We start from the raw sequence: 57671 nt of genomic DNA, 5'->3' as shown, positions 1-57671 counted from the left end.
GAGGGTAGGACAAAATCTGACTGGCTCCGGGCATCAATTGCCATAGGGTGAGGCCGCGATCGATCTCTTGCTCACCCGTGACATCCCAGAGATGCAGGGAAAAACTCGGCAGACGAGTTTTACGGTTGGCCACCACCACCGTCGCCGTCATCGGTTCTCCGGCATACACAAGCTCGGGAAGGTGCCGGTGAAATTCCAATCGACGAAGACAGGACTCCGCCATGATGCCGGACATCAGGATGATGCTCAGCATCATGGCGAGGAGCAGGTAGAAGAGATTATTGCCGGTGTTAATCGCGGCGACCGCGACCGCGAGGGTGAAGAAGAGAAACCGCGTGCCCTCTGTTGTCACTCGCGTCGAACGCCGCCGCATGAGATGCTTGAAGAGACGACGAACGATGGAGAGCATATCGCCAGTATTCCGGGTAAGCGGGACTGTACACCGTCGTTAGACTGGAACGGGGACGGACTCGACCAGATCCTGAATAATCTGCTCCGACTGTTCAAAGCTGCGATGGCGCAGGCCCTGCGAGCGACTCACCATAATGCGATGAGACAGAACCGCAGGGGCCAGCTCTTTGATGTCGTCCGGCAGGCAATAGGCTCGGCCCCGCACAAAGGCCAGCGCCTTGGCCGCCCGACAGAGCGCCAACGCTCCGCGCGTGCTGACTCCCAGCGACAGCAAATCCGACTGTCGAGTCGCCAACACGATCGCCAGAAGATAGTCCATGAGACTATCTTCCATCAGTACATCATCAACCTGTTGCTGTAGCGCGAGGACATCCTGGCCCGTGGCAACTGGCTGTAGCGCCTCGGCCGGGTGAAGCGATTGTGGCCGCTCCAGCACCTTGCGCTCTTCCTCGGCGGACGGATAGCCGATCTGCACCCGCATTAAGAAGCGGTCGAGCTGGGATTCCGGCAAGGGAAATGTGCCGTGATACTCAGCGGGGTTCTGAGTGGCAATGACCATGAATGGTTGGTGAAGGGGACAAGTCTGGTTGTCGACCGAGATCTGCGCTTCACTCATGGCCTCCAACAAACTACTTTGCGTCTTGGGCGTCGTTCGATTGATCTCGTCGGCCAGCACGATATTCGCGAAGATCGGTCCCGGCACAAATTCAAATCCCTGCTTTTGCCGATTGAAGATGGAGACACCCACAATGTCGGACGGAAGCAGATCGCTGGTAAATTGGATGCGCTTGAAGGAACAGTCCAACGAGCGAGCCAGACTATGGGCCAATGTCGTTTTCCCGACGCCTGGCACATCTTCGAGCAGCAGGTGTCCACGAGCCAGAAGCGCCACGACGGTCAGCTCGATGACTCTGGATTTGCCCTTAATCACGCGCGCGATATTCTCCTGAATAGAGGAAACGAGTTGTGTAGATTTCATGAGATTGAATCGCCGTTCCTATTGAGATGGAGGTTCTGGCAAGACACGAAGAAAGTCTAACAAAGGGTCTACAGGTGGTCAATTTTTCGTCAGTATCTTGCGGAAGGGCTGCAGCAAACGCCCACGGGAGAGTGGCTATGGCCGGAGATCGTCTGGAACGAGCGTGAGAAACCAGGGCGGACTTTCTTCGCGCATATGCATGAATTGACGAGCGGTACTGCTAGCGGGGACACCGGGAAACACGGCCCCTCGCCGGATCCACACATCCCGAAATCCGAAAGGGGGCTGCTCGGCGTCAGGCCCATCATTTCCAGGAATACGTGCACGCAGGACGCCGAGTTGGGCAAGCGAGACGGTGTCCCCCACCTTCAGTTTCATCAGACGTCGGTAGATGTCACCAAATACGACGGGGAGGCTCTCCTGACTAAACGGCTGATTCTGGGGACGGTAGCGGGACTCTTCGAGTAATTGCGCCAGCATCTCCCAGAATACCTGGGAGTCCACCGCACCCAATACCCCAACCAGCCCGCGGCGGGCGATGAGGTTCAGAAGGGCCACTGGCCCGCGAATGTCAAATTTCCATGCAGGGAAGATTAGGGCTCGTTCCCCGTGCTGTACTTCGAGGGCCGATTCGCCCTCATAGCGCACATGCCGAAATGCACCCTTGCTCCGACGAAGATCTTCCTGGATGACCGCCTCAGAGAGTCGCGTCGGCTCATAGGCAAACGTGGGTGTCGCGGGAGCCCAGCAGGTGACCAGGGTATACCGTGGCGCCAAATGACCGGCCTCATCCAATTTGTGAAGGTCGAACATGTCCTGATTGCCGTAAAAACGAAAGGTCAGGCCCGGTCTCGCTTGTAGTTGGGCAATCCGGTCTCGTCCCGGATGCAGTGGCCCGCCCAGTTTCGAGCGAGGATCCAGACGATCCACCGCATGCAGGACCAGCTCCTGTTGATGAGTGTGAAGCGTTGGAAGGTAGCGATCGACAAGCTCACCAGCAAATGAAAGATCGCCGGCACCCAGATCAAGCACGGTGGCGACAGGCGTCGTGAGCAGGAGATCGAACGGATTGGTCATCGATTGAAGCCCGCGCGCCACTGCTTCACTGGGAAGATCTGCGGTGGGCCATTTCGAAGCTCGGCCCTGAACGAGACCAAAATAGAGGCACAGTGAGCGGAACGCTTTCGACGGCGGGTATCCGGTTAGACCCTTGAGTGCTGCGCCATCAAGATCCTGAACACGGCGGGCCTGGCCCCGGCCCAACACATGAGCCAGCGCGGCTTTCACCTGATGGGGCATTGAAGCCGTCTGAGACCGCTGCGCCAATTGTCCAATAATCGACGGAAATACTGCAGGCTCCAGAAGACGCCTGGAATCCTCCCACTTCTGCCCAGATTCACAAACAGCACGATTCACGGCTTGACGGAATCCTGCAATGACGTCGCTCTCAGACATATTCAATACCGTGGATGCATCGCATGATAAACCTCTCACGTTCACTCTGGACAAGGGAGGATAGTAGTCCGGTTCTTCTCCCGTCAAGATAACAGGCTTGTCGCAGCAGACTTGCTGTGTTAGGAGATGCCTATGATTCCATTCGTTGCCCACCGGTTTACAACCTCTCACATCCTCCCTCTTTTACTCCTGGTCATCGGCTACTTTCTTTTCACGGCCTGTGCGAGCAGCACATCTACAATTCCTTCAAATTCTCCTGTTACATCCTGGCAAGCGGGCCGCGTGATCGACGTAAAAACGGGGCGATCCATCGATCTCCCAACATTCCTTATGACGCTCACACGTTTTGACATCGTCTACCTTGGGGAAGAGCACTACAACCAACACCACATAGATGCCGCTTTGTCCGTGCTGCAAACGGTGCTGGCGAACGGCAGGCGTCCGATGCTCACGATGGAGATGTTCGGATGGGACGGGCAACCTGGGCTGAATGAATACCTCACCACACCCGGTCTGGACCGGCAGGCATTTCTTGATCGAAGCCGCTGGAAGCAAAACTGGGGTGGCGCCTTTGATAACTACGAGCCATTGATCAATTTTTCCCGCGAGCACCGGATCAGGCTCCGAGCCATGAATCCTCCCAAGCCACTGATCCGACAGGTCGTAAAAATCGGCCTTGATAAAGCTCGAACGGGACAGGACTGGGTTGAATGGGGAATGGATCGTGAAGACATTGTCGATGACCAGGCCTACCGCCTCAGGATTTTGGATCAGCTGAAACGCTGCCACGGAGGGGGGAGCGACGAGGACTATGTAAGAATGTACGAAGCTTCTATGGTGCGCGACGAAGGCATGGCCAAAACGGTGGCGGCGGCACTTCTCACCGCTCGCCAAAGTCCTCAGGACCACACAGTGATTCTCAGTTACACAGGTGGCGGACACATTCAATATAATCTGCCCATCCCGAAACGTGTCGCACGTCGCATGGACGGGCCGATCGCCCAAGTAACGGTGTACATGGCCTCCTTCGATCACACACGCATTGAAGACATCCAGGATCTCGTCCACGACGGCATCGCAGATTATGTATGGCTCACCCCCATCAGCCAGCAGGGCCCGCCACAGCGCTGCCGGTAGCATCCGGATTCCGACTAGAACTCTCGGCCTGCGAGCAAAACCGCGCACCGCTTGACAGTGCCGAACCAGCGAGGCAGACTGCTTTCACATCTAGGATTAGACTCTATGGCAACCATGCGAAACAAAATTCCCTGCAGCGCCGACCGACTCGGTCTTCTGGACCCCCAGATGATCAAGGCAGTGGTCGAAACTTCCGCCTTCCAGATCGGCCATCAATACTTGTCCGAGAATCGGGTTCGCATCGTGGAAGCCGACGACGCGCAGATTTCTTCCGCGGTCATCGGAAACTCAGGGCTTTATGAACAAACCATCCGGTTGAAAGACGGGCACTTAATTTCGAAATGTTCCTGTACCCTTCCCGAAGAACCGATTTGCCGCCACTGCATTGCTGTCTTGCTCGAGTACCACCGATGGTCCCAACCGCGACAATCCCGGAAGACCAAAGACATTCCACGAGACCTCAAAGCAGCCACGCAATCCGAACCTCCGACTAATGGAAACGGAACATCGACAATGGGCCAAAACTCATCAACCGACGTCAAGCTCAGCGAAGTCATGGTGTTTGTAGAGTGGCTGCAGCCTGCGATGAAGGCGATTGAACAGGTCCAATCGATGCCTCTGCCTCCTCAGATTGCTCCTGGGGAAGTTGCGAACTGGATCCAGACTATCCGTAATCTGGAGGATCGCCGCCGGGATAGCGAAGAGGTCCAGTTGAAGCTGGAATCGGACATGCGGGACCGAGAGGCCTATGTTGCTCGATTAAGTCAACAACTCCAGGCTTCTACTGCGGAAGCAAAGGCTGCTCAGGCAACAACACAAGCGCTCCAGCAAGAGGTCGCAACCTACAAAGTCGTCTTAAGCAAAGTTGCTGAACTTTCAGGGGAAGTCAGCCGCTACGATGGCCAGCTGAAGTCGCTGGCTCAGGATTTTGCCAGCAAAGGGAACCAGCTTGATCGAATGGCCGGTTCGTGCAAGCAAGTCGCTGAAGCCCTCAACTCCATCGCGAAACAAACTGCTCCACGGTAAATTTGCTCATACAAGTCGCAGATCATCCCCCTCCCGAGTTTATGTACAGGGATCTTGCGCAACTCCATTCTATTTTTGTAAAATGCGCTCCTCATTTTCGATATACCCTTGAGGGAGGAATGATTATGATGAAGAGATTTCTGGAAACAGGGAGCGTGGCTCTTGCGGTCGTACTAACAGTTGCTCCTCAAGTCCTGGCGAATGAGGCGCATGGTGACGGTCCCCCGGACTACAGTGGCATCACCGGGTTGTACTATGTCATGATCGGGGGAATTCTGGCGTACGGCGTGTACGACACATTCCTGAAGAAGTCGTAGCCTCTCCCTGGTACCGGTTGATAGCAGACTCCTGCCTTGCTGAGAAATCGGCAAGGCAGGAATCTATTTTTTCGCCCCGTTGTGCATCTTCTCCCTACCCTTCAGAACCGGCTGCAACCTTCCAAGCATCATTTCCACAATCGCGCGATAGCCCCGGGCTGTCGGGTGGATGCCATCGGCCTGGTTTAACGTATTGGAGGCCGCCACTCCTTCGAGGAAAAATGGGATGAGCGGCAAGCGATAGCGCGTCGCCAGGTCAAGATAGAGGCGTTCGAATGCTGAAAGGTAATCGTTACCGTAATTGGGCGGGAGCTTCATGCCGGCCAGAATCACTTGCGTGCCGGATTCTTGCAGCTGCTGAATGATGTGCTCAAGATTGGCTTTCGTCTCTTCCACTCGCAGTCCTCTCAGACCGTCATTGGCTCCCAGTTCGAGAATCACGATTTCTGGCTTGCTCCGCAAGATCCACGGCACACGGCGCAGCCCCCCCGCAGTCGTCTCTCCGCTCACACCGGCGTTGACGACCCGATATCGCAGCCCGAGCGCATCCAATCGCCGCTGCAACTCCGCCGGATAGGTCTCATCAGCAGCAACGCCGAGCCCGGCAGTCAGACTGTCCCCAAACGCCACGATCCTGGGTCGATCATCGACCGATGGCGGGCCCGCAGCCCGAGCGAAAGAGGGCACGCCTGAAAGTCCAGTCAGAATGAGCCATCCGACATACGCGCCTATTCCAAGCGTTTGTAATTTCGACCGACGTTCCATATCTGTACAGTATAATATCATTTTGGGGTCTGCTCCGAGATGAGGAAGGAAAGCACTGTCTCATGATTCGCATCACCCAACTTTCAATGAGTCTGGCAGCCGGAGGGCGAGCAGTTCCTATTCTGGACAATGTCTCATTGGAGATTCCGGACAAACAGATGGTCGCGATTGTCGGACCATCAGGGAGCGGGAAATCGACGCTCCTGGGATTAATGGCCGGCCTCGATCGCCCGACATCGGGCTCCATCCTGTTGGATGAACAAGAATTGACGGCCATGTCCGAAAGCGCCCTGGCCAGGTTCAGACGCGCGAAGATCGGCTACATCTTCCAATCGTTCCATCTTATCCCCACACTCACCGCCCTAGAGAATGTCACCGTTCCCCTCGAACTGAGCGGCGAGCGGGGAGGCGATGTGCGTGCGGCAGAATTGTTGGCCTCCGTGGGACTGGCCGACCGCCTCGATCATTATCCCGTGCAGCTATCCGGCGGAGAACAGCAGCGCGTCGCGGTCGCCCGGGCCTTTGCCTGCCGTCCACCATTCTTATTTGCCGATGAACCGACCGGCAATTTGGATAGCACGACAGGAGTACAGGTGATCAACCTCCTCCTGGCCATGCATCGAGATTTTGGCACCACCCTGGTCCTCGTCACGCATGACCAAGACCTGGCCGGTCGAATGCAACGAGTCGTCGCGTTGCGCGATGGCCGCATCGAGTCCGATCAATTGACGGCCCCCCTTCCGTGAACACATTCATCCTAAAAATGGCGTGGCGTGAAACTCGCGCGGCCTGGCGGCACTTTTTCTATTTTCTCACCAGTATTGCGGTGGGAGTGGGCGCCCTTGTGGGAGTCTCACTGTTTTCCGCCCACCTTGAGCAGACTGTCACGAAGGAAGCCCGCGGCTTACTTGGCGGGGATCTTGAGGTTCGCCTCTCACGGCAGGTGAGTCCAGCAGGCCTCACATTTCTCACTTCGCTGACAGGTCGAGACATTGCGATGACTCACGTGAGCGAGTTGATCGGCATGGCCGCTCACGTTCCCGGAACACCGTCCCCCGGCCAATCGTCACAAATCGTCGAACTCAAGGCTGTGGAGTCGCTCTATCCATTTTATGGGGCCCTTCGCCTGGAACCGGATCGCCCGCTGTGGGAACTGCTGCAACTCCAGTCGGCCGGCTGCCCGGGAGAGCCCTGCTGGGGCGCAGTTGTTCAGGAGTCACTACTCATTCGAATGGGATTGACGCTGGGCCAATCACTCACCCTCGGCCAGGCCACCTTCCGTATAACCGGGATTGTGCGCACCGAGCCGGACCGCATGGCGAATGCCTTCAGCTTGGGCCCTCGCGTGTTGATTGCCCAGGGCGGACTCCGCGCCACGGAGCTGGTGAAGCTCGGCAGTCGTGTACGCGAACGCTATCTGTTAAAAACCCCGGCCGCCACTAAGATTGATCCGCTCCTCTACGAATTGCGGAGCCGCCTGGCGGCGGATTCCGCACGCGTATCGACGTATCGGGATGCACAACCGCAACTGAAACAATTTCTGGAACAATTGACACGGTATCTCGGGCTCATCGGACTGACCGCCTTGTTTGTCGGCGGCATCGGCGTCGCCACCTCCGTGCGCGCGTTCCTTCGAGAAAAGCTGGCAACCATCGCCATCCTGAAAACCGTCGGGGCCGATTCTCCGACCATCATTCGAACCTATGCGACCCAGGCCCTCCTCTTGGGACTGACCGGAAGCATCGCAGGGCTGGCGCTCGGGATCAGTTTAGAACAGGCCGTACCGTGGATGCTGTCTTCGTGGTTCGCCTCAGACATGCTGGGGCAAATCGGTTTTACATCGGGACTCTCGCTGCCTTCACTCCTCCCGCTTGGCAAAGGCCTGGCCCTCGGCCTGCTCACCACGTTGCTCTTTACTTTGTGGCCGTTGCTGGCCATTCGAGCCGTCAAACCGGTCGCGCTGTTGCGGCGTGACGCGCTTGCGGCGGAACCATCCTCGGTCTCGACCGATCGGACATGGCGCCAACACATCGCGCGACTTGATCGAACGAAACTGCTCACCGCCGGGGTGATCGCCGCAGGACTCGCCCTGCTGTCCATGTGGCAAGCCGGAACGTGGAAAATTGGGCTGCTCTTCATGGCAGCCTTCTCGCTCGCATTCGCACTGTTAGGAAGCGCCGCCTGGCTGGTGATCAGGACACTGGCGGTGGTGGCCCGTCCTAAGCGTCTGGCCGTTCGCCATGCGATCGGCAACATTGTTCGGCCGGGGAGTCAGGCCGTCAGCATGACCATCGCCATCGGCATTGGGGTGATGGTGATCGTCACCGTCGCACTGGTTGAACGAGCCTTGCTCCGACAGATCGGAGAGAGCCGGCCAGCGGATGCCCCAACGTTTTTCTTCATTGATATTCAACCGGACCAGGTGGACGGCATCTCCCGTCTGCTCCGTGACCGGGTAGAACCCCACCTACCAAGTCTGACTCCCCTGGTTCGCTCACGGCTCGTGGCCGTGAACGGCCAACCGATCAAGACCGAAGCCGTATCCGAGGAAGAGGAACGGACCGTCCAAGCGGCCGACAAGGAGCAGCGCCGGAAGACCTGGTACCTGACCAGAGAATATGTACTGACCTTCTTGGATCAGCTCCCGAAGGACAACGTCATCGTAAAAGGGCGGTGGTGGACACCTGGACAGACCTTTCCCATACCCCGGGTCTCGGTTGAGGAGGAAGCAGCAAAGGCCATGGGGCTGGATGTCGGACAGACGGTCGAGCTGGATATTCAGGGCACATCACTGGTCGCAGAGGTCAGCAGCATTCGCAAAGTAGAGTGGGGCAACTTCTCCACCAACTTCTACATGGTCCTGTCGCCCGGCGCGCTGGATGGGGCGCCTCTCACCTATGTCGCGACGGTCCGGGTGCCGCCTTCCGACGAAGTATCGTTGCAACAGGCAATCGTCGCCGGATTTCCTAACGTGACGGCGATTAATATCGGCGATGTCCTCGATAGTTTCGCCCGTGTCCTCGATCGCCTGTCTCTGGCCATTCGAGCCGTCGCGCTCTTCTGCCTACTCACCGGAGGGCTCGTCATGGGAGCGGCCCTCGCGGCAACCCGGTATCGCCGCCTCTATGAATCGGCAGTGTTGAAAGCCTTGGGCGCCACACGGGGGTTGCTCGTCGGATCGTTCGCTATGGAATATCTGGTGCTGGGAATGGTGGGCGGCGCGATCGGCGTCGGATTAGCCAGCGCCTTGTCCTGGGCGCTCCTTCGATGGGTCTTCGAACTCGGCTGGACGCTGCATCCACACGTGTTGCTCATCGGGCTGGGGCTCACAATGGCCCTTACGCTTCTCGTGGGGTTCCTCAGCACCTATCGCCTGCTGGGGCAACGACCGCTGTCCGTCCTCAGATACGAGTGAGTCGCGCACGTATTAAAGATGTCGGCTGATCTCTCAGCGGGGGAGGGCAGGCTCCGGCAACCAGAGATCCAGAATGCTGCGGATACGACGTTGGTCCTGCCGATGCAATTGGGTAAATCGCAGGCCGAGTTCTCCTTGGGACGAGAACCGGACAATCGCCTCCTCCACCGTGATGGGGAAAGACACGCTGGAGTGCTGAAATTCTAGCACCACCCGTGTCCCCGGAACCACCGGACGCTCACAGCGAATCCGGCAGCCGCGAATCGACAAGTCCTGGATAATTCCTTCCTCCCCCAGCTGATGCGGCAAGGCATGGAGAGGCTTCAGCCACACGGGAAAATCGACCGCCACTCGATCGAAGTTGCGACGGGGATTGGAGGCAACTCGTCCGAGGAAAGAACGAAACCGCCGGGCACACAGCTGACAGCGAAACGGATAGACCGTGACATAACCAAAGAGCCTGTCCGTGAACGACCGGCGGGCGGCGAGTCGAGTTTTTGTGGTACCGCAGAACGGGCACGCCACCAGCCTCATGGAACCACCCTTCTGTCCCGTGACGAGTGGTCACTATCGTACGCTTGCGTGCGCTCCTTCGGCTACCCCCTAAAAGTACAAGGTGACAGGCGTGACCACACCGATGCCGCAAACCTAAAGAACCGGCTCGGCCAACGGCGTGACATCAGGAGTGCAACAATTCGCGCAAGCTCCGACGCTCTCGTTCGCGGAAGGTCACGGCGATCCGCAGCTGCTCCAGATATTGGTCCAGCGTTTTTTCGCCCAGATCGATCTTGCGGGAGAGGAAGAACTCCCGCACATCCTGCTCAAAAGCAGCAGTGGCGGGGGCGACGATACCGCTCCACCTGCGACGCAACCCGCGGTAGCACCTTCGTAGACCCAGAAGGACATTTGCCGCAAGTCCTACCAGGGTTGCGTCACCTGATGCAGGGTAAGGGCGTTGCCCTCGGAGTCCAGAATCACGGCGAGGCGGCAGACAGGTGTGGAGAGCGGTTCGAGTTTCACCCGCACCCCCTTCGCTCGAAGCTGTTCGATCACGTCATCGACGTTCTGCACTTCGAAGGCGATGCTGCCGCCTGCATCGGCACTGGGGGCTCCTCCTTCTTTCAAGTTGGTGAGGGCGAACGTCCCCCCATCAAGATCATATTCGACCCATTCGAACGCGTGCGACTCGCGGCGAGCCAGGCGAAGACCGAGGACCTCCTCATAAAACCGTCGTGCCCGAGGCATGTCCGTGACAGGGTACACCGTGAAGGCGATGTGCTTGATCATGAATCCGCTCCGGGTTGTTGTGATCGGAGATAGGTCTGCAATCCGTCGCACTCTCGTTCGCGGAAGGTCACGGCGATCCGCAGCTGCTCCAGATATTGGTCCAGCGTTTTTCCGCCCAGATCGATCTTGCGGGAATGAAAGAATTCGCGCACGTCCTGCTCAAGTTCAGGAGTGGCCAATGCGACAACACCGCCGCACATACGCCGGAGGCCTTGCTTGGGGAAAAGCCGGTCCATCTGATCCCAGTTTGTTTTCACAAATTCCCAGGCTTGTTCACGACCATACACATTCCCCAACACAGCACTAACCACAAACGGCGCATCCTGAATCCGAATCTCACCGTTGATCGTACGGGCGAGGGTACGCGCAAGCAACGCCGGGACTTGAAAGGCCGCGAGCGCAAAGAGATACCGCCGCTCCTCTTGCGGCGTCGTGGCACTTCGTGAGCGATCGAAAAACTCGGTGTAGCGCACCTCGTCACCGGTGTGGGCCAGGATGGAGACGAGCGCAGGGACGATATTCGGGTCAACTCGCGAAGGATCTGTGCTGTACAACCGGTACTGCTCCGCTGCTTGCGCGTGAGTAGCCGGGTCGTTGCCGAGTTTTCCCAATGCGCCGATGAGCTCCCCTCGCAACTGCTTGACCAATTCGTCCTCGCCAGGCTTCGGCTGCCAGGTGAGTTCTGTCACGGCAGGCAGAAGACGCGCACGAACGAAGGCTTCCAGGACTGGCCGGTCTTCAGCCGCGATGACGCGGTTCAAGAATGACAATGAGTCGAGGATGACGGCCCACACATTCTTATCCCGCTCACCTGTGAAGCGGCTGGTCAGGTACAAATAATCGGACAATGGAGTGAGCCCTGAGACCGTCGTCGCCCAAACATCGCTGACCAAATTGAACCGCTCGCTCGGCGCGAGGCGATCGACTCCGGCTTCCAGGATCCGCTGAAGCAATGGAGATTCGTATCGCACTCGATAGAATCCGTGCCCGGCTTCGTTCGCGAACAGATGCTGGACTCCTTTCGGAAGGCTCACGTGCATCTCGCGATCGGTCAAGAGCAGCCGGCGATGTTCGGTGATGCCGCCGGAGGTGATCCGGAGCGGCACGGGAATCTGCCATCGCTGTTCGGTCGATTCCGGAGATGCGAGGTAGGTAAATCGCTGCTGAGAGAGCACGAGTTCCGTCTCGCTCCGCTGGCGCACCGTCACGAGGGGATAGCCCGGCTGAAAAATCCAGCCGTCCATGAGTTCGGGAACCGCCTGCTTCGCCGCCTGTCCCAATGCCACCCACAGATCATTGGTGTCAGCATTGCCGTATGCATGGGCGCGGAGATACTGACGCACGCCCTCGCGAAAGACAGCCGGCCCGATATGCTGCTCAAGCATGCGAAGGACGGAGGCCCCTTTTTCGTAGGTCAGCACGTCGAACATGGCATCGGCATCTTTGGGAGCGCGAACGGGATACTCGATCGGACGCGTGCTCAGCAGGCCGTCCACGGAGAAGGCCGCGGCTCGCGAGACACCGAACGCGTCCCAGCGTTTCCACTCGGGCTTCCAGGCATCCACCGCCAGCATTTCCATAAACGTGGCGAAGGCTTCGTTCAGCCAGAGCCCGTTCCACCAGGACATGGTGACGAGATCACCGAACCACATATGGGCGTTCTCATGGGCGACGACGTCAGCCACCCGCTCCCGCTCCGCATGCGTGCCGGACCGCTCATCCACAAGTAAAGCGGTTTCCCGAAATGTAATGGCGCCCAGGTTTTCCATCGCCCCGGAAGCGAAGTCTGGAATGGCGAGAAGATCGAGCTTATCTCCCGGATAGGGGATCCCGTAGTAGTCTTCAAAGAACGTCAGCGAAGCCGCAGCGATTTCATGCCCGAACCGCGTGAGAGGCTGTTTCCCAGGAACGGTCCAGAGGCGCAGTGGAGTGTTGCCGATGTACATCGCCTTGGTCGCTTCGAGTTGCCCGACAATGAAGGCGACGAGATAGGTGGACATCTTCATACTGTCGGCAAACCGCATGACTCTTTTGCCGGATTGAACCGAGTCGGACGCGACGGAGGTGTTCGAAACCGCTGTGAGACTCGGATCGATGACCAGAGTTGTGGCGAAAACAGCTTTGAAGTCAGGCTCATCCCAGCAAGGGAAGGCTCGTCGTGCATCGGTCGCTTCAAACTGTGTGGCCGCCATAGTGTGGGTCGCGCCGGACTGATCTTTATACGTACTGCGATAGAAGCCGCGCAGGTGGTCGTTCAACGTTCCTTGAAACACCAGCGTCAGCTGCGACTCTCCCACGGCAAGGGGACGAGGAAACGTCAGCCGGCACCGCTGCATCGCCGAATCGACCTCGACCGTTGCATCAAGCCGACCGCCGGCCGTCCCTTCGAGCGTCGCCGATGATATCGTGAGATCGACCGCGTTCAGAATGACGGTGCTGGTCGATTGTGCGACCGTGACTGTGACGACGGCGACGCCTGAAAAGGTCGCGGAGTGAAGATCCGGCTCCAACCGTAAATCGTAGCGATGCGGCACAACGTGCCTGGGTAAACGATAGGGATCCAGACTGCCGGAAGCATCATCGATGTTCATGTCTTCGCCTTTCGGTCGTGTCGTCGTGGTTGCTGCAACGGCCGGACGGATGGCCGAGAGAAGGAGAGGAGCTAGTGGAAGGACCAGCAGCGCACGGGCTCGTCCAGCCAACGTCGTGAACAGATGACGCCTGCCGACGGATTCACTCATTGCTCCGGCGCATGGTGAATGTCGACTCCGTGAGGGGAACCGACGATCAATATACTCGTTCGACCGATGAACAGACCGGTTTCCACAACTCCAGGAATCTGGTTCAATGCTATTTCTAGATCCTTCGGATGGTGGATCCGCGCAATATGCACATCCACGATCAGATTCCCTGCTTCGGTCCTGAACGGGGCTCCGTTTTTCTCCCTGAGTACCACTCGACTTTTGGTCAAGGACTCGATCTCACGTGCCGTACTCCCCCAACCAAATGGAATGATTTCGATCGGGAGGGGGAATGATCCTCCCAGCACGGGGACTTGCTTCGTGTAATCCACCAACACAATGAACTGCTTGGCCGAAGCCGCCACAATCTTTTCCTTCAGGAGAGCGCCTCCGCCGCCCTTGATCAGGTTGAAACCTGGATCAACTTGATCGGCGCCATCGATCGCCACATCGATCTCCCAACGGTTGTCGGTATCGATCAAGATGATGCCCGCCTCTTTGGCCAGCGCCGCGGTTTCATGCGATGTGGGAACCCCGCGCAGCCTCATTCCAGCTCGAACCTTTTCACCAAGCGCGATAACCATATGCTTAGCTGTTGAACCGGTCCCGAGCCCCACGATCATCCCGTCGCGAACGAACTCGACGGCTTCCAATGCCGCGGCTTTCTTCAGTCGATCGAGATCTAAGTGCGTAGTCATGGCGTCGGCCCCTGAGATAGCGCGGCGGCGACTGATGCGGCGCCAAGCAGGGCAGTCTGTTGGTTCATCACAACTTTTACCGGCATGTTGCTCAGCAAGCGCTTGTACCGGCCTTTGTTGATAAAGGCTTTCATGAATGTGCCATCCTGGAGCTTTTTGATCAGCTTCGGGGCCATCCCACCGGCCACATACACACCGTCGAGCGATAACGCTTTGAGCGCCAGATTGCCAGCTTCCGCGCCGTAGATAGAAGCAAACAAATCTAACGTCTGCTTGGCAATGTCGGCCTGGCCCTTCAGGCCAGCCTCGGCAATTTCGGCAGCCGGATCACCGGCTTTAATTTTTTCTGCAAGCCACGTCGGTTCATTCTTTTTCGTGTCACGAACATATTCGTAGATCGCATTCAGCCCGGGGCCTGAAAGAATTCGCTCATAACTGACGTGGAGGAATTGGCTGCGCAGGTAGCGCAGCAGTTCGATCTCGTAGTCGTTGTTCGGAGCGAAGTCGGCATGGCCGCCTTCCGACGGCATCGGACGATAGGACTTGCCGTCCCAGAAGAGAATCGCCTCGCCGAGCCCGGTCCCGGCCGCAATGAGCGCCAGCGCCTGGCGTTTTTTCGGAGGATTGCCGGGATTGAGCACCTCCAGTTCATCAGGCCGTAAGAGTAGGATCCCGTAGGCGGTCGCCTCAAGATCGTTGAGCAGTTGCACGCGGGGAATATCGAATCGTTTGGCTATCGCCGCCCCATCCACCACCCACGGCAAGTTGGTCGTCCGGGAATGATTTTCGATCACCGGGCCGGCAACCCCAAAGCAGGCCGCAGTGAGCTTGATGGGTTCTTCCGGAAGGGATTCCACCTCCGTCTCTTCCGCACTGGACGCCGCGACTTCGATATCGTCCAACAGCATCGGCGGCTTCGGCGGTGTGAGAAATTCTTCCAGAATCTCCTCGAGTGATTTGTAGTCGGCACTATGAAAGGTCTCGAGCCTCACCGGTTCCACCCGCTCGGCGGGCCAATCATAGAGGGCTAGATTCGTCTTGGTTCCACCAATATCGCCTGCCAGAATCATCGTCAGTCCTTCTCGTCTGTCTTATCGCATGAGAGCGGCCGCCGCGGATTCATCGAGCAACCACAGAAGCCGTCCGCTGTCCGGCTTTACCTGAGCCGCCGGCAGTGCCCGCTCCGCCTGGGTTTGCGACTGGAGCACCGCACGAACCGTCTCCGCCTTCCCGGCGCCGGTCACGAGGAACAGTACCACAGTCGCCCGGTTGATCACACCTAGGGTCAGGGTCAAACGAGAAGGAATCCCTTTCGGCGATAGCCCGACCGTGACCAGATGATTCGCCTCTGACAAGGCGGGCGTCCCTGGAAAGAGCGATGCCGTATGACCATCCTCGCCCAAACCGAGAAGAACCAGGTCCAAACGGGGTATCGCCGGTGAGGGACTATGCGTGAGGGCCCTGACCGTCCGCTCATAATCCGCCGCGGCCAATCTGAGGTCTGCGGATTCGCCTTTCATTCGATGGACCTGTGACGATCCGATCCCCAACGGGCGAAACAATGCCTCCAGGGCGAGTCCATAGTTGCTGTCGGGGTGATCGGGTGGGACGCCGCGCTCATCGCCGAACAGAAAGATCATTCGATCCCACTGACATTGAGTTTTCCATTCAGGCGACGTCAGCGCTCCATAGAGTGCTCGGGGAGTCGATCCTCCGGAAAGAGCAACGACACAAGAACCCTGTGACTGAACGGCCTGATCGGTGATGTCTCGGAAGAGGCCGCACGCCTGGTCGAGCCAACCCTGACCAGGCTGACACACCAGAATATCGGGAGAAGACGACATGTTACCGATGACGACGGCTCGCATGCCGTTCCACCGAGATGGCTTTCCGACGTGGCCGTCGCGGAACAGGGCAGAGCCGGCTGACTATGGCGTTGACTGTGGCTACCGGGTTGGCCCCAAGCATGACCCGAATTGCGGGACGGCCGTGAGCCTGCAACGATTCAAGATCGCCGGTCGCCTGGGCCTTTGCCAAAGTGCCGAATGAAAAAGTTTGCGCCGGAATCGGGAGATCCGGCGTCATACGATCGACGAGCTCCAGAAAGACGCCGCTCGCCGGTCCGCCTTTGTGCAACTGTCCGGTCGAATGCAAGTAGCGGGGGCCGTACCCGAACGTTGTCGTGACATGATGCTGCTGCACCAAGGCCTTCCTCAGACGACGGATCGCGGCTTCGAGAGGCTTTGAGGGCGTCGTATACGCCAAGATGGCGACATAGGAACCGGCGGGGAGGTGGCTAGCCAGCCCGGCAGCCGCTTCACGCGGACTACTCACCGTAGTTTCAGGCAGCCGGCCGGTGGCCTGATAGCCATCGAGCACTCGCCTGGTATTGTCTTTACTCTCCTGTACATTCGGCTGATCGAACGGCTGGATACCGAGAACATGGCCTGCAACAGCGGTCGCATATTCCCAACGGAAAAATTCAGCACCGAGATCATACGGATCACGAAGCGCAAACGTGAGAACGGGATGGCCCGCGCGCGCGAGGGCCCCCACCTGACGATCCAAGGCCTCGTTTGTTGCGCCCTTCAGCCTGAGATAAATGAACAATCGATCGGATCCATACATCCCCGGTGCAAGCACCGGCTCCTGCGCGACCGGGACAATCCCCTTGGTTTCTTTGCCGGTACTCTCAGCTATTAATTGCTCGGCCCACAAGCCAAAGGTATCGATGGGGGAGGACGCGAGAATGGTCACCTTGTCCCTCCCGGCTTTGGCGAGCGCCCCCATCGCCAATCCAAGGTAGGCACCCGGGTTGTCTTCTATCACACGACTCTCGCGACAGCGGTCGGCCATCTTCCCAGCGCGCTCCAATAATCGAGAAATATCCAGGCCCATCAATGCCGCCGGGACTAATCCAAACAATGAGAGGACGGAATAGCGTCCCCCGATATCAGACGGATTGCTGAAAATTTGCCGAAAGCCGTGTTCACGCGCCATGGTCTCGAGACCGGTGCCTGGATCGGTGATAGCAATGAACTGCTGTCCTCCGCGATTGCCCTTCGCTCCCGCTACAAGCTTCCAGAAGTGGGCGAAGAGCGACATGACCTCGATTGTCCCACCCGACTTGCTGGCCACGAGAAAGAGCGTGCGGGCAGGATGAATCGATTTGGTCACCAGACGAACCCATCCCGGCACGGTCGAGTCGAGTACCCAGAGGCGCGGGGCCCCCTTCTTTGAACCGAACGATGCACGAAAGACTTCGGGGCCGAGGCTGCTGCCGCCCATGCCGAGCAGGACGATATCCCTGATGCTCTCTTTCCTCGCCGTGACAGCCACTATTTTCAACGCCTGCACGTGCGCAAGCATGCCGTCGGGCAAGGTCAGCCACCCCAGCCGATTGGCAATTTCAGCGGGATCAGGCTTCCACAGCCGATGATCTTTGGACCACAGTCTCTCCACAACTTGATTGCGAACGACCGATTCCCTCGCATCGCGGATCAATGCGTCGTACGTCTCGGCAAGATGCTCTCTGGAAGGAATGGCCATGTGGGGCTCTCCTTGGTTGAGTCACCGAAGGCTTATGAGTGGCACGTTGCTGCATCTTAGAAAGCCAGGTCGGAAAACGCAATGCGGACCGACAGCGGTGACTTGCTATGGCTCGGAGGGGCGACGGATGACCACAGGCATCCCGTCCACGGTGGACCAGGCTAGGGACTGGGCCTGCTCGCTGGAGAGGGTGATACTGAGCGTCGGGGCTGCACTTGATGACTGAACTCCGCCAAGATGCTGCTTCCAGAGACCGAACTGTTTCCAGGCCTTCCGGCTTGTCGCGTGAATCCATCCTAACGCCCCTTGCTCCCCGGCAGACTCGACGTCGATCGTCATTGCCGGGGCAAATGACAGCCGGTATTCGGTCGGCATATCGGACAAGGAAATCGGCTCCTGCTCGGTCGTTGCAGACGGATCGATCTTGCGGCGAACCACCGGCGGACGGGCCGTCAAGCGAAAGATGCCCGTCAATCGTGGAAGCTCAGTGGCCGTCCATGCGGCAATGGGAAGCCGGTGAAGCTCCACCCCCCGAGCCTTGATTTGGATGACCCCTGACACAAGATCCATGAGCAGATAGGTTTGAGGACGCGCGGCCAGTTTGAGTTCTTCTTCGAGAACCCGCGAGCCCTCCTGTAGCGCCACAGGATCGTTCATGTCCAGATCGGAAAACGCCTCACCTTCGGCAGCCCAACCGGGAGCCGAGAAAAGAAGAACCACGGAAAGAAGGATGGATAAAGGCATGAACAGCATCTGCACGAGGAGCATGAACTAAAAGATCATGATCGGTGTCCCAACTCGGGCGAGCTGATAGACACTTTTTAGGTCATCGTCATTGAGCCGAATACACCCATGGGTGACGTTCTTGCCGAGCAATCGAGTATAGAGCGTGCCATGAATAAAATAGCCTTTGCCAAACCCTAGCGCATAGTCGCCCAGCACGCCTTGTTCGACTCGGTCGGCGGGATTCTTGGGCACCATGAGTCCTTCTTCAATGAATGCCCAATCCGGTTTTACCCAGGCGGGATGCGTCAATTTGGACTGCACCGTAAATTCTCCACGCGGTGTATCGAAGACCCATTGGGCATTGCTTTCGCCCGGCTTATCGAGCACCACTCCGCTGCCGGTAGAGGCAATGGCATCCAGCACGATCTCTTGGCTGCGTTTGACATAGAGGTGATTTCGCGCGGTGTCCACAAGAATGTAATGTTGGTGGGGCGAAAATTGCGCGAGCTGTTTCTTGAGGCCCTTGTATTGATTTTGCAAACCTCGGAGCGCGATTGGATCTACAGCGAGAGGCTGAGGGGCCGAGGCAATGGAGGACTGAAGCTGACTGCTGCTGTACGGAATCAGGGCCACGAGCAGGCCGAAGGAGAGGACCGAACCTATAAGGAGAATGACTCGCTTCATGGAAGTCGTCTCAGGTTTCTTCTCCGTGCTCTCCCAGCTGAGCCAAGGCCGTCGCGACCGCGTTGCGCCCGGTCACGGCGCCGACGATACTGACCACACTCCCAGGCTCCACCCGCTCGAACAGCGCGCTCATTTGAACATTGTCGAGCATGACACAACCAAGCGTTTGCGCCATCAACTCATTTTCGACGCCATGGATTTCGATCTGGCCTCCGATCTGCTTCGAGGCAGCAATACGACCAACCTTCTTGCCTTGCACAAATCGACGGCGATCATCCTGGTTCGGGTAATCTAAAACCAGCGCCCGGTAGAACTGTGTCCGGCCCGCTCCGCGCTTATCTATGACGCGATATCGTCCCTCTGGAGTCGCACCGTCACCCTGGAATTGTTTTTCACGAATACCATTGAACCCTAAACGGACAGGATATGATAGCACCCTGCTCCCGTTTTTATAGAGCGTCAGGGTTCTCTCTGCCTTGCTGACGACAATGGCCGTGGATCGGTGAGTGCGGGACCACTCGATCGTCTGCTGCGCCATGGCCTGCCACCGGCGGATGTGCTGCTCATCCGCATACCGCCCAAGTTCGCGGGCAAGAAGTGCGGACTGCACGTGCAAAGCCTTGCCGGCCAAATCAGCGGCTTCAATTGAGCGCTGATAGTCATGCTGATCCAAAAATGATCTGGCCTGCTTCACCAATAAATCGGTTTGGACGGGCTTGCCTCCTAAGACAATGCGGCCATCAATGGCATCAATTTGCGAGGAGAGCGCGCGCAACCGTTCTTCCACACGCAGCACGTTCTGTTGAGCACGGTGCTGTTGTGCCTGTCGTTCACCATGCAACTTCGCGAGGGTACTCCCGCCCTCTTGGTGGAGCCTACGAAGCTCTGTTTCAAGATCATTGGTTTCCCACGGCCATCGCACCAGATCATCATCCGACTGTACACGGGCACGGAGCGGCACCCATTGCCGTACGAAACGGGCATATTCTTCAGGAGCGATTTCGGGTGCTTTGAGCGCGACCAATTGCTGATCGATCCGATCAATCGCGCTGACCAGTTCAGGCGGAATTGCTTGGGCACAGGCAGAGAGCGCCCCCGCCAGGAAGAATCCCTGGGCGAGAGCGATCAGACCATTTCTCACTAAAGAGGCAGCCATGAATCAATACTACCTTACTTTTTCTTATGCGCAGAAGGTTTTCCCCTCCCCACTTTCGCCAACGCATTCTGCAATTCCGCAGAGACTGCTTGCCCCTTGTCATGGATGGCCTTCGCTTGAGTCTGGGCAGCCGGATAGTCTTCTTTATCGATCGCCAATTGGATCTGATTCAACGACGCCTTTAAGGCTTCCACATCATTCTTGATGGCCTCAAGTGCCGCACGGTCTTTGCCCACCGGAGCGCCGGCCACCAGCTCGACGGCTGACTTTACCGCTTCCTGAGCGACTTGTTGCGCCTGAAGCGCGCCGGCCTTCGCCTCTTCCTTCTTTTTCACGGCGTCGGCCTTCACCCGTTCACCGTCGGCCTTGGCAGAAGCCGCAAGTTGCTCGGCTTTCCCGTAGTCACGAAAGAGGGCAAACTTTCCATCCTGATCCGTTACTTCTTTTTTCATGGCGGTCAAGGACGCTTCGAGCTTGGCATATTCTTGCGCCGTATAGGTCGCCGCTCCGCTCATCTGAGCGTCCTTGAGCGCCTTTTCCGCTGCATCGATTTGCTCGGCGGGTGGCTTGGCGCAGCCAGCGAGCAAAATCGCTCCAAGCATCAGTGGCGCGAGCCGATTGATCGTGACGTTCATCATATTCTCCTTATGGTTTAAGAGGGTGGGGGGACGGCCGTGCACACTTCGGGCTCCCTCGGGTGAGAAGGCCCCTCACCAAACATGAGCGACCTTCTCAGCCTGGAAGACAAGGGAGGAGAAAACCTAGCCGTTCTTCTTTTCCTTACCCTTCTTCTTGCCCTTGCCGGCCTTCTTCCCCTTTTTACCCTTCTTTTCCTTTTCTCCATCCACCTTCTTTTCAGTCTCAGCCGGAGCACTCATCGCTGGGGCTGCAGGAGCTGTGGCGGCTGGTGCCGCGACTGGAGCTGTTTCCTGCGCATGCAGGTAGGTCCCGGTTGAGAACATGGCAGTGATCGTAAGCGCAAGCATGCTAGCTAAAATTCTACCCATGTGAGAGAACCTCCTGTAATGTAAGTGATTGAACGGGAATGCTCACCGAAGCATCGGACCTGCCATCAAGCGGTCAAAGCGATAGCGCGATCATTCCCTTGTTTCTATTGGCAAGCTTGATGCCATACTCTGTACTTTGATTGCCTGTAAATATGCCTGATGAAACAGCGCTTTTAAAATGAATAGCGCGGTCAGGCGAGGGGTTCCTGTGGCACTCTGGCTAGATGAGATACAAAAGCGCCTCAGAAATGAATGGTTTATGAGCTGAGGCGCTAGGTCTCTCCTCTTATAGTCAAATATTTGCACCACGAATTATTCCATTTTGAAGCCATGCGTAAATTGACTCCTGGCTGCACGGCCAATATAATGCCGGGTTCGATTACCTAACCGATACGTGATTTCCTGGGGGGATTGTTATGTCTTTTACATCTCAGCAGCCTTCAAACCTGAAGAAGAAGCGCGAGCATGGCTTTCGTAAACGCATGAGCACAAAAAACGGACGGAAAGTCCTTGCGCGCCGCCGTGCAAAAGGCCGCGCTCGGCTGGCAGTCTAGGGCCTGCATTTCAGCTACCGTTGCCGGGCCGGATTCGAAGGTTTGCCTGTAGCTGGTCCGCATGAGTGCCGGTGTGTGTGCAGCCTGGAGTGGGTATGTATTTCTCCTTGCGCCCTACGTGATTGGCTGTCTGCTCGACTCCTGCCGGTGACCGTTGCCAACGTACATACTTTCATGTCTGGCGAATCTCACGGTATGAGTTCACGTGCCAGAACTGGCGTTATGTTCTTGCGAGTCAGTCGAGATATTGAACAAGTGAAGCGTCATGGGCGTCGCAGCTCGACGCAATGTTTCAATTTACTCGCGAGCCGAACGGAGAATTCTGTCAGTCAGGTGGGAATCGTCGTCGGTAGGCGATTTGGTAATGCGGTCAAGCGCAACCGGTCGAAGCGACGATTCCGCGAGCTGGTCAGAGCCATTTATCCAGACTTGACTCCCGGCTACCACCTGCTGGTATTCCCCAAGCGAGACGCCCTGACTCTTTCATTCGGCGAACTGAAAGAATTGTGGACCGCTACCCTGTCCAAGCATCGCCTTCTGAACATGAGGTCGATCTAGCATGCGCCGTCTCCTCGTAGGGCTGATTCAAGGCTACCGATATGTGATCTCACCATGGTTAAGCCCGGCATGCCGATTCGACCCGACCTGCTCCCAATACGCAATGGATGCCATACACCAGCGAGGTTGCCTGAAGGGCCTCGGACTGGCCTTGATCCGCTTACTTAAATGCCACCCCTTTCATGCCGGCGGATTTGACCCGGTTAAAAAATAGTTCAACGTTGTTGAGGAAAGTACGTATCTAGATGATGGAGAAACGGGTCATCGCTTTCTTGGTGCTATCGCTGGCGATTATTTTTGGATACGACTATGCGCTGAAAGAAATGGGCTGGCTCCCTCAGCCTTTGCCCACACAAGAAGCGTCCGTATCATCTGAGACGGGACCGATGTCCCCGTCGACCGAAACAACCCCCATATCGGCATCGTCTGGCCCGAGCACGGCACAGACGCCTGGACAAAGCCAAATCTCCTCGCCAGGGCTTGAAGGACCAACTGCTCCGCTCACTCCAACGGAAGAGATTGTGAGTATTGAGACCGATCTGTATCGCGCAAAAGTCTCGACTCGCGGTGCGGTCCTGACGAGCTGGGAACTGAAGCGGTACCAACAGACCGCGACCGATTCGGCGCCGGTTCAATTGGTCAAGCAGGGATCGAAGTTTGCCGGGCCATTAGCCATCGTCACGGCTGATACAGAATTGACCAAAATGTTGGGGAACGGTCTCTACACCGTTTCACGAGACTTCTCCACCCTCGATACCTCCCATCCTATCGGCCACATCACATTCCAGCTTCGTGACGAGTCGAAGAATCTGTTACTCGAGAAGATCTTGACCTTCCACGCCGACAGTTATCTGGTTGATATCGCAATTCGATCGACCGGTCTGGACGGGGACCTGAGCATCGGCTTAGGAACGAATTTTGGCATTGTGGAATGGGGCGATGGTTTAATCGGCCAAATCGGCTCCGCTTCCTTCGTCGACGAAAAAGTTGACAAGGACGCGCCGGATTCTGAGCTCGAGCGCAAAGGCGCAGTGCACTGGCTCGCACTGCAAGACAAATATTTTCTTTCCGTGTTGATCCCGAAGCAGGCCTCGTCCACAGTGGTCAAGAAGGAAGGCGACAAACTGCTTTCTGGAAGTGTGCGTTTTCCTGCTCAGTCATCTGGGTCCCCGTTGAACCTCCAGCTCTACGCCGGCCCTAAAGAGTATGACACCCTCGTGGCGATGCAAATTGGAATCGAAGACACCATCGATTTCGGTTGGTTTGTTTTCGGCAGTTGGGGAGTTGTGAAAGCGGTCGCCAAACCTATTTTCTATGTACTCCGCTTCATCAACGACTACACCCATAACTATGGCGTGACCATTATTCTACTCACGATGATGCTCAAGGTTCTTTTTGTGCCGCTCCAGTACAAGAGCTATAAATCGATGAAACAAATGCAGGTCATCCAGCCGAAAGTCTTGGCGATTCAAGAGAAGTTTAAGGAGGACCGGGATCGGCTGAACAAGGAGTTGATCAAGCTCTATCGGGACCATAAGGTGAATCCCGTCGGTGGTTGCCTCCCGATGGTTTTGCAGATGCCGGTGTTTGTAGCGCTCTTTAACATTCTCTATATGACCATCGACCTACGCCAGGCGCCCTTCATGGCTTGGATTACAGACTTGTCCGTACAGGACCCCTACTACGTGCTGCCGATTATTATGGGGATCACAATGGTGGTTCAACAGAAGATTACTCCGACCACAATGGACCCGACCCAAGCGAAGATCATGTTGATGCTTCCAGCCTTTATGACCTTTCTGTTTATCAATTTCCCAGCAGGTCTAGTGCTGTACTGGCTCACTAATAATGTGCTGACCATTTCTCAGCAGCTGATTACGGATCGCGTGATTTTCGCTAACAAGCCGGTTATTTGAATTATTGGCGTTTTCCCAATGGCCATTCGTCCTGCGACAAGCCTGGGATGACATCGACGATAGAGCGCGACCATGCTGAATGCTGGAGGGTCAGGAGATACGATCTGTGCCATCGCTACCCCGGTGGGCGAAGGCGGGATTGGAATCATACGTATCAGCGGCCCTGAGACCATCTCAATCGCCAGCCGGTTTATCCGCATCCGTTCAGGAATTGCCCTACGCGCGATAGAGTCGCATCGCCTCCACCTCGCCGACATCCTGCGACCGGACAGTTCCTTAACAGGATCCTCCTTGCATTGTCAGATTCCCATTGACGAGGCGCTGGTGGTCTACATGAAAGCACCGCGCTCGTATACGGCGGAGGATGTTCTCGAAATTCATGCACATGGGAGCCGGGCTTCGTTGGCCATGATTTCTGAAGCTTGCCTACAGGCAGGCTGTCGCCTCGCAACTCCTGGAGAATTTACGAAACGGGCTTTTTTGAATGGCCGTCTGGATTTATCCCAAGCTGAAGGCGTCCTCGCGACAATCAAGGCCACTTCCGAGCAAAGCTTGGCCATCGCACAGCGCCACCTTCGGGGAGATCTGAAGCACGAAGTCGATCAATTGCGATCCCGGCTCTTGGCCATGCTGGCGCATCTTGAAGCGGGGATTGATTTTGTTGAAGAAGACATCGAATTCGTGGGTCGGGATGAATTGACAAAGGTGTTACGTGAGACGATGAACGTAGTCGAGGCCGCTCTGAATTCTTCGCAGACTGGCCGTGTACTGAGAGAAGGGGCACGGGTCGTCATCGTTGGCCGACCCAATGTCGGTAAGTCAAGTCTGCTGAATCGATTGTTAGGAGATAGCCGAGCCATCGTGACCGATACTCCCGGGACCACACGCGACCTAATCGAAGAGGCCGTTCACTTTGGCGGATGCACGCTATCCCTCGTGGACACAGCCGGGTTACGGGAAACCACAGATGCAATTGAGCGAGAAGGTATTCGCCGAACAGAAGAGGCTATGCGTGACGCTGACCTTCTTATTATTGTGGTTGATGTAACTGACGTCCTCCAGACAGCCCAAATATTGGATATCCCTCCACTAGACGGCAAGGAAAGTGTCGTCGTGCTCAATAAGATAGACCTGCTCACTCCGGGCCAGGTAGCGAACTTGCCTGACCACCTCTCTTTGCCAGATGGTGTAGTACCATTGCCGATATCGACCGTGACAGGAGAAGGGATCGAGGCATTGCGAGAGAGCATCCAGAGAAGAGTTGGAGTTCGCGGTCTCGAGCCATCTCAAAGTGTCATGATTGCAAATATTCGACACCAGGAGATTCTACTCAGATGCCGTGATTATCTGATGAAGGCCCTTGAATCAATCGAGTCGGGCGCCCATCCGGAATGCGTGGCGGTGGATCTACGAGGCGCGGCAGATACACTTGGTGAAATTACCGGGGTCATTACCTCAGACGAGGTTCTCCATCATATCTTTTCTCAGTTTTGTATCGGGAAGTAACGGGTGATTTATGGATCAGACGTTTGAGGTGATCGTAGTCGGTGGAGGCCATGCGGGGTGCGAAGCCGCTCTCGCGGCAGCTCGTATGGGTGCGCGGACCCTGTTACTGACTATGGAAAAAGATCGAATCGCCCAGATGTCTTGCAATCCGGCGGTCGGGGGAATCGCCAAAGGCCACCTGGTGAAGGAAATCGATGCCCTTGGCGGGGAGATGGGCCGGAACACAGATCAAGCCGGCATTCAATTTAGGTTTATCAATACAAGCAAAGGACCGGCAGTCAGAGCGTTGCGCGCGCAATGCGATAAGAAGCTATACCGCGTAGCTATGCAACAGACCTTAGCTGCTGAGCCCTGCCTCACGATTCAGGAAGGTACAGTTGATCGACTTCTCACCTCAGGGCCGTGCGTAAACGGCGTGGTGACAGGAGACGGGGTTACGGTCAACGCACTCGCGGTCGTCCTCACATCAGGCACTTTCCTTAAGGGACTTATTCACATAGGCCTGAACCATTTTCCGGCCGGGCGCGCCGGAGAAGCCTCCGCAGAACACCTTTCCGATTGCATGCGCGACCTGGGCTTTGAACTGGGCCGACTGAAGACCGGTACTCCGCCGCGACTCGATGGCGACTCGATCGATTTCTCGGTCATGGTTCCGCAGCCTGGAGACAACCCTCCCACGCCATTCTCCCATCGTACTGAGCGCATTTTCACGCCTCAGCTTCCTTGCCATTTGACTTACACAAACAAGCACACCCACGAAATCATCCGTGAGAATCTCGATCGCTCACCCCTTTATAGTGGCGTCATCGACTCGGTTGGTCCAAGATACTGTCCTTCAATCGAAGATAAAGTCGTACGTTTTGCTGAACGAGAACGGCATCAAATATTCATCGAGCCAGAAGGCATTGATACAAAAGAGTTTTATCCGAACGGGATCTCGACAAGCCTTCCGGTTGATGTACAGAGCGAAATACTTCGCACCATCCCCGGCCTTGAGCATGCCAAAATGCTCAAGCCTGGCTATGCGATTGAATATGACTATTTCCCCCCACGTCAACTTCACCCGACCCTTGAAACAAAGTACGTTTCCGGGCTCTATCACGCAGGACAGATCAACGGAACATCTGGGTATGAAGAGGCAGCTGCTCAAGGAGTCATGGCTGGAATCAACGCAGTATTGAAGATTCGAGGATTGGAACCACTCATTCTTGATCGATCGCAAGCCTACATCGGAGTGCTCATCGACGATTTGATTACGAAAGACACGCGCGAGCCATATCGTATGTTTACTTCGCGCGCCGAATACCGGCTCCTCCTCAGACATGGGAATGCCGATCTGCGTTTAATGGATATCGGCCACCAGGTCGGATTGGTTTCACAGCATAATTACAATCGGCTCCTTAAGAAGCGGGACGGTATCGCCAGCGAAATTGGCCGGCTGAGCACAACCAGGCCAAAGATTACTGATGAAATTTGCACACGGTTGAACTGGATAACCATTGATGATCGCCACTCGTCCCAAACATTTGCACAGTTGCTCAAGAGGCAGGAGTATTCATATAGAGACCTCTTGATGAAATTTGATGGTGTATCCATTGATGATGATGAAATCATTGATGAAGTTGAATTGGAAATCAAATATGAAGGCTATATCAGAAGACAACTACAGCAAATTGGACAATTCAAAAGACTCGAACTAAAAGCCATACCATCAGCGTTTGACTATGGAGCCATACAAGGGTTCTCACGTGAAGTACTTGAAAAGTTCTCACGCGTGAGGCCGGCTACAATTGGGCAAGCATCAAGAATTGCAGGGGTAACTCCTGCAGCGATTTCCCTTCTCATCGTCGCAATAGAGAAATTTAAACGGCAAGGCCAACAACCAGCAGAAGTTTGACGCGACTATCGAGTTCCCCCCACCTTTCCCTTGACCTCACAGTTTCAATCACGTATGTGTTCCACGTGGAACAGAGAGCAGATCTCCAATCGCTATTATCCAGGTCAGCTTCTTCGATTGGGATAGTTTTGACTGCTGACCAATCCAGCAAGTTCATGATCTATTTGAAACAGCTTAAGGAATGGAACAAAACTACGAATTTAACAAGCATCGTCAAAGACGAAGAAGTCGTGATTAAGCATTTCATCGATTCAATCGCAGCTATTAAAGCGGAAAATTTTATAGACGGGAGCCTCATCTTTGACATTGGTTCCGGTGCAGGATTTCCAGGAATTCCGATAAAAATACTGCGCCCAGACCTCAGACTTGTTCTCGTTGAACCATCAAAGAAGAAATCATCTTTCTTAAGATATATCATTGGGTTACTTAAGCTATCAGACGTTGATGTTTTTGAAGGGTCCTTGGAACGGCTCGCAGATAATTTCATAAATCGCGAACTGGCCAGTTATATTGTTGCAAGGGGGATAAAGTTTGAATTCATCATTGACCTATCAAGAGCCTTATTGACTAACCATGGAAGAATACTCCTATTTCTTTCAACCCCTATTGATCGATCAAGAATTGACTCAAGAACCATCATTGAGAATGAATACTCCTTTGACCTTCCAAACGGATATGGAACAAGAGTTATTACAAGCCTCTCTCTTTCAATGTGAATTGCTGAGAGAGGTTGTTCCACGTGGAACAACCTCCATCTACAGGAAGGGCAATCAATGGCAAGGATAGTTGCGGTTGCCAATCAAAAGGGAGGAGTCGGAAAAACAACGACTTCAGTCAATCTTGCAGCCGCAATTGCGCTACAAGGGAAATCCGTCTTACTGGTTGATCTCGACCCACAGGGTAATGCAACCAGTGGAGTTGGGGTCGACCCGCGATCATTACAGAAAACAATATATAACTGCTTAATAAAACAAGACATTTGCGAGAATGTCATTCAGAAAACAAGCGTCAATGGGCTTTTCATACTGCCTTCGAACGCCGATCTCGCCGGGGCTGAAATCGAGCTAGCTAATGTTGATGGGCGAGAGCACCATCTCCGCGACGCGATCAAAGGGATTCTCAATACATACGATGTCATTGTGCTTGATTGCCCACCAGCTCTCGGCATTCTTACAATTAACGCCCTTGCTGCGGCAAAGTCAGTTCTCATTCCAGTGCAATGTGAGTACTATGCGATGGAAGGACTCTCTCGGCTTATAGGCAGTATCGAGCGGGTAAAGCAGTCCATCAATCTCGAACTCTTCATCGAGGGGATCGTGCTGACCATGTTCGATGCACGCAATACTTTGGCTCGCCAGGTGTCCGAACAAGTCCGAAACCATTTTGGAAGCAAGGTCTACCAAGCCGTCATTCCTCGAAATGTGACGTTGGCTGAAGCCCCGAGCTATGGTCGGCCAGGCATTCTCTATAATGCGGCCTCATCGGGATCACAGGCGTATCTCTCACTCGCAAAGGAGTTTCTCGATCATGGAGAAAAAAGCACTAGGTAGAGGTCTCGATGCTTTGCTGCCGGGGGGCCAACCGACCGTCCCAAGCAATGCGGCAGATGTTCAGCAGATCAGAATTGATGCGATTGTACCGAATCGCTACCAGCCTCGGCAAATTTTCCATCCCGCCGAGCTAGCAGAACTCGCAGCCTCAATAAAAGAAAGCGGCTTGCTTCAGCCAATTTTAGTCCGTCGAAAAGGTGACGGCATTTTTGAACTCATATCGGGAGAGCGGCGATGGCGCGCCACCAAAGAGGCCGGCCTCGACACCATCCAAGCCGTCGTACGAAATTGCAGCGACCAAGAAGCGATACTTTTCGCCCTTGTTGAAAATCTTCAACGAGAAGACCTCAATCCCATGGAAACTGCCAGAGCGTACTCGAGAATGATGAATGAATTCGGATTGACTCACGACAGCATCGCACAAAAGGTCGGCTGCGACCGCTCCTCTGTGGCCAATTCCGTACGCCTACTCAACCTCCACCACGACGTACAGGCTCTCGTAGAGTCCGGAACCCTTTCGGCAGGACATGCCAAAGTCCTTCTGGGGCTGGATACTCCTGAGACCCAATGCAAAATTGCGAAGACGGTTGCGGCCCGCGCCCTCTCCGTTCGCGAGACCGAACGCCTCGTCACCACCTCAAGCCCCACAAGAAAACGGACAAAACCATCAATGCCCACGTCGCATTGGACCGACATAGAATCACGGCTCCAAAAACGTTTTGGAACGCGCGTCACGATCGAAGCGGGACGAAAAAGCGGGAAAGTCATCATCCACTATTATTCCGCACCAGAGCTGGAGGGAATCATCGACAATCTCCTCGCATAGACCGCCTCGCTCTCGCCACACCTCAGACGCATGCTGAGAAAAGGCATATTTGTTGCTTTTCTCTCAACTAACGCTAAATATCTTCCCTAGACAGTCCGATACAGCACCTAACAGGGGTCAACCCAATCATCTTTTGTCCCGAACCCAAGAGGAGGAGCATCGATTATGTGGAAATCAGACAAGCAGGACGGGAAGCGTACGATGGCAGAGGAAGTGGAAGCTGAGGATATCTCGCTCGCTTCAAACCTGGGTCGCCAGGAAGCCTCAGAAGATGTTAGTGCGTTTGTCGGCAAAGGCGTCGAGTTTAAAGGCACCATCTCATACAACGGAACCGTCAGAATTGATGGATCTCTCGACGGAGAAATTCATACGGAAGGCGTACTCCTCGTGGGCGAAGAGGCAGTAATCACGGCCAAAGTGACGGCCGGAACCATCGTCTGCAAAGGAAAAATCACAGGCGATGTCGTTGCCAAAGAAAAGATTAAGCTTCGCGCCCCAGCCATCGTCAATGGCGGAATAAAGACCCCAATGCTTTCTATTGAAGAAGGGGTGCTATTTAACGGCACCCTAGAAATGTCACAAGGAATTCGAGAAGTCACTCGCGAAACGCCCCTTCACCCGGTTGGCATCTCAGGCCAAGGCGGCATAAAAAGGATCAACGGCTAGCATTTCCGGTGACACAATTAATACGCTCATCGGGGTCCTGAACCCGAGACACCCGGTGAGCCTGCTGTACCTAGAAGGACCTTTGATCGCATGTGGGCAATTGGCGATAAGAAATCTTCCCCATCGGACGACGACAATTTCACTTTTCTTGGGAAAGGGGTGGAATTCAAAGGCGTCGTGAATTTCGACGGCACCGTCCGCATCGACGGGAAACTGGAAGGTGAAATCCACACCACCGGCACACTGATCGTGGGGGAGTTTGCCGTGGTCAAGGGAATTATCTCCGCAGGGACGCTGCTCACCAGCGGAAAGATTAACGGGACCGTTACAGCCACAGAAAGAATCCAAATCCTCAAACAGGGCGTCCTTATTGGGGACATCCGAACTCCAGCCATTGCCATCGAGGACGGAGCGCATTTTCATGGTATGTGCGATATGGGCGCCCATCGCTGGGTCGAGGAGCATCCCCAATCGGCCAAGAATGTCCACGACCTGACTCTCCATCGAAGCAAAATACGCACGCCAGACCTCTAGCCCTTTCGCCGGTCAGACAGTACAATAGCCGCACTATGTCACGTCCAACCGTCCTCCTCGGTATGAGCGGGGGAGTCGATAGCTCCGTAGCCGCCCTCCTTCTGACTCGGCAGGGATTTGAAGTCCATGGCGTCACCCTCCAGGTCTGGGAGCATGAGAACGAGGAAGTCGCGGCCTCGAAGCGCTGGGAGGAGCGCGGCTGTTGCAAAGTTGGCATCGCGCGATACGTGGCCAAACAACTCAATATCCCGCACGAACTCGTCGACTCCCGCGCCGAGTTCCGCACAGCGGTCATTGATGACTTTGTTTCCGCCTATGCGAGTGGCACCACACCAAACCCCTGCGTGCGCTGCAACGAACGCGTGAAGCTTCGCCAACTCATCGAACTCGCGGACTCAAAAGGCATCTCTTTCGTGGCGACCGGCCACTATGCGCATGTCGACCGAGGCGGCGAGCCCCTCTCCCTCAGGAAAGGAGCTGATGCCAGGAAGGATCAAAGCTATTTCCTCTACCGCCTCCAGGCATCCTGGCTGAACCGATTGCTATTTCCTGTAGGACAAATGCAGAAAGCCGATGTCTGGCGAGAAGCCGCCTCGCTCGGGCTTCCGGAAGAGGAGATGAAAGAGAGTCAGGAAATCTGCTTTGTCAGTCATGGCGATTACCGGACCTTCCTCCAGGAACAACCCGATCTCCAAAGCACGCCCGGACACTTCGTCGACGAAACCGGAACCACGCTAGGAACCCACGAGGGGATTCCATTTTATACACCGGGACAAAGAAGAGGGCTCGGCATCGCCACCGGACAACGCCTCTACGTCCAGCGGGTTCAACCTGCTACTAACACAATCGTTCTTGGACCGGAAGAACACCTGCTCAGCTCCTCCTGTACAGTAAAAGACCTCAATATCCTTGATCCCAGACTTCTAGCCGCGCCGTCCCGAGTCGACTGTAAAGTGCGTTACGCCACACCCCCATCGTCAGCTACGACTATTCCTCTGTCTGCCGGAAGGATGATCGTTCAATTTAGCACGCCACAGCGGGCACTCAGTCCCGGGCAATCCGCTGTGTTTTATGACGAGGACCGAGTCCTAGGGGGCGGGATCATTGAGACCATTGAGCCCAAATCCAGCCAGACAGCGCTGCCTCCCTCTTCATCAGCCTAGGCTACAGATTCCCTACCCAGCACCTTGTTGACAGCAAATCGCCGGTGTTAACATAGCGGCGCAGAGGCCCTGTGCCCGTAGGGGATGACCCGCACGTTTGCCATCCTCCGCGGACGGCGCAATACATCACTCTCTTATCCTGGACCATGGCGCCATCATGCTCCAGAGCACGTGACCAAGGAGTCGCTTATGTCAACAGAAGCCGCTGACACCCAAGCCCCTTCGCTCGTCGTCGAGTCTTCCACGTCGACGCATTTCCTATCAGGTGACGACAATGCACAGAACGGCAATCTCGAAAAGATTCGCGACATCCTCTTCGGAGCACAAGTCCGTGATCACGACCGGCGCTTCTCCGCCCTTGAACAAAATCTCGTCAAGGAAGCTGCCGCGCTCAGAGCCGAGCTCACGAAACGATTCGATGCGCTCGAAGCCTTCATGCAGCAGGAAGTAGCCGTCCTGTCCGGTCGTTTGCAGCATGAACAGGAAGTCCGCAGCGAAGCCTTGCAGCACCTCGTCAGGGATCTCACCAGCCTCGGAGCCGTGGTCGAACGCAAAGCCACCGACCTGGCCCAACAAACCGATCAGTCCGAACGCACGCTCCGCCACGAAGTCCTAGATCATGTCACCGCGCTCAAGGAAACGATCCGATCCACACAAGACCAACTCTCAGACTCTCTCAATCGTTCCGTCGCAGATCTGCGGCACGCCAAAACAGACCGTACGGCACTCGCAGAGCTGTTAGCTGAGCTATCTCAGAAACTCCAGCAGGGCTCGCCCACATCCTAGTCGCCCGCATGCAAGGAGCCCATTTTGATGAATCAACCCCGGCCCAGCCCCCAGCCCTCCTCGGCTGATACCGCCGCGAGCCCCGAGTTGAAACAAGAGTGGGCGGAACTTCGCACGCTGCTCCTTGCCCCGGAACAAACCCAGCTTACCGAGCTCCGCAATCGTCTGGAACATACGGAGACCAATGCGCCTTCCGTCAGCAAAGTCCTCGCCGAGGCCATCACCTTGCGCGGCAAACAGGACGAGCGACTGACCGCCGCACTCACACCGCATGTTCAGACCGCACTGACGAGTTCTGTACGCCGCAATCCCCATGTGATCGCTGAGGCCATCGCCCCCATCATGGGCCCGGCCATCCGCCAAGCGATCGTCCGCACGCTGCAAGGGATGATGCAGTCGTTCAATCAGACCATCGATCACAGCCTGTCCCCCAAAGGGCTCGCCTGGAGAATAGAGGCCTGGCGAACAGGACGACCATTCGCCGAAATCGTCCTCCTGCACACGCTGCGCTTTCGAGTGGAGCAACTCTTTCTCATTCATCGCGACACCGGCCTCCTGCTCCATCACGTCGGATCGGATACCGCTATCATTCATGATCAACAGCTGGTATCCGGCATGCTGACGGCCATTCAAACCTTTGTGCAGGACACCTTCAATACCCCGCGAGGACAGACCCTGAATACCCTGGAGGTTGGAGAATGCCGGGTCTTGATCGAACAAAGTTCCCAGGCCATTCTGGCCTGCGTCGTCAGGGGAACCGCACCGGGCTATCTTCGGGCTCAGGTGCAGCAAACCCTCGAATCGATCCAGCTCGACTATGCCGACGCGTTCGCCGCATTCGACGGAAACCCTTCGAGCTTCGAGGCCACGCACGACCGCCTCATGGAATGTGTGCAGACTCAATACGAAACTCCCCGCACGAGAACCTCCCCAATGACCTGGGTGGCCCTCACTGTCATCGCCCTCTCCACAGCCTTCTGGGGCTGGACCACCTATCAAAACAACCAGCGATGGCAACAGCTGACGCAGAGAATCCGAACTATGCCCGGAGTCGTCGTGACGACACTGGAACGCGACGGCCGTATCGTCACCCTCGAGGGGCTCCGCGATCCAATGGCAGCGGAGCCAGACGATCTCTTGTCTCAGGAAGGAATCCCTCGCGAGCACATCATCTCTCACTGGACCCCGTTCCACTCCCTTGATCCTCAATTCGTCGGCAAACGCGCAGCCTCGCTCCTCCGTCCCCCGGGGACCGCAATGCTCCGCTACGACGATGGCCGCCTCACCGCCAGCGGCACTGCGCCGGAAAGCTGGGCCATCCAAACCAGACAGATGGCCCTCTTACTTCCGGGCGTTCGTGAATATCACGATGAGGACCTCCGCACCGTCTCACGCGCTGACCTCATCGCCCAATTGAACCAAATCAGTTTCTTCTTTGAGAGCGGCTCCTCCACCCTCTCCGATTCAGAATTGAGCAAGGTCACGTCGGTCAAACGCCTAATTGAAGACTTGCGCCAGTCCGCTCTCTCTGCTTCGGGCGAAACGATTGTCATTGAAGCGATCGGCGATGCCGATCCGACAGGAACGGAAACTATGAATTTCCTACTGGCCACCGCCAGAGCTCATGCCGTCATCGCCGCCCTTGGAGGAGCAGCCTCCTACCCGCCGCTCACCCTCAGCGCGAGCGTGGAGCCCACCTCGTTCGCCGGGCAGAAACATGGGGCAACTAAAGGCCGTCAGAATGCGCAGCGGCGGGTCACGCTCCTCGTCACAGCCAAGCCTCTCGTCGGCCGCGCGGACTCCGCACCATGATTCAAAAGAAGATCTGTCTCCTGGGTGGATTCGCCGTCGGAAAGACCAGCCTCATCCGCCGTTTCGTGACGGGCATGTTTTCGGAGCAGTACCACACGACCATCGGCGTGACGATCGAAAAGAAAACGCTCCTCGTCGACGACCGGGACGTGACCCTGATGATTTGGGATCTCTATGGAGAAGACGATTTTCAGAAAATGCGGGAGTCCTATTTGCGAGGCTCATCCGGCTATATCCTCGTCGCCGACGGCATGAGGCGGTCTACCCTGGATACGGCGGAATCCCTGCACCAATTGGCCCAATCCACACTCGGTCCCGTGCCTTTCGTCCTCATCGTGAACAAGGCCGATCAACTCCAGGAATGGGAAATCGACGAGGCGACACTCGCACAACTGCGACACAAGGGATGGCTCGTGTTCACGGGAAGCGCCAAGACCGGCGACGGGGTGCCGGAACTCTTTATGCGGCTCACGCACACAATTCTAGAAGCCGCCTAGCGATACCACTGGACTGCCATGGCGCCATCCAGCTCACCCAACTCTCTGCCCCAGAACATGCTGGAGACCCTCCTTCAGAGGCTTGGCACCGCAGTTCTCGAACGAGTCGCAACGGAAAATAGGTTTCGCCTGCTTGGAGATCCGCCGCTCTGGTGGGCCACCACATTCAAGACGTCACCGGAGTCTCCCATTGACGTCGGAAGCCTCGCTCCTTTTCTGCAGCATTTCTTGGATGAAAGCGAATCCGCGTGGAGAGACGATCATGACCGAGTGGTTCGCTCGGGCCCATGGAGTCATCGTGACCTGACATCCAACCTGCACCATTTCGAAGCCACCGCGCTGACCGCTTCTCATCGACCACTGCTCCTCATCGAGCGTATCGATGAACGATTCGACCAGATACAGCGGCTCTTACAGCAAGCCCGTGATCAGCGCTTGCTCCATCTCGACCAAGTCAAAACCCACGAACGGACCCGGACATCCCTGACTGGGTCACTTGCCATCGCCACCCAGGAGCGCGACGATGTCCTGGCGCTTCTCCAGCATCTGGATCTGGCCGCCATCGTCACGAATCAAGAAGGCCATGTCACCTTCATCAGCCCGCGCTGCCTTGCCTGGATCGAGTGTCCTTCGACGACGGTCATCGGTCAGCCGTGGGAACAGAGTCTCCCGCTGGAGTCCGCAGACCGAAAGCACCTCCGCCAAACATGGGACGCGTTCACGCCGCAACGCGGCCGACGCCCCCTTCGCTTGACGAGTACGACTCCGCGATGGATCGAATATGAAATCCATGCGGATCCACAATCCGCTGAGCGGCGCATCATCCTCCTGCATGATCGCACAGAGGTCCACAATCTGCGGCAGCAGCTCGATCACCAAACGCAATTCCACGATCTTGTCGGACGCAGTCCTGCCATGTTGCAGGTCTATCAACTCGTCCGCGATGTGGCGCGCGTCGATTCCACCGTCCTCATCGAAGGCGAGACAGGAACCGGGAAGGAACTCGTCGCCAGAGCCATCCATTACTCCAGCCCGCGGAAAGACCGGCCCTTTATTGCCGCCAACTGCGCAGGCTTGACGGATTCACTGCTGGGCAGCCAGCTGTTTGGCCACAAGCGAGGCGCCTTCACCGGCGCGATTGACGATCACCATGGACTCTTTGAATCGGCTGACGGCGGCACCCTGTTCCTGGATGAAATTGGAGATATCCCGACTTCCGTCCAAACCAGTCTGCTCCGGGTCCTTCAAGAAAAAGAAATTACGCGCCTGGGAGAAACCAGGCCGCGAAAGGTGAATGTCCGCATCCTCGCCGCGACGCATCACAATCTCAACGAAGATGTCATTCGCGGCACCTTTCGCGCTGATTTGCTCTATCGCATCCGCGTGGCGCGCATCCATCTGCCTCCGCTGCGAGGTCGACGAGATGACATTCCATTGCTCATACAGGCCTTGCTCGGCCAAGTCTGTGCCACCACAGGCAAAGCCATCACCGACCTGCATCCAGACAGTCTCCATCTGCTCATGACCTACTCCTGGCCCGGCAATGTTCGAGAGCTGAAAAGCGCCGTCGAATTTGCCGTGATCAGCGCCCGCACCGCCAGCCTGATGCCATCTGATTTTCCTGATGAACTCCACCATACCCAGCGTGCCCATCTGCCGTCATCCTCCCAGGAGTCGCACCACACAGAACCAAAAGCGCAATTGCTCCAAGCACTCCAACAGGCTCAGGGGAACCGGACAGAGGCCGCTAAGATTCTCGGGATCAGCCGCGCCACACTCTATCGCCGACTCCTCGCGCACCACATCGACGTGGCCGAGTAGCATCGCTCCGATCCACCCACACCCGCACACATTGTGAGACACCCAACATGAGACAACTCTGTCTCCTGCGACAGCTCGTCTGAGACACGATGAACGACATGCTCCGAAACGCCCCCGCCATTCGATAAGAATAAATCCATCGGCCATGGCATGAACCTTGATCACAGTTACCCGGTAGAAGCAGACAATTTTCGCACAAGACGTCCACGCGCAATAGAATCCCCATTGCTCATGCCAAGACCCAGCACACCTCCTCCTATTCGAGTCGTTCCGGTCGATGATTCGGCCTTCGCGCGTGAGGGACTCAGGGCCATCCTCAAATTGGATCGAGGGATTCAGGTGGTTGGCGAAGCCGGCAGCAGAGCCCGCGCCATTGAAGAAATCCATCGTACCAAGCCCGATGTCGTGATTATGGATATGCGCTTGCCCGATGGCACGGGATCCGATGCCTGCCGAGACATTCTTTCGGCGTTCCCCCGTATGCGAGTCCTGTTCTTCTCCGCCTACAGCGACGACCGCGACCTCTATAACGCGGTCATGGCCGGCGGGCACGGGTACCTGACCAAAGATGTCGGAGCCAAAGACCTCCTCCGCGCGATAAAGACGATCGCCGCAGGGCGATCTCTTCTTGGGCCCAAAGAGACGGCCCACATCCTCGCCTGGATGAAGGACACTGTAATGAATGCTCCAGCCGTCCTCCCGCCGAGCATTTCGCCGTTCGACCAGAGGCTTCTTTCGATGCTGGCTGAGGGAGCCACGAACAAAGACATCGCCGCCTCTTTCAAGCAACACCCCAACGCCATCACTAAACTCCTGTCGACGCTCTATAAAAAGCTACGCGTCAGTCGACGGACCCAAGCGGTTCACTATTTCGTCACCCAGCTCCGCCCGCATCAAGACACCCGCGATGTGGGCAGCAACACCACACGCAGGAAAGGATAGGCCAATGCGCCCCAAGGGCCTTCTCGTTGTCGATCCACATGGTCAGGAGTTTCTACTGGTCCCAGAGGACGGAGTAGAGGCAGGCGGCTACACACTATCGGTACTACAGCGCGATGAAGATCAATGGGTCCGCCTACGGCCTGCATCGTCACGGAAGCTTCGCGAGAGCTTGCTCGGGGCTTTACTCGAATTCTTTGGGAATCTCTGTCGCATTCTCAATCACAGTAGTGATCGTGCAGCTCGGATCAAGAGAGTGACTCCGAAGAGCTCTCGCCTCACGCTCAGCCCGCACCCTGGCATCCCCAAAGCTCCGATGGGGCCACTTGGCCAACCGTCGGGTAAGCCAGCCTCAAAACAATCGAGCGCCTTGAGCCATCATGAGTCCAACCTATGAAACAACTGGACATTTCACGAACACAGACAGACATCGCGATTACTCGGATCCCCGAACACCATGTTGCGCCCCTTGCACAACGGCCCCTGCTAACGAGTCCGGGTTGCACAACCATGGTTGGTCGGGTATACAACCCCGTTGCATTCTGGGCCGATTGGCCCTAGTGCTATTTAGGACGCCGAGTCACTACGCTATTTTCGCGTTTCATACACCAAGAGGAGGAAAGATGAAGAACCTGTTCGCCGCATTGGCAATCTTTACAGCCGTACTCTGTGGGGTCGCCACTGCAATGGCAGCTGATGCTCCCGCGCCCCCACTCGACGTCGTGACCCTCAAGGACGGCAGCAACATCTATGGAGAAGTCATCGAGATGGCAGGCGGCGTGCTCGTCATGAAAACCCCATCCAGCCCTGACAATGTCATCAAGGTGAAATGGAGCGACGTCGCCAAACTCGCCGTCAACCATCCAATCCCGTTTCATCTCAAAGAAGGTAGTGTGCTGGTGGGGACCGCAACGGCCGGAGCTGACGGCAACCTGAATATCCAATCTGAACCGCTCAAAGGCTCGCTCACCGTTCCGCTCGATGCCATCGGATCCGTGAACCCCCTGGTTCAGCCGCCCGTCATTTATACGGGGAGTCTCACGGGAGGGTACTCCCAGACCACCGGCAACAGCCATCTCAAGAACGCCAGCTTGCTGGGAGACTTCGTCGCCCGAAGCGAACAACTCCGGCTTTCGATCAATGGACGCTATGTCTACGGCGACAATGCCAACACACTCATTGCGCGGAACGCCCGCGGGACTATCAAGCTCGACTTCTTCATCACCAAACGATTTTACTGGTTTGCCTCGGCCTACTTCGAGAACGATCGTTTCCAGGACCTCAAGATGCGAACCGCTCTGTCGTCCGGTCCCGGCTATCAATTTATCGAACGGGGAGATTTCAACGGCATCTTCAAAGACATGACCTTCTATACGGAAGCCGGCGTGTCCTTCTTCAATGAAGACTTCCGGGTCGCGGACGATCAGTCAAGTCTCCGTGCCCGCGTCTCGATGAAATGGAATTGGCCGCTGCTTGACGATCGCATCACCTTTTACCACTACAACGAGTTTTACCCCTCGATGCAAAACGCCTCGAACTACTTTTTAACCATGGATAACGGGGTCCGATTCAAAATCTGGGAAGGGTTCGTGAGCGGCCTTCAAGTGACGACGCGATACAACAGTCGGCCCGCGCCAGGCACCGGCGACACCGATAATCTGTATCTCTTCACCCTCGGATACAGCTTCGATACGACCAGGAAGCGATAGTGTACACTCTCAGCACGCAACTCACCCTCTCATCCTCTAAGGAGGACAAACGATGTTAAAAGAATTTAAAGAGTTCGCCATGAAGGGAAACGTCGTCGATATGGCTATCGGTGTCATCATCGGCGGCGCGTTCGGGAAAATCGTGTCATCGCTCGTGAGCGATGTGATGATGCCTCCCCTGGGACTGCTGATGGGAAAGGTGGACTTCTCCAGCCTGTTCATCAATCTCTCCGGCACACCGCAGCCCTCGCTGATCGCCGCCAAAGCCGCTGGAGCACCCACCATCAACTACGGGGTCTTTCTGCAGGCCACTTTCGACTTTATCATCCTCGCCTTCGTGATCTTTCTGCTGGTGAAGCAGATGAACCGCTTCAAGAAAGAAGCCCCTCCGGCGCCGCCGGCCGGCCCGACGAATGAAGAAAAGCTGCTCATGGAGATTCGCGACGCCCTCAAGGGGAAGCACTAACACTCAGACCCAAACCACAAGTCCGCATGCAGCGCGTCAACACAAAAGGAGTACGCATGAAATCGATTCGCATATCCATTCTGGGCCTCGGCCTTCTCTCGATCGCAGGCAATGCCGCCGCGATTGATTGGAACGCCATCTGTTGTGACGGCGGCTATGAATACCGTCATCGTAATCAGTGGGATGCCGACAACGCCTCCAAAGACATGGCCGCTCGGCTCGCCGCGCTGGAAAAGGAACGGCAGCGGCTCGCCGACGAGCTCGCTGCGGCCAAGAAAGAAAACGGAGCGCTCAGCGACCGTGTAAGGGCGCTCGAAAGCCAACTGGCTGATCGTGACCGGGAATTGGCCGCTCTCCGCTCAAGCGCCGGTGACTCTTCGAAGCTCGCGAGCCAACTCTCTTCCACACAAAGCGACCTCAATCAATCGAAAGCCCGAACGGCAGAATTGGAACGGCAGTTGGCCGCCGCCCAGGCATCTGCAGGCGGCGACAAAGATAAACTGGCAGCCGATCTCGCAGCAGCCCAGTCACAACTCACCGCGCTTCAAGCCGGAGCCGGGGACAAAGAGAAACTGGTCACAGAACTCGCCGCAGCCAAACAGCGCAACGCGGACCTCACCTCTCAGCTCGCCGCCATGGGCGGGGCCGCCGGTGATAAAGACAAGATGGCAGCCGATCTCGCCGCCTGCAGACAACGCGTCGCGGAACTCGAGAAGATGTTGGCGGATCGGGACAAAGAGCTCGCGGGCCTCCGTGGTGATCTGTCCTCTGAGATGGCGAAATTGAAAGAAGCGCAGCGCGGCTTGATCCGAGCCTTGAAGCCGCAGATCGACAAGCAGACGATCGCCGTCGATCTGAATAACGAGCGATTGCTCATCAACCTGGCGTCAGGCTACCTGTTCGGCTCGGGAGAAGATCAACTGAAACCGGCGGGCGCCGATGCGCTGAAGCAGGTTGGTGCCATCCTCAAAGATTTCCCTGAATATAAAGTGGCGGTGGACGGACATACGGACAACCGGCCGATCAAGAGCTCGCTGAAAAAGACGTTCCCGACGAACAAGGAACTCTCTGAAGCACGGGCGGCCAACGCGGCTAAAGCCCTGACAGAAGGTGGCTTGGGCGCGGCTACGACACACGGCTATGCCGACACCAAGCCCGTGGGTCCGAATACGACCGACGCAGGCCGGGCAAAGAACCGCCGGGTCGAAATCCGCGTCACCAAGTAAGTCGCTCATCTCCACTGAGCGGGGGCCGCGTGTCGCGCTAGGCGCACGCGGCCACACATCCCCACCACACAATTATTGACGCAGACCCCGTCGCGTCTTACCAAGGAGCTGGCCCATGAACGGGAAACGCTTCCTCACAGGATCCCTTTGTCTTGTCGGTGTCATCGCCAGCGGCTGTTCAGGCAACCCTGTGTGCTGCGACGGCGGGTATGAATATCGTCACCGGAACGCTGTCCCAGTGGCAGAGGCAACAGCCGACGACCGTGACGAACGCCTCGCGGCCCTCGAGCGGGATCGCCAACGCCAACTGGCGGCCACTGCGGAACTTCACGATCAAGTCGCCGAGCTCCAGCGACAATTAGCCACACGCCAGGAACCGCCGTTGACCAAAACCTATGATGACCTGCTAACGCTACTGCGCCCCGAGATCGAACGCGGGACGATTACCGTCCAGCAATCCGGGGATCAGATCACCATCCATCTGGCAGACCGCTTGTTGTTTGAATCAGGAGCCGACCAGCTGAAGCCGGCAGGGGCTGACGTGCTCCGAAAAGTCGGCCGCCTTCTCCACAGCGTCCCGGACCGCCATCTTCGCGTCACCGGACATACGGACAATGTCCCGATCGGTGGAAAACTGATCGAGCGTTTTCCCACGAACACGGTGCTCTCACGCACCCGGGCAGGCCATGCTCGGCAGGCGTTAGAGCAGGGGGGAGCCCCCGCCGACCACATCACGGCAGAAGGCTATGGGGAAAGCCGACCCTTGGCCAGCAACGCCACGGAAGACGGGCGGCGGAAGAATCGTCGCGTCGAGATTGTAGTCTTGCCCAAATAGCAGCCTATCAGGGGGGCCGCCCACGCGTGCCCTCCTTATTTCTGAGCCATTATATTTGGCAATGATGCTGGTCCGCCGCCCCAATATTGGCGAGACCCGGCACCGTGGCGAGAATCTTGTAATGGCCTAGCCCCAGTTCTTTTCCAAAGGCTTCCCCGACTAGGACATCTTGCACGTGCTGATGATCCGATGCGCGAAAGATAGACCGTCCTTCCTTCAGCCCATCGAACTCGTGTCCTTCCAATGCCTTGATCAGCGTTACCGTATCGGTTGAACCAGCCCGCTGGATCGCTTCGAGGATCTGCGTCATCGCCGCATACCCCAAATAGCACCGGGAGGTTGGAGTATGGTTGTACTTGTCGATCACGCCTTGGATGAATCTCTTTGAGCTCTCGGTATTGATCTTGGGGTCCCAGATAAGAGCCCAGATTCCTGCATTGCTGGCATAGCCGAGCGGACGCCCAATCTGTTCTCCGCTGATCATCCCGCCGATCCCAATCTTCTCCTTCGCCAATTCCAGCTTGCCGTACCCCTTCAAGGCATGAACAAGATCCCATCCATAGAGATTGAGAATGATCGCCGTAGGCTCCTTGGCTTTGGCCGCGCTGAAGGCTGACACAAAGTCCGTGGATCCAAAAGGCATCAAGGCTTCGCCGACCAACTCCACCTTATACGCCTCCGCGGCTTCAGCCATGGCCTGCGCGGCGGCTTTGCCGTCGAGCGTACTCGTCGTAATCATGTACCACCGAGTCCCGTAGGCCTTCACCAGATGCGGCACCACCGCTTGCGCCAACATTCTTGCGTGAGGCATGAAGACAAACGTGTGGGAATTGCAGGCGGCCCCACTCAACTCGGGAAGATGAGACCCGGTCACCATGAACAGCTTGTTTTCCTTCTTCGCCAATTCCGATACCACCAGCGCACAGTCGGCGTTGAAGGTCCCCATCAGCACGTCGACCCGGTCTTCTTTGATGAACTTCGTCGCCACCTTCACGGCCGTCTCCGGATTCGACGCATCATCCGCTTCGAGGATGACGACCGGCCGGCCCAGCACACCACCACGTTTATTGAAAAGATCCACTGCCACGTTGGCGCCATGGACATCATGAATCGACGACGTCTTATAGGGACTGGACAATGGATCGAGAATGCCGATCTTGATCGGCTCACCCGTGGCGGCAAGACTCGCCCTACCCGTGACCCCCAGCACTTGCCCAATGAGATCGCTGAATATCAAGGCCCCGCCGGTCGCAGCGGACAGTTGCAAAAACCGTCTCCGTGAGAACTCGTTCATTGGTCCCTCCTTTTATCGGACAACCTGCTCGTGCTGCGTGCATTCGCGGTAGAAAGCCATCACGATTTCTTAGTATGAAGTTCTGCCTCCAGTTCGGCAATACGCTTTCTCAACGGACCGGCAAGCTCCTCAACTTCTTCCGCCGAATAACGCGGCGAAATATACTTCGGGCAGTTCCAGTCGAATGAAACCACATCGATGAAGACCAGCCGCTCCACGCTCGACCTCATCTTGAGGTCCGTCACCTGTTCGATCAGTTCCGGATGCACCAAGGCATCTTCGAAACGGGCATGGCCCAGAATTTTCAAGCGCGCTCGGTTCTTGTAGTCCATAAGAAAGAGCGCCACCCGATCGTTCACCGACACATTGCCTGTGCTCAGCAGCTGCCGATTGCCCTTGTAGTCGGCAAAGACCAAGGTCCTCCCGTCGATCAATCGCAGAAATCCTACAGGCCCGCCGCGATGCTGGATATAGGGCCATCCGCTTTCGCTGATCGAACCGATATAGAAGCTGTCTCGCATCGCGATGAATTCAGCTTCTGCTGGCCCCAATAGATCACGATCAGGAGCGCCCGCAATCTTGCCAGCCTGTCCGTAATACTGGGTCTGCGCGCGGCACACGGCATCCGTGAACATCAGATCGAGATACTTCGTTGCCATCGTCTCTCCCCGCTCGTCTTCGGTTCCAGCCAATTCAGGAGACGGCGCAGGGCCGTCTCCTGGGAATCGACTCAAAATACGATCGTCTGCCAGCCTTCCGCCAGGTAGCGCCGCAAACTTAAGAGGCCTGCTGTCCCGGCCAATGCATGGTCTTTCACAATCGGGACTCCGCAAGCTTTAACACCTTCCATCGCTCCAAAGACCTCCGCACAACCGCATGAGGCGCCTTGCACGACATCGCGAACGGCATTGTAGAGACCATTGGTCGGATGCGAGAGCTTGGTCAGCTCAGCCGGCCAGCGCGTGCCGGCGCCGTTAAACACCACGGCGACTTCGTCGCCCTTCTGTTTACATTCGGACGCCAGGGCCAGCGCATTAAAGACTCGCCCAAGCGCTTCTTCGGAACCACTCTTCGGATCGGACAGAATGATGATGGCAGTCTTCATAGCTTCCTCCCTTGACTACGTCGGCTATAATTAACCGCTGTTATTATATTTTGATGGTTATACAGAATGGAAACTAACTTGTCAAATAGGCTATTGTCGGTTACAAGCAAGTGCGTGAAGGGGAAGATGACTATGGGGAAATCGACGTTTCTATTTATTGGCAATCATCTGGCGCTTGATTTCATCAACACCGAGATAATTGTGAAGGGCGAGCGAACTGATCTGCTTGGAGACTTCAGCACGTTACTCTCTTGGCTGGTTGAGGCCGACGTCCTTACGCCACCTCAATCAGACTCAATAAGGACGACCCTGACTCACGAAGAGGGCACCATGTGGCTCCAGCGCGGAAAACACCTACGGACCGACTTGAGAACGCTTGCAGAGCGACTCGCCACACACAAGCCTATTCCTGAATCAGCGATAAATTCCGTCAATGGCAGCTTGTCACAGCGACCTGGGTATCTACAGCTCGTGAAAACCAAGGAAGGGTTTGAGCAGCGCTTTCACTCGATTGTCGACACGCATAAAGGCCTGATGGCGCCAATTGCAGAGGCGGCGAGCAACCTTCTCTGTGACACAACCCCGACCTTAATCAAGAAATGCGCGAACGACGCCTGCATCCTTTACTTTTATGACAACTCGAAAAACCACTCGCGCACATGGTGTAGCATGCAACTCTGCGGCAATCGGATGAAGGTTGCCTCCTTTTTCGAGAGACAGCGCCGCCATCCGAAGATTTGAGCGATCCTGCGAGACTCTCCCACAGCCTAAGGCGCCCTCGTTGTTCTAGCTGTATTGATCCCAGGTATCGCATTGCTTGATCGCCCAAAAAACGGCTTCCTTCAATTTCTTTAGCGCCTGATTGTCCGGATCCCGCAGTTTCTGCAGCTTCTTATCCAAATCATAGAGTGGTTGGATCGACCGCTTGTCGGGAATCTTACCCAACGCCCAAGCCACTTCGGTCAGCACCGTCCAATCGGTTTTCGGATCTTGCAGCTTGGCCAGCAAAGGAAGAACAACTGACGCGTCGCCGTGCACGCCGCCCAATTGTCCCAAACCCTTCGCGGCAGAGGCCTGCATATCCACCATTGTGGACGTATTCATGACATCCACGAGCAGCGGAATCCCTTCCTTCCCCAGGTTACCCATCGCCACCAGGGCCTGCTTGGCCAGATCACGATCCTGGAGTACCTGCTTCAGCTTCGGCAAAGCCTCATCCGCCTGCATTTCCCCCAACAGCGAAATAATCTTTACCTTCCTGGGAAGACTCGTCTCTGAAGAATCCATCAGCTTCAGCAATCGGTCGGCATGGCCCCATTCGGCTGCGAGAACCAACGGGAACTCATACTTCTCAAGCTGATCCTTTAGACGCGCCATGGCAAAACTGCCGGGATCTCCGGCCTGAACAGCCTGAGCGGCGGCAGAGGCATCCTCAAAATCTGTGCGGACTTCCTTCTGCCATTTGATCTTCATCCCGCCTAAGGCATACGTCAGCTGGCAGGCCGGGCCTTTCCAGAGGCGAGAAGGGGCGTCAGGCAGATCATTGTCTCCCCCCGAAGAGGCCGTGCCCTCCCAGGTCTTGCGCTGTTCGCATTTCACTCGGAATACCGCATCATGCGTCTTCGAGGCATCCTGCACCACGCTGTAGCCGACCTCGCCGAGACGGCGCGACACGACCGAAGACAATGGACCGGGATCACCCGCTCCCTTATCGGTCAGAGCGAGCGTCTCGACGAGCACTACTTGAATCTTATCGAGCTGCGCTTTCTGTTCAGCGGTAAAATACTCCCGATACGCCCCAGCCGGAGCACTCCATAGGATCAGGGTCCAACTGACGATGATGGAAATAAAGACAGAGTAGCGATACATCTCACCACCTCCTTACCCATGCGGAAGCTCGAGATAAACCAGATCTTGCAGTCTCCGGCCATACAGACCTCACCGCCGGACACCGATATGGTCAGTATACTCTCCCCATCCAGGACGAGCCAGGACCCATCCGTTTCCACTCCCACCTCCCCCTTCAGGCAGGCCAATCCCTACAGCCCCCTGCTCATGGTCTTCACTGCTCTCTATTGGTCGCGGTCCAGGCACTCAGAACTGCATAAACCCCACGGGAGTATGGGTTGACAGTAGGTCGCCTTCGACGGTACAAAAGGCTTACACAATCGCGTGTTTTGCTGTCTCAGCATCCACGGCGACAGCCCCGCGATGCTCCCCACCGTGCGAGCGTGGCGAAACTGGCAGACGCGCGAGACTTAGGATCTCGTGGGTAACCGTGGGGGTTCAAGTCCCTCCGCTCGCACCAAATTTGACGGCAACTCCGTTTGGGCCCGCCCCTTATGGAACGTGGAAGGATATGGACGCATGACGATGAAGATGGAAATGACCGAGCTGGGCCCCATGAAGCGGGCCTTGAAAATCGAAGTCCCTGCGCATGAAGTCACACAGCGCTTCTCGCGCGCCTATACGGAACTGAACCGCCAAGTACGCATCCCCGGCTTCCGCCCCGGGAAAGCCCCGCTAGGGCTCCTCGAAAAACGGTACGCTAAAGAAGTTGAGGAAGACGTCATTCGCAGTATCGTACCGGATTTCTACGACCGCGCCGTCCGCGAGGCCGGCATCAGCCCGGTTCTGGTCGAGATCCCGCCGCTGGAACGCGTCAAAATCAAGAAGGACGAACCCTTCACCTTCACGGCCACCGTCGAAATCAAGCCGACCATTGAACTGCGTGACTACAAAGCCCCGAACCCGATTTCACTGAAGCCGGACAAACGGACCGTCACCGACGAACAGCTCGATCGGGCGCTTGATGTCCTGCGTGAACAACAGGCAAGGCTTGAAGCGGCCGCGCCCGGCACCGCATTAAGCGATGGAGATTTTGCCGTCGTTGACCTCGAAGGCTTTCTCGATGGCACGCCGCTCGAGGGAACCAAGAAAGAAGGCCAGCTTCACAAAGTCGGTTCCAAAGCCGCACTCCTCGGCATTGAAATCGACAGTTTTTTAGTCGGCAAGAAAGACGGAGACACCGTCGAAATTCCTCAGAACTATCCCAATAGTCATCCCGATACCCGGGTCGCCGGCAAGACCGTGAAGTTCAGCCTGGCCATCAAAGGCGTGAAACAGAAAACGCTCCCGGCACTCGACGACGAATTTGCCAAGGATTGCGGGCCCTTTTCGTCGCTTCAGGAAATCAAGGACAAGCTGCGCAGTGAGATGGAAAAAGCTCTCAAGCGCGACATTGATGAATCCTACAAAGATACGATTCTCAAACGGCTGGCGGAAACGCACCACTTTGACCTGCCTGAAACCCTTGTCACTCGTGAATTGGACGCCATCGTCCGGCAGAGACTCCAAGAGCGGCAACGCGGAAAGGCCACCGACCCATCACCCGCTGCCACGGCCGAAGAACTCAAGGCCATCCGCGAAGAAAACCGCGACGAAGCCAACCGGCGCGTCAAAGTCGGCCTGATCCTCGAAGCCATTGCCACGAAGGAAGCGATCTCGGTCAGCCAGGAAGATATGAACAACGAAGTCACCAGACTGGCTACCGAACTCCGCGTCCCGATGGCTGAGCTCGTGAAGATGATTCAAGCCGGCGGCCAGGATTCCATCGAAGAATTGCGCTCGCGCATCCTGGCGGATAAAGCGTTGGACTTTGTATACCGCAACTCTGTGATCCAAGGTTAGACACGGTGCCTGCAAGCGCCTCGAACGAGTAGCGCGCTCCAAACATTGCGGAAAGGAATTCAATCTATGTTGGTCCCGATCGTAGTCGAACAAACCAATCGAGGCGAACGCTCCTACGATATCTACTCCCGGCTCCTGAAAGACCGCATCATTTTCTTGGGCGCGCCGATCGATGACATGTTCGCGAATCTTGTCATTGCCCAGCTCTTATTCCTTGAGGCCGAAGACCCAGAAAAGGACATCAATCTCTACGTGAATTCTCCCGGCGGCAGCGTCACCGCAGGCCTTGGCATCTATGACACGATGCAATATGTGAAACCACCGATCAACACCATCTGCCTCGGCCAGGCTGCCAGCATGGGCGCCTTACTCCTCACCGCCGGCGCGAAAGGCAAGCGCTATGCTCTGCCTAATGCGCGCGTCATGATTCATCAACCGCTCGGTGGATTCCAAGGACAGGCCACTGAAATCGACATTCATGCCCGAGAGATTCTCAAAATCCGCGAACGGTTGAACGAGATTATGGCGAAGCACACCGGCCAGCCGATCGAAAAGATCTCTCACGATACCGAACGCGATTATTTCATGTCCGCCGAAGAGGCCAAAACCTACGGCCTGATTGACGAAGTCATTTCCCGACAGACCAAAGGACTCAAGTCCGTGGAGTCTGGGGACGCAGCCAAAGACGGCGCCAAGGGTAAGTAACACAGGAGGACGCATGGCCAAGCAGGAGAAGGTGGATCGACATTTGCGGTGTTCCTTTTGCGGAAAAAGCCGCGATGAAGTACGCAAGCTGATCGCGGGGCCGACCGTCTATATCTGTGACGAATGCGTCAATCTCTGCAACGACATCATCGCGGAAGACTGGGAAGAAGCCAAGGAAGAAATCTCCTCCAAGCTCAAAAAACCAGCCGATATCAAGCACCACCTCGATCAATACGTTGTGGGACAAGACCGCGCGAAGCGCATTCTCTCCGTCGCCGTCCACAATCACTACAAACGTATTTCCTCCAAGGAAAAAGACGTCGACGATGTCGAACTCCAAAAAGGAAACATCCTCGTCGTCGGCCCGACCGGGACGGGAAAGACCCTGCTGGCCCAGACCCTGGCCAAGTATCTCGATGTCCCCTTTACCATGGCTGACGCCACAACCCTGACGGAAGCCGGGTACGTGGGGGAAGATGTGGAAAACATCATCCTCAAGCTCCTCCAGGCAGCTGATTACGATGTCGAACGGGCTGAACGAGGCATCGTCTACATTGATGAAATCGATAAGATCAGCCGCAAGAGCGACAGTCCCTCGATCACGCGCGACGTCTCCGGAGAAGGTGTGCAACAAGCCCTGCTCAAGCTGATCGAAGGCACCGTAGCCAATGTCCCGCCGCAAGGCGGACGGAAGCATCCCCACCAAGAGTTCATCCAGGTGAACACGAGCAATATCCTCTTCATCTGCGGAGGGGCGTTCGTCGGACTGGAATCGCTCGTCGAACAGCGCTTGAATCGCAAATCGATGGGCTTTGGGGCTGAAATTCGCGGACGCAGCGAGGCTCGACTGGGAGAAATGCTCGCCCACGTGCAGCCGGAGGATTTCCTCAAGTACGGACTCATCCCGGAGTTTGTGGGTCGCGTCCCCGTTGTCGCGACGCTGGAAGAGTTGGATGAGCGGGCGCTGGTTCGGATCTTGACCGAACCACGCAACGCCCTGACGAAACAATATGAGAAATTGCTCTCCTTCGAAAAAGTGAAACTCAAATTTACCGACGGAGCGCTCGGCGCCGTCGCGCGCAAAGCCTATCTGCAGAAAACCGGGGCCCGAGGACTCCGTGCGATCCTTGAAGAAGTGATGCTGGACGTGATGTACGACGCCCCGTCGCAAAAGCAAATCAAAGAAGTCCTCATCACGGAAGATGCGATCTCCGGAAAGAACCCCCCGATTCGCATTTTCGAGCAGGACAAAGACGCGAAAAGCGCATAAACGCGACCTTGCAGCCGGGCCGCCCGCGTGGCCCGGCGCACCACTTTTCCCTTCCTGCGTATTCCCCCAATACTGGTTACCTCGGCCTGCCTTGCGGCTTTTCGGATGATTCTCACGTATTACTCGACAACATAAAATAACCCGCTATATTTGGGGAGTATCTGAATCGCGCTAGGAGGCCTCGTGAAACTCCCTGTATCCCTCAGCCTTCGCCACAAAGGGAAAACCCTCGAACTGGACGCCTCACGAGAAATCGTGAATCTCCTCGGGAACAACGGTGAGGCGATCGGAAGCCTCTCCTGGGATTTCGTCATTGATCAAATCCTCGCCTACCGCAAGCCCAACCTTCCCAAAGAAACGCGCTCTGAACCCCGCATTAATCTGGCGTTTCGAGTGCGCTACAAGACTCCGGAAGGAGACCGCTACGATAGCCGGGCGGGGGGGATCGGCGGAGGCGGGCTCTTTATCGAAAGCACAACGCCCCTCCCGGTCGGCACCAAACTCGCCATGGACTTCTCCCTTCCGGAACAGCCCTCCGAGTGGATCCAGGCCAAAGGAGTCGTTGCCTGGGTCTGTCCCAAGGCGGATCAATACACATTTAGTCCCGGCATGGGCGTTCGATTTACAGACATTCAGCCAGAAGCACGGGATCGTATCTTGGCCATCGTGAAAACCCTCGATGGCGCCGAACGGGCCGCTTGAAGTATCGATTGACTGCCCTCCTTTGCGCCAAAGCGACTGAGGTTCTTCATAAATGAAATACCCCGTCGTCACCACCGCCGATCATCAAGGAAAGTATCTCGTGGTCGACGCAGACCAAGAAATGATTCTTATCCACGATCCCTCGGGCACTCTCCTGGGAGGAATCCCTTGGGGACACATCATTGATCGACTCCTGGCGAGTGATGACGATACGCGCTTTGCCCATTGCCGCACACACCCCCGAGCACCGCTCGCCCTCAAAGTCCGCTATTCCACGCCCGAAGGAAAGCAATTTGACAGTCTCACCGGTGGGATTGGCGGGGGCGGGCTCTTCATCGAAAGCGGAACACCGCTTGCCCCCGGAACGGAAGTGTCCGTGGAATTTGCCTTACCAGATCGACCATGGGAGAAGGTCAAAGCCAAAGGCAAGGTGGCCTGGACGAGAAATCGCCCCGAGCGCCACCTCTTGTTTCCAGGAATGGGCGTACAGTTTACGGATATTGATGAGAAAGCTCAGGCACAGCTGGTGGAATTGGTCGAGGCCTTGAACCGGAATCGCGTGCTTCCCGCAGCCCCCTAAGCGTGTGGTCAGCCCAGCGCCGCACTTGAGCGCTCTCATCATGGCTCGCGACGAATCGCAGCACTTCTTCAAACTCTCCCTCTGACAAGAATTGCAGTCGATAGGCAATCTCAGCCCGCACGTTTGACGAAGAGTCCACCCTCAACTGTTCGCGCAACAATTCGACAACCTTGGGGTCCCCTGACTCACCTAACACTGCGACTGCGGCTCGCCGGACATATGGATCAGGATCTTGCAGACGGTCCGCCAGCGCCCTCACTACCTCGGGAGACTCAACGCTCTCGAAGGCCTGAATCACGGCACGACGGACCTCTGGATCTGCATGAGCCAACTGCGACATTGCCAGCGGCCAGAGCTCTTGTACCGCATCAAGAGACGCCAAGGTCTGTGATGCTGCTGAGCGCACAGATTCGGCAGGGTCAATGAGTGACCCTGCCAGATGCACTCTTGTGCCTAGATCAAGAGGACCTACGCCGCCTAAACTCCGTACGGCTGCCTCGCGAACAATGGGCGACTGGTCCCCTAACGCCACGACAAGCGAATCGACCGCCTGCGGACTCCCGATCTTGCCCAACGCTTCGGCAGCGGTTCGCCGAGAGACGGGATCGCTGTCATGCAAGAGCCTCAACAGTGATTCTACGGTACGTTGCAGAGAGGGAGTCGCGGCCGGCTGATAGCATCCAAGCAGCGAAGCAAAACAGAGACTGAGTAGGACAAGCACACGAGACGAGGGCATCGTACCAATACTGGGTTCAGATAGCAGGGTGGCGCTTCAAACCTGTTTGGGAGGCTCTTCCTCCACCGGAGGCAGTTCTCTGGCAGCTTCCAAAGACTGCTGAAACTCTTTCTGCGCGGAATCCATCTCAAATTGGATGGTCTTCACTTGAGGGTCCACGGTATTCCGAACATCGGCGACCGTCTGACGGAATGTTCGCAAGGCGTCGCCCAACCCTTCGCCAAGGCCCTGCATATCGTTTGGAGACAGCCCCGCTGGGGCTTGAGCCGCTTTCGCCTTCAACGCGGCTTGCTGCGCCTGTACACGCGCAACCGCATCCTTGTTTACAATGGCTGAAGGACGCTTCGCTGCTGGCTTCGCTTGCGCTCCCGGTGGAAGGGGAGGATATTGCGCGCGGGACATGGGAGCCGGTGCGGCGGCTCGCTCCTCCATCGACAGGGCCTGTTGCCCGCCACCCGCCTGAATCGGTGGGGCGCCGGTCGGACGAGGAGCTTGTGGAGATTGTGGGCCCATGTTGTACATCATCGAAGCCGTGGTTCCTGGCGTCAGTTCAGGACCAGGTACATAGGGGACATTCGTCGCCTTCGGCGCGGCCTGAACCGGTGCGGCTGGCTGAAAATCCGATGCTCTATCAACGTGGGCTGCCTCAACCGTCGCCGTCAAGTCAGGCTGAACCTGGGCAACTTCTTGAGGAGGTGGGATCTCATTCACCTCCTTTTTGAACCCTTTCAGAGCTTTACCAACACCCTCGCCGATTTGCGGCAAGCGGCCCGCTCCGAAAATAATCAACACGATCACCAGGATGATGATCAGCTCTGAAATCCCCATTGTCCCGAACATGGTCGCACCCTTCCTGCTCGCAGGCGGTCAAAACCGCTATCGCTCAACCCGCATCCAACAAAAAGAATCTAGCTGCCACAATAAGAACCTGTCAAGAAACGGGTAGGGCTGACAGAGTCCTTCGGGCCGAACTACCCAATCGCGACAATCTCCGTCTGTAGCGGCTGGCCATACGCGACTGCGGCTTCCTCAGAAACATACACATCAAGTTCGCTACGAATCCCGAACTCGTCAGGAAGATAGATACCCGGCTCGATGGAGAAACAGGTCCTGGACATGAGCCGTCGACTCTCTTGCGTTTCAAGATTATCGATATTGGCTCCGTTCCCATGCACTTCTTCACCGATCGAATGCCCCGTCCGATGCACAAACCGGTCTCCATACCCGGCCTTGGTAATCACCTCACGACAAGCCTCGTCGACCTCCCAACCATAGGGCAATTGCCCGGCTGCCACCCGCTGTTGCACAAACGACAGCGCCGCATCACGACCCCGTCGTACACAATCAAAGATCTCTCGATGGCGCGAAGGAATGTCACGGGCCGTAAATCCTGTCCAGGTGATGTCTCCATATACCGCCCCTGGTTCCGTGCGTTTCGCCCATAGGTCGATCAGCACTAGGCTGTCACGCAATACAGGTGACGACCCAGCCGCTGTCGGACCGTAATGGGGATCGGCGCTATGCGCATTCACGGCGGCAATCGGCGGGCTGGAGGTGATCATCCCCGCATCATGAATCCGTCCGAGAATAAACTGCTGAAGATCATATTCGTTAAGCGATCGGCCGGCCTGCAGCGATGAGCCGACATGGGCAAACGCCTCATCGACGATCCGGCGTAACGCCGTCACCGCATATTGATGCGATTCGAGTTGCGCATCAGTCCAGACTGCCTCAAATCGTTGCACCAAATCCGCAGCACTGACGACATCCACTCCAAAACTACGAATCAACTCGATGGTACCGGCATCCACACGAGAAACATAGGGGACCGCGTTGAGCGGAGAATATTGCATTGCGATGCGGCGCGAGCCCTTTAAAATCGAGGCCAGAAGCGTCCGCTGCTGCTCCCATGATACATACTGCCGGTCCTGGCCGGGCAATTCTTCCAGCACATGCGGCTCAATGCGATGGAGCAATTTGACGGGCGTGCCCTCTGCGGGAATCCAGTAGTACCACCGGCGCGTGACATGGCGCGACGTGTCGAGCAACAACACGCGATAGGCCAGCGGATCGCTTCCGCGAAAATCATAAAAGAGCCAGCCGTCGGCCGACCCGCTCTCTAGGATGGCGGCTTGAATAGATGCCACCCGTTCTGCCCATCGTTGAATCATCATCGTGCGGGCATCATATTCGCCGAGGTGGGAGGCCGTCAAATCAAGACGCAGCATAGAACAGGCTCCGTGTTACAATACGCACTCATGGCTCTTGAGACTCCACCAGACGCTACACCCTATCGCGTCACGCTCTTTTTTGGTCCGGAACCGGTCGACGGCGATTCCACCACACAGACCTGCGTCTTCAATGTGAAGAAACGCAGTTGGAAGGCCGGCATCCAAGTCTCCGTCGACATCGCCGCCGACCAACTTGCCGGGCTTCAAGAAGCCATGCGACGGACGGCTCCAGTCGCCAGAGCCCTTGAACGGTTATCTGAACAGGATCGTACCGACGCGGCCGCCCGCATCCCGGACCTCGCTGCGCAAGCGATTGCCTGGTGCAAGCTCGACCTGCGTCTGGCCATTGGACTCCCGCAGGAGAATCAGCGAATTCCTGCCGAGGAGCTCGTCGCTGAATTGAATCAAGCCGTCACAACTCGGCAGGAGTATGTCGTCACCTACATTCTCACCGAGCTTGACCTGATCCCATGAGAGGATTTCACGCCATTCACTCAGTTTCAACGAGGCAGGGGGTTTGCAAGCCTCCATGAATTTGTTATAACGCCATGACAGTCTTGTCGTTTCTTTATCGACCGTAGACATGATCCTAGAATCCTGTCTTTGAGAGGAAGGAGGGTCTCCGTGACACACGTTGGATTTATTCGTACGCTCCCACTGATCGCACTTGTGGTTCTCATGACATTCACCTCGCTGGTCGCCACGCCGGCCTGGAGCCAAACGTCATCCGCAGACACCCAGCAGGGCACGCCGTCTGGCGCGGGCATGCAAGCAGGCGCCGCCCTCTCAACCATATTGTATTTCCCCTTCAAAGCCGCCTTCGCCATCGGCGGAGGGATCGTCGGCGGGCTGGCCTATTTGTTCTCCGGCTTGAACGAGCAAACGGCGAAGAGCATTTGGGTCCCCAGCATGTACGGCACCTATGTGATCACGCCAGAACACCTGACCGGTGACCGATCGGTCCGATTCCTTGGTGTCGCAGCTGAAAGCGATTCCACTGGGGGCAGCTCCAACACACCAGCCACAGAACCAGTTCGGTAATATGAAGCCCGTCATCGGCGTGACCCCCGACTTCAATGCCGGTGACCGCAAGGAATGGGGTGGGCGTGAGCCCACCTATTTCCTCCGCGCCCGCTACGTCCGCGCTATCGAAGAACTCGGAGGCATTCCCCTCATTCTTCCCTTAGTAGCCGATGCGGCCGGGCGACGACGCCTCCTCGAGCGCGTGGACGGACTCCTGCTCACCGGCAGCGGACCGGACCTTCCTCCGCGCCTCTACGGGGAACGCCAACGTTACAAGTTTCCCCTGGTCAGCGAACGCCGCGCGAACTTCGAACTTGAGCTGGTGCACCAGGCGCGAACCCGGGATATCCCGCTGCTCGGGATCTGCGGTGGGATGCAGACCGTCAACGTCGCCTGCGGGGGCAGCCTCTTTCAGGACCTGTCATCGCAAATGCCTCAAGCGCTGGCCCATCGACAAGCCACTAAAGCCATCCATCCGTCGCACGCAGTGACCATTACACCCGGAAGTCTCCTGCGAAAGATCGTCGCGAAAGCGACGATGCAGGTCAACAGCTCACACCACCAATCGGTCAAAACCGTCGCGCCTTCGCTGATCGCGAGCGCGATCGCTCCGGATGGCGTCATCGAAGCCGTCGAATCCCCCCGCCACCGATTCTTTCTGGGCATCCAGTGGCATCCCGAATTTCTTTTCGAACGGCATATCGCCCACCGCCGGTTGTTTCAAGCCCTGCTCCGTGCCGCCGGTCGCGCTCGCGCGTGACGCCGATGGAGCAACGGCTTTTGCAATTCACACGGCTTTTTTCACCCCGGCTGCTATACTACGCTCCGTATGGCTCTTACTCCTGATCCCGACAAACACTCGGCCGCTCAGACAACGACTCCCTCGGTCACGAGCCGGCTCTTTCGCACCAAATCCATCGAACGCATTCTAGCCGATGCCGACCATCCGCAATATCGCCTCAAACGGACATTGAGTGCCTGGGACCTGACCGCGCTGGGCATCGGGGCCATCATCGGAACCGGCATCTTCGTGCTGATCGGAACGGCGATTGTCGGAGACGCAGGACGGCCGGGAGCCGGTCCCGGGATCGTCCTCTCCTTCATCCTCTCGGGACTGACCTGCGTGCTCGCCGCCTTGTGCTACGCGGAATTCGCCGCGATGATTCCCGTCGCCGGGTCGGCATACACCTATTCCTATGCCACGTTGGGAGAATTCCTTGCCTGGATCACCGGCTGGAATCTGATCTTGGAATACGGCGTCGCCTGCGTGGCCGTCGCTATCGGCTGGTCCGGCTACTTCAACAATCTGCTGAAGCTGGCTGGCCTCGATCTGCCCGACTGGGCCACACACGCACCCGGAGGGCCAGAGGGAGGCATTGCGAATTTCCCGGCCGCCATTATCGTGCTGCTCGTGACGATCATTCTCGTCATCGGCATCAAAGAAAGCGCGCGGGCGACCGGCATCATCGTCTGCCTGAAGCTGGCGGTGATCTTGTTTTTTATCGCCGTGGGAGCCCCTGCGGTCAGCCCGGACAATTGGTCTCCGTTCATGCCCAACGGATTCACCGGAGTCACTGCTGCCGCCGCGACCGTCTTTTTCGCTTATATCGGATTTGATGCCGTCACCACGACGGCAGAAGAGGCGCGCAACCCGCAACGCGACCTGCCGATCGGCATCATGACCTCTCTCGGTATCTGTACGATTCTCTATGTGGCCGTCG

58 protein-coding genes and 1 tRNA gene (2 of these 59 cut by a window edge) are annotated in these 57671 nt (G+C 56.6%); 36 read left to right on the top strand and 23 right to left on the bottom strand.

Going from position 1 to position 57671, the window contains the following annotated elements:
* The 3 genes from Q7U39_16280 to Q7U39_16270 all read right to left on the bottom strand — a co-directional run.
* On the bottom strand, positions 1 to 409 hold the 5' portion of the coding sequence (locus Q7U39_16280) for a DUF58 domain-containing protein (protein MDO9119519.1). 710 nt of this gene lie to the left of the window's left edge; the window shows 409 of its 1119 coding nt (coding positions 1-409); it begins with the start codon at positions 407 to 409; its stop codon lies beyond the left edge, outside the window.
* Between the two features lie 39 nt (positions 410 to 448).
* Positions 449 to 1390, bottom strand: a complete 942-nt coding sequence (locus Q7U39_16275; protein MDO9119518.1) for a MoxR family ATPase — start codon at positions 1388 to 1390, stop codon at positions 449 to 451.
* Positions 1391 to 1525: 135 nt separating this feature from the next.
* Positions 1526 to 2845 (bottom strand): hypothetical protein, encoded by a 1320-nt coding sequence (locus Q7U39_16270; GenBank protein ID MDO9119517.1) that lies wholly within the window; start codon positions 2843 to 2845, stop codon positions 1526 to 1528.
* A 132-nt stretch (positions 2846 to 2977) separates the two neighbouring features.
* On the opposite strand from Q7U39_16270, the gene Q7U39_16265 reads away from it, so the two are divergent.
* From Q7U39_16265 to Q7U39_16255, 3 genes are all read left to right on the top strand, one after another.
* Entirely contained in the window at positions 2978 to 3982 is a 1005-nt protein-coding gene (locus tag Q7U39_16265) for a ChaN family lipoprotein (protein ID MDO9119516.1), read from the top strand.
* 105 nt (positions 3983 to 4087) lie between these two features.
* Positions 4088 to 5008, top strand: coding sequence for a hypothetical protein (locus Q7U39_16260; protein MDO9119515.1), 921 nt, complete (start codon positions 4088 to 4090; stop codon positions 5006 to 5008).
* 125 nt (positions 5009 to 5133) lie between these two features.
* Positions 5134 to 5325 (top strand): hypothetical protein, encoded by a 192-nt coding sequence (locus tag Q7U39_16255; protein ID MDO9119514.1) that lies wholly within the window; start codon positions 5134 to 5136, stop codon positions 5323 to 5325.
* Positions 5326 to 5388: 63 nt separating this feature from the next.
* Here Q7U39_16255 and Q7U39_16250 read toward each other — a convergent pair whose 3' ends face one another.
* The gene (locus tag Q7U39_16250; GenBank protein ID MDO9119513.1) at positions 5389 to 6090 is read right to left on the bottom strand and encodes an arylesterase; all 702 of its coding nucleotides are present in this window, start codon (positions 6088 to 6090) and stop codon (positions 5389 to 5391) included.
* 62 nt (positions 6091 to 6152) lie between these two features.
* Here Q7U39_16250 and Q7U39_16245 point away from each other — a divergent pair, with 62 nt between their 5' ends.
* Positions 6153 to 6836 carry an ABC transporter ATP-binding protein gene (locus Q7U39_16245; protein ID MDO9119512.1) on the top strand — a complete coding sequence of 228 codons (684 nt, stop codon included), beginning with the start codon at positions 6153 to 6155 and terminating at the stop codon, positions 6834 to 6836.
* Positions 6833 to 9505, top strand: a complete 2673-nt coding sequence (locus Q7U39_16240) for an FtsX-like permease family protein (GenBank protein ID MDO9119511.1) — start codon at positions 6833 to 6835, stop codon at positions 9503 to 9505. Before Q7U39_16245 ends, Q7U39_16240 begins: the two co-directional genes overlap by 4 nt.
* Positions 9506 to 9538: 33 nt before the next feature.
* Here Q7U39_16240 and Q7U39_16235 read toward each other — a convergent pair whose 3' ends face one another.
* From Q7U39_16235 to Q7U39_16175, 13 genes are all read right to left on the bottom strand, one after another.
* Positions 9539 to 10039: a PilZ domain-containing protein gene (locus Q7U39_16235; protein ID MDO9119510.1), complete on the bottom strand. Its 501-nt coding sequence runs from the start codon at positions 10037 to 10039 to the stop codon at positions 9539 to 9541.
* A gap of 145 nt (positions 10040 to 10184) precedes the next feature.
* Positions 10185 to 10376 (bottom strand): hypothetical protein, encoded by a 192-nt coding sequence (locus Q7U39_16230; GenBank protein ID MDO9119509.1) that lies wholly within the window; start codon positions 10374 to 10376, stop codon positions 10185 to 10187.
* A gap of 47 nt (positions 10377 to 10423) precedes the next feature.
* A complete protein-coding gene (locus tag Q7U39_16225; protein ID MDO9119508.1) occupies positions 10424 to 10792 on the bottom strand; it encodes a VOC family protein in 369 nt (122 codons plus the stop codon).
* Positions 10789 to 13383 (bottom strand): M1 family metallopeptidase, encoded by a 2595-nt coding sequence (locus Q7U39_16220; GenBank protein ID MDO9119507.1) that lies wholly within the window; start codon positions 13381 to 13383, stop codon positions 10789 to 10791. The genes Q7U39_16225 and Q7U39_16220 overlap by 4 nt, the downstream gene beginning before the upstream one ends.
* Positions 13384 to 13529: 146 nt before the next feature.
* Positions 13530 to 14231 carry a ribose-5-phosphate isomerase RpiA gene (rpiA, locus tag Q7U39_16215; protein MDO9119506.1) on the bottom strand — a complete coding sequence of 234 codons (702 nt, stop codon included), beginning with the start codon at positions 14229 to 14231 and terminating at the stop codon, positions 13530 to 13532.
* On the bottom strand, positions 14228 to 15301 hold the full coding sequence (gene glk / locus Q7U39_16210) for a glucokinase (GenBank protein MDO9119505.1): 1074 nt from the start codon (positions 15299 to 15301) through the stop codon (positions 14228 to 14230). Before glk ends, rpiA begins: the two co-directional genes overlap by 4 nt.
* 21 nt (positions 15302 to 15322) lie before the next feature.
* The gene (gene pgl, locus Q7U39_16205; protein MDO9119504.1) at positions 15323 to 16099 is read right to left on the bottom strand and encodes a 6-phosphogluconolactonase; all 777 of its coding nucleotides are present in this window, start codon (positions 16097 to 16099) and stop codon (positions 15323 to 15325) included.
* A complete protein-coding gene (locus Q7U39_16200) occupies positions 16077 to 17780 on the bottom strand; it encodes a glucose-6-phosphate isomerase (protein ID MDO9119503.1) in 1704 nt (567 codons plus the stop codon). Before Q7U39_16200 ends, pgl begins: the two co-directional genes overlap by 23 nt.
* A 105-nt stretch (positions 17781 to 17885) precedes the next feature.
* Positions 17886 to 18524, bottom strand: a complete 639-nt coding sequence (locus Q7U39_16195) for a hypothetical protein (protein ID MDO9119502.1) — start codon at positions 18522 to 18524, stop codon at positions 17886 to 17888.
* A gap of 27 nt (positions 18525 to 18551) precedes the next feature.
* Positions 18552 to 19190: a L,D-transpeptidase gene (locus Q7U39_16190; GenBank protein ID MDO9119501.1), complete on the bottom strand. Its 639-nt coding sequence runs from the start codon at positions 19188 to 19190 to the stop codon at positions 18552 to 18554.
* A 10-nt stretch (positions 19191 to 19200) separates the two neighbouring features.
* Positions 19201 to 20346: a L,D-transpeptidase gene (locus Q7U39_16185; GenBank protein MDO9119500.1), complete on the bottom strand. Its 1146-nt coding sequence runs from the start codon at positions 20344 to 20346 to the stop codon at positions 19201 to 19203.
* 14 nt (positions 20347 to 20360) lie between these two features.
* Positions 20361 to 20984 carry a hypothetical protein gene (locus tag Q7U39_16180; protein MDO9119499.1) on the bottom strand — a complete coding sequence of 208 codons (624 nt, stop codon included), beginning with the start codon at positions 20982 to 20984 and terminating at the stop codon, positions 20361 to 20363.
* A 123-nt stretch (positions 20985 to 21107) separates the two neighbouring features.
* Positions 21108 to 21353 carry a hypothetical protein gene (locus Q7U39_16175; GenBank protein ID MDO9119498.1) on the bottom strand — a complete coding sequence of 82 codons (246 nt, stop codon included), beginning with the start codon at positions 21351 to 21353 and terminating at the stop codon, positions 21108 to 21110.
* A gap of 416 nt (positions 21354 to 21769) precedes the next feature.
* On the opposite strand from Q7U39_16175, the gene rpmH reads away from it, so the two are divergent.
* The 20 genes from rpmH to Q7U39_16075 all read left to right on the top strand — a co-directional run bounded on the left by rpmH (position 21770) and on the right by Q7U39_16075 (position 42614).
* Positions 21770 to 21907 (top strand): 50S ribosomal protein L34, encoded by a 138-nt coding sequence (rpmH, locus tag Q7U39_16170; protein ID MDO9119497.1) that lies wholly within the window; start codon positions 21770 to 21772, stop codon positions 21905 to 21907.
* 559 nt (positions 21908 to 22466) lie between these two features.
* Positions 22467 to 22679: a membrane protein insertion efficiency factor YidD gene (gene yidD, locus Q7U39_16165; GenBank protein MDO9119496.1), complete on the top strand. Its 213-nt coding sequence runs from the start codon at positions 22467 to 22469 to the stop codon at positions 22677 to 22679.
* Positions 22680 to 22710: 31 nt separating this feature from the next.
* On the top strand, positions 22711 to 24381 hold the full coding sequence (gene yidC / locus Q7U39_16160) for a membrane protein insertase YidC (GenBank protein MDO9119495.1): 1671 nt from the start codon (positions 22711 to 22713) through the stop codon (positions 24379 to 24381).
* A gap of 72 nt (positions 24382 to 24453) precedes the next feature.
* Positions 24454 to 25887, top strand: coding sequence for a tRNA uridine-5-carboxymethylaminomethyl(34) synthesis GTPase MnmE (gene mnmE / locus Q7U39_16155; protein MDO9119494.1), 1434 nt, complete (start codon positions 24454 to 24456; stop codon positions 25885 to 25887).
* Between the two features lie 10 nt (positions 25888 to 25897).
* Entirely contained in the window at positions 25898 to 27784 is a 1887-nt protein-coding gene (mnmG, locus tag Q7U39_16150) for a tRNA uridine-5-carboxymethylaminomethyl(34) synthesis enzyme MnmG (GenBank protein ID MDO9119493.1), read from the top strand.
* Positions 27785 to 27849: 65 nt separating this feature from the next.
* Positions 27850 to 28500 carry a 16S rRNA (guanine(527)-N(7))-methyltransferase RsmG gene (rsmG, locus tag Q7U39_16145; protein MDO9119492.1) on the top strand — a complete coding sequence of 217 codons (651 nt, stop codon included), beginning with the start codon at positions 27850 to 27852 and terminating at the stop codon, positions 28498 to 28500.
* 57 nt (positions 28501 to 28557) lie between these two features.
* Positions 28558 to 29334, top strand: a complete 777-nt coding sequence (locus Q7U39_16140) for a ParA family protein (protein MDO9119491.1) — start codon at positions 28558 to 28560, stop codon at positions 29332 to 29334.
* Positions 29312 to 30160 (top strand): ParB/RepB/Spo0J family partition protein, encoded by an 849-nt coding sequence (locus Q7U39_16135; protein MDO9119490.1) that lies wholly within the window; start codon positions 29312 to 29314, stop codon positions 30158 to 30160. The genes Q7U39_16140 and Q7U39_16135 overlap by 23 nt, the downstream gene beginning before the upstream one ends.
* Before the next feature lie 165 nt (positions 30161 to 30325).
* The gene (locus tag Q7U39_16130; protein MDO9119489.1) at positions 30326 to 30826 is read left to right on the top strand and encodes a polymer-forming cytoskeletal protein; all 501 of its coding nucleotides are present in this window, start codon (positions 30326 to 30328) and stop codon (positions 30824 to 30826) included.
* Between the two features lie 90 nt (positions 30827 to 30916).
* Positions 30917 to 31360: a polymer-forming cytoskeletal protein gene (locus Q7U39_16125; protein MDO9119488.1), complete on the top strand. Its 444-nt coding sequence runs from the start codon at positions 30917 to 30919 to the stop codon at positions 31358 to 31360.
* A 35-nt stretch (positions 31361 to 31395) separates the two neighbouring features.
* Complete coding sequence (gene mnmA / locus Q7U39_16120; protein MDO9119487.1) at positions 31396 to 32523, top strand: tRNA 2-thiouridine(34) synthase MnmA; 1128 nt, start codon at positions 31396 to 31398, stop codon at positions 32521 to 32523.
* A 189-nt stretch (positions 32524 to 32712) separates the two neighbouring features.
* Positions 32713 to 33309 carry a hypothetical protein gene (locus tag Q7U39_16115; protein MDO9119486.1) on the top strand — a complete coding sequence of 199 codons (597 nt, stop codon included), beginning with the start codon at positions 32713 to 32715 and terminating at the stop codon, positions 33307 to 33309.
* Between the two features lie 27 nt (positions 33310 to 33336).
* Complete coding sequence (locus Q7U39_16110) at positions 33337 to 35121, top strand: hypothetical protein (GenBank protein ID MDO9119485.1); 1785 nt, start codon at positions 33337 to 33339, stop codon at positions 35119 to 35121.
* On the top strand, positions 35118 to 35618 hold the full coding sequence (locus Q7U39_16105; protein ID MDO9119484.1) for a Rab family GTPase: 501 nt from the start codon (positions 35118 to 35120) through the stop codon (positions 35616 to 35618). Before Q7U39_16110 ends, Q7U39_16105 begins: the two co-directional genes overlap by 4 nt.
* An 18-nt stretch (positions 35619 to 35636) precedes the next feature.
* Complete coding sequence (locus tag Q7U39_16100; GenBank protein MDO9119483.1) at positions 35637 to 37439, top strand: sigma 54-interacting transcriptional regulator; 1803 nt, start codon at positions 35637 to 35639, stop codon at positions 37437 to 37439.
* A 231-nt stretch (positions 37440 to 37670) separates the two neighbouring features.
* Positions 37671 to 38381 (top strand): response regulator transcription factor, encoded by a 711-nt coding sequence (locus tag Q7U39_16095; protein MDO9119482.1) that lies wholly within the window; start codon positions 37671 to 37673, stop codon positions 38379 to 38381.
* Positions 38382 to 39001: 620 nt separating this feature from the next.
* A complete protein-coding gene (locus tag Q7U39_16090) occupies positions 39002 to 40087 on the top strand; it encodes a DUF481 domain-containing protein (protein MDO9119481.1) in 1086 nt (361 codons plus the stop codon).
* 52 nt (positions 40088 to 40139) lie between these two features.
* The gene (gene mscL / locus Q7U39_16085) at positions 40140 to 40553 is read left to right on the top strand and encodes a large conductance mechanosensitive channel protein MscL (protein MDO9119480.1); all 414 of its coding nucleotides are present in this window, start codon (positions 40140 to 40142) and stop codon (positions 40551 to 40553) included.
* A 56-nt stretch (positions 40554 to 40609) separates the two neighbouring features.
* Entirely contained in the window at positions 40610 to 41779 is a 1170-nt protein-coding gene (locus Q7U39_16080; GenBank protein ID MDO9119479.1) for an OmpA family protein, read from the top strand.
* A 115-nt stretch (positions 41780 to 41894) separates the two neighbouring features.
* On the top strand, positions 41895 to 42614 hold the full coding sequence (locus tag Q7U39_16075) for an OmpA family protein (GenBank protein ID MDO9119478.1): 720 nt from the start codon (positions 41895 to 41897) through the stop codon (positions 42612 to 42614).
* 49 nt (positions 42615 to 42663) lie between these two features.
* Here the strand turns inward: Q7U39_16075 and Q7U39_16070 are convergent, their stop codons facing one another.
* The 3 genes from Q7U39_16070 to Q7U39_16060 form a co-directional block, all read right to left on the bottom strand.
* Positions 42664 to 43908, bottom strand: a complete 1245-nt coding sequence (locus Q7U39_16070; GenBank protein MDO9119477.1) for an ABC transporter substrate-binding protein — start codon at positions 43906 to 43908, stop codon at positions 42664 to 42666.
* Positions 43909 to 43967: 59 nt separating this feature from the next.
* The gene (locus Q7U39_16065) at positions 43968 to 44567 is read right to left on the bottom strand and encodes a pyridoxamine 5'-phosphate oxidase family protein (protein ID MDO9119476.1); all 600 of its coding nucleotides are present in this window, start codon (positions 44565 to 44567) and stop codon (positions 43968 to 43970) included.
* 71 nt (positions 44568 to 44638) lie between these two features.
* Complete coding sequence (locus Q7U39_16060; protein ID MDO9119475.1) at positions 44639 to 45013, bottom strand: DsrE family protein; 375 nt, start codon at positions 45011 to 45013, stop codon at positions 44639 to 44641.
* Positions 45014 to 45145: 132 nt separating this feature from the next.
* Between Q7U39_16060 and Q7U39_16055 the strand changes: the two genes are divergently transcribed.
* Entirely contained in the window at positions 45146 to 45754 is a 609-nt protein-coding gene (locus Q7U39_16055) for an ABATE domain-containing protein (protein ID MDO9119474.1), read from the top strand.
* A gap of 45 nt (positions 45755 to 45799) precedes the next feature.
* Here Q7U39_16055 and Q7U39_16050 read toward each other — a convergent pair whose 3' ends face one another.
* Positions 45800 to 46882, bottom strand: coding sequence for a HEAT repeat domain-containing protein (locus Q7U39_16050; protein ID MDO9119473.1), 1083 nt, complete (start codon positions 46880 to 46882; stop codon positions 45800 to 45802).
* A 356-nt stretch (positions 46883 to 47238) separates the two neighbouring features.
* On the opposite strand from Q7U39_16050, the gene Q7U39_16045 reads away from it, so the two are divergent.
* The 6 genes from Q7U39_16045 to Q7U39_16020 all read left to right on the top strand — a co-directional run bounded on the left by Q7U39_16045 (position 47239) and on the right by Q7U39_16020 (position 51960).
* Positions 47239 to 47321, top strand: a tRNA-Leu gene (locus tag Q7U39_16045).
* A gap of 59 nt (positions 47322 to 47380) precedes the next feature.
* The gene (gene tig, locus Q7U39_16040) at positions 47381 to 48703 is read left to right on the top strand and encodes a trigger factor (GenBank protein MDO9119472.1); all 1323 of its coding nucleotides are present in this window, start codon (positions 47381 to 47383) and stop codon (positions 48701 to 48703) included.
* A gap of 66 nt (positions 48704 to 48769) precedes the next feature.
* Entirely contained in the window at positions 48770 to 49408 is a 639-nt protein-coding gene (clpP, locus tag Q7U39_16035) for an ATP-dependent Clp endopeptidase proteolytic subunit ClpP (GenBank protein MDO9119471.1), read from the top strand.
* Between the two features lie 13 nt (positions 49409 to 49421).
* A complete protein-coding gene (gene clpX / locus Q7U39_16030) occupies positions 49422 to 50678 on the top strand; it encodes an ATP-dependent Clp protease ATP-binding subunit ClpX (GenBank protein ID MDO9119470.1) in 1257 nt (418 codons plus the stop codon).
* A gap of 183 nt (positions 50679 to 50861) precedes the next feature.
* Positions 50862 to 51380 carry a TIGR02266 family protein gene (locus tag Q7U39_16025; protein MDO9119469.1) on the top strand — a complete coding sequence of 173 codons (519 nt, stop codon included), beginning with the start codon at positions 50862 to 50864 and terminating at the stop codon, positions 51378 to 51380.
* Between the two features lie 52 nt (positions 51381 to 51432).
* Positions 51433 to 51960 (top strand): TIGR02266 family protein, encoded by a 528-nt coding sequence (locus tag Q7U39_16020; protein MDO9119468.1) that lies wholly within the window; start codon positions 51433 to 51435, stop codon positions 51958 to 51960.
* A gap of 772 nt (positions 51961 to 52732) precedes the next feature.
* Here Q7U39_16020 and tatA read toward each other — a convergent pair.
* Complete coding sequence (gene tatA / locus Q7U39_16015) at positions 52733 to 53536, bottom strand: twin-arginine translocase TatA/TatE family subunit (GenBank protein MDO9119467.1); 804 nt, start codon at positions 53534 to 53536, stop codon at positions 52733 to 52735.
* Between the two features lie 131 nt (positions 53537 to 53667).
* Positions 53668 to 54924, bottom strand: coding sequence for a M24 family metallopeptidase (locus Q7U39_16010; protein MDO9119466.1), 1257 nt, complete (start codon positions 54922 to 54924; stop codon positions 53668 to 53670).
* Between the two features lie 12 nt (positions 54925 to 54936).
* Here Q7U39_16010 and Q7U39_16005 point away from each other — a divergent pair, with 12 nt between their 5' ends.
* The 4 genes from Q7U39_16005 to Q7U39_15990 all read left to right on the top strand — a co-directional run.
* Positions 54937 to 55401 (top strand): hypothetical protein, encoded by a 465-nt coding sequence (locus Q7U39_16005; GenBank protein MDO9119465.1) that lies wholly within the window; start codon positions 54937 to 54939, stop codon positions 55399 to 55401.
* Between the two features lie 150 nt (positions 55402 to 55551).
* On the top strand, positions 55552 to 55968 hold the full coding sequence (locus tag Q7U39_16000) for a hypothetical protein (protein MDO9119464.1): 417 nt from the start codon (positions 55552 to 55554) through the stop codon (positions 55966 to 55968).
* Position 55969: 1 nt separating this feature from the next.
* Complete coding sequence (locus Q7U39_15995) at positions 55970 to 56710, top strand: gamma-glutamyl-gamma-aminobutyrate hydrolase family protein (GenBank protein MDO9119463.1); 741 nt, start codon at positions 55970 to 55972, stop codon at positions 56708 to 56710.
* 69 nt (positions 56711 to 56779) lie between these two features.
* Positions 56780 to 57671: the 5' portion of an amino acid permease gene (locus Q7U39_15990; GenBank protein ID MDO9119462.1), read on the top strand. It continues 614 nt past the right edge of the window; 892 of the gene's 1506 nt are visible here — the first part of the coding sequence; the start codon lies at positions 56780 to 56782; its stop codon lies off the right edge, out of view.

Source organism: Nitrospira sp. (assembly GCA_030653545.1).
Taxonomy (GTDB): Bacteria; Nitrospirota; Nitrospiria; order Nitrospirales; family Nitrospiraceae; genus Nitrospira_D.
Note: the sequence above shows the minus strand (reverse complement) of the source record. Positions and strands in the feature narration are given on the sequence as shown.

Coding starts and splice junctions, on each gene's coding strand:
- Q7U39_16275 (MDO9119518.1), bottom strand. CDS start 1,390: ATGAAATCTACACAACTCGTTTCCTCTATTCAGGAGAATATCGCGCGC.
- Q7U39_16270 (MDO9119517.1), bottom strand. CDS start 2,845: ATGTCTGAGAGCGACGTCATTGCAGGATTCCGTCAAGCCGTGAATCGT.
- Q7U39_16265 (MDO9119516.1), top strand. CDS start 2,978: ATGATTCCATTCGTTGCCCACCGGTTTACAACCTCTCACATCCTCCCT.
- Q7U39_16260 (MDO9119515.1), top strand. CDS start 4,088: ATGGCAACCATGCGAAACAAAATTCCCTGCAGCGCCGACCGACTCGGT.
- Q7U39_16255 (MDO9119514.1), top strand. CDS start 5,134: ATGATGAAGAGATTTCTGGAAACAGGGAGCGTGGCTCTTGCGGTCGTA.
- Q7U39_16250 (MDO9119513.1), bottom strand. CDS start 6,090: ATGGAACGTCGGTCGAAATTACAAACGCTTGGAATAGGCGCGTATGTC.
- Q7U39_16245 (MDO9119512.1), top strand. CDS start 6,153: ATGATTCGCATCACCCAACTTTCAATGAGTCTGGCAGCCGGAGGGCGA.
- Q7U39_16235 (MDO9119510.1), bottom strand. CDS start 10,039: ATGAGGCTGGTGGCGTGCCCGTTCTGCGGTACCACAAAAACTCGACTC.
- Q7U39_16225 (MDO9119508.1), bottom strand. CDS start 10,792: ATGATCAAGCACATCGCCTTCACGGTGTACCCTGTCACGGACATGCCT.
- Q7U39_16220 (MDO9119507.1), bottom strand. CDS start 13,383: ATGAACATCGATGATGCTTCCGGCAGTCTGGATCCCTATCGTTTACCC.
- rpiA (MDO9119506.1), bottom strand. CDS start 14,231: ATGACTACGCACTTAGATCTCGATCGACTGAAGAAAGCCGCGGCATTG.
- glk (MDO9119505.1), bottom strand. CDS start 15,301: ATGATTCTGGCAGGCGATATTGGTGGAACCAAGACGAATCTAGCCCTC.
- pgl (MDO9119504.1), bottom strand. CDS start 16,099: ATGCGAGCCGTCGTCATCGGTAACATGTCGTCTTCTCCCGATATTCTG.
- Q7U39_16200 (MDO9119503.1), bottom strand. CDS start 17,780: ATGGCCATTCCTTCCAGAGAGCATCTTGCCGAGACGTACGACGCATTG.
- Q7U39_16195 (MDO9119502.1), bottom strand. CDS start 18,524: ATGCCTTTATCCATCCTTCTTTCCGTGGTTCTTCTTTTCTCGGCTCCC.
- Q7U39_16190 (MDO9119501.1), bottom strand. CDS start 19,190: ATGAAGCGAGTCATTCTCCTTATAGGTTCGGTCCTCTCCTTCGGCCTG.
- Q7U39_16185 (MDO9119500.1), bottom strand. CDS start 20,346: ATGGCTGCCTCTTTAGTGAGAAATGGTCTGATCGCTCTCGCCCAGGGA.
- Q7U39_16180 (MDO9119499.1), bottom strand. CDS start 20,984: ATGATGAACGTCACGATCAATCGGCTCGCGCCACTGATGCTTGGAGCG.
- Q7U39_16175 (MDO9119498.1), bottom strand. CDS start 21,353: ATGGGTAGAATTTTAGCTAGCATGCTTGCGCTTACGATCACTGCCATG.
- rpmH (MDO9119497.1), top strand. CDS start 21,770: ATGTCTTTTACATCTCAGCAGCCTTCAAACCTGAAGAAGAAGCGCGAG.
- yidD (MDO9119496.1), top strand. CDS start 22,467: ATGCGCCGTCTCCTCGTAGGGCTGATTCAAGGCTACCGATATGTGATC.
- yidC (MDO9119495.1), top strand. CDS start 22,711: ATGATGGAGAAACGGGTCATCGCTTTCTTGGTGCTATCGCTGGCGATT.
- mnmE (MDO9119494.1), top strand. CDS start 24,454: ATGCTGAATGCTGGAGGGTCAGGAGATACGATCTGTGCCATCGCTACC.
- mnmG (MDO9119493.1), top strand. CDS start 25,898: ATGGATCAGACGTTTGAGGTGATCGTAGTCGGTGGAGGCCATGCGGGG.
- Q7U39_16140 (MDO9119491.1), top strand. CDS start 28,558: ATGGCAAGGATAGTTGCGGTTGCCAATCAAAAGGGAGGAGTCGGAAAA.
- Q7U39_16135 (MDO9119490.1), top strand. CDS start 29,312: ATGGAGAAAAAAGCACTAGGTAGAGGTCTCGATGCTTTGCTGCCGGGG.
- Q7U39_16130 (MDO9119489.1), top strand. CDS start 30,326: ATGTGGAAATCAGACAAGCAGGACGGGAAGCGTACGATGGCAGAGGAA.
- Q7U39_16125 (MDO9119488.1), top strand. CDS start 30,917: ATGTGGGCAATTGGCGATAAGAAATCTTCCCCATCGGACGACGACAAT.
- mnmA (MDO9119487.1), top strand. CDS start 31,396: ATGTCACGTCCAACCGTCCTCCTCGGTATGAGCGGGGGAGTCGATAGC.
- Q7U39_16115 (MDO9119486.1), top strand. CDS start 32,713: ATGTCAACAGAAGCCGCTGACACCCAAGCCCCTTCGCTCGTCGTCGAG.
- Q7U39_16110 (MDO9119485.1), top strand. CDS start 33,337: ATGAATCAACCCCGGCCCAGCCCCCAGCCCTCCTCGGCTGATACCGCC.
- Q7U39_16105 (MDO9119484.1), top strand. CDS start 35,118: ATGATTCAAAAGAAGATCTGTCTCCTGGGTGGATTCGCCGTCGGAAAG.
- Q7U39_16100 (MDO9119483.1), top strand. CDS start 35,637: ATGGCGCCATCCAGCTCACCCAACTCTCTGCCCCAGAACATGCTGGAG.
- Q7U39_16095 (MDO9119482.1), top strand. CDS start 37,671: ATGCCAAGACCCAGCACACCTCCTCCTATTCGAGTCGTTCCGGTCGAT.
- Q7U39_16090 (MDO9119481.1), top strand. CDS start 39,002: ATGAAGAACCTGTTCGCCGCATTGGCAATCTTTACAGCCGTACTCTGT.
- mscL (MDO9119480.1), top strand. CDS start 40,140: ATGTTAAAAGAATTTAAAGAGTTCGCCATGAAGGGAAACGTCGTCGAT.
- Q7U39_16080 (MDO9119479.1), top strand. CDS start 40,610: ATGAAATCGATTCGCATATCCATTCTGGGCCTCGGCCTTCTCTCGATC.
- Q7U39_16075 (MDO9119478.1), top strand. CDS start 41,895: ATGAACGGGAAACGCTTCCTCACAGGATCCCTTTGTCTTGTCGGTGTC.
- Q7U39_16070 (MDO9119477.1), bottom strand. CDS start 43,908: ATGAACGAGTTCTCACGGAGACGGTTTTTGCAACTGTCCGCTGCGACC.
- Q7U39_16065 (MDO9119476.1), bottom strand. CDS start 44,567: ATGGCAACGAAGTATCTCGATCTGATGTTCACGGATGCCGTGTGCCGC.
- Q7U39_16060 (MDO9119475.1), bottom strand. CDS start 45,013: ATGAAGACTGCCATCATCATTCTGTCCGATCCGAAGAGTGGTTCCGAA.
- Q7U39_16055 (MDO9119474.1), top strand. CDS start 45,146: ATGGGGAAATCGACGTTTCTATTTATTGGCAATCATCTGGCGCTTGAT.
- Q7U39_16050 (MDO9119473.1), bottom strand. CDS start 46,882: ATGTATCGCTACTCTGTCTTTATTTCCATCATCGTCAGTTGGACCCTG.
- tig (MDO9119472.1), top strand. CDS start 47,381: ATGACGATGAAGATGGAAATGACCGAGCTGGGCCCCATGAAGCGGGCC.
- clpP (MDO9119471.1), top strand. CDS start 48,770: ATGTTGGTCCCGATCGTAGTCGAACAAACCAATCGAGGCGAACGCTCC.
- clpX (MDO9119470.1), top strand. CDS start 49,422: ATGGCCAAGCAGGAGAAGGTGGATCGACATTTGCGGTGTTCCTTTTGC.
- Q7U39_16020 (MDO9119468.1), top strand. CDS start 51,433: ATGAAATACCCCGTCGTCACCACCGCCGATCATCAAGGAAAGTATCTC.
- tatA (MDO9119467.1), bottom strand. CDS start 53,536: ATGTTCGGGACAATGGGGATTTCAGAGCTGATCATCATCCTGGTGATC.
- Q7U39_16010 (MDO9119466.1), bottom strand. CDS start 54,924: ATGCTGCGTCTTGATTTGACGGCCTCCCACCTCGGCGAATATGATGCC.
- Q7U39_15995 (MDO9119463.1), top strand. CDS start 55,970: ATGAAGCCCGTCATCGGCGTGACCCCCGACTTCAATGCCGGTGACCGC.